This window comes from Flavobacterium sp. UBA6195, assembly GCF_002422095.1.
GTDB lineage: Bacteria > Bacteroidota > Bacteroidia > Flavobacteriales > Flavobacteriaceae > Flavobacterium.
In genome coordinates, this window is the sequence record NZ_DITB01000059.1 from 1 (window position 1) to 52,842 (window position 52,842).

Consider the following 52,842-nt stretch of genomic DNA (forward strand, 5'->3'; position numbering starts at 1 on the left):
ATTACACGATGTCAATTGTTTGGTAAACAGTTAGAAGATAAATTGTATGCTCACCATGCTATTCAAGATAGTATTGTTGTTACTGACGCTGAAGTAAATAGTTTTATGAATGAACAATTAGATGCGATGGTGCAGCAAATTGGTTCGATTGAAAAAGTAGTTAAGTTTTATAAGAAAAAAAATATAGAAGAATTTAAGTCTTATTTTTTTGAAATTATAAAGATGAATAAGTTAACATCTCAAATGCAAAAGAAGATTGTTGATGAAATTACCATAACTCCTGAGGAGGTTCGTAACTTTTTCAAAGAAATTCCAGCAGATGAAATTCCAACATTTGGTGCTGAAATGGAGGTTGCTCAGATTGTCGTAAAGCCTGTAATAACAGATGAAGAAAAGAAAAGAGTAGTAGAAAAATTAAAAGAAATAAGACAAGATGTATTAAATGGTGCTAGTTTTTTCAGTAAAGCGGTTCTGTTTTCTGAAGATCCAGGTTCAAGTTCTAACGGAGGGTATTATAAAATTAATCGTAAAACTGGATTTGTAAAGGAATTCAAAGAAGTAGCCTTTAGTTTAGCTGAAGGAGAAATTTCGGAACCTTTTGAAACAGACTATGGATATCATATCATTATGGTTGATAAAATTAAAGGTCAAGAGGTTGAATTGCGTCATATTTTAATTTCGCCAAAAGTTTCAAATCAAGCAATGAAAGACGCTAAGGCTAAAATCGAAGATATTCGAGCGAAAATTTTAAACAAAGAAATAACATTTGCTGATGCTGCTAAGTCTTCATCTGATGAAAAAGAAACCAAAAATAATGGTGGAGTTTTATTAAATCCTAGAACTATGGAGCCTAGATTTGAATTAACAAAAATGGATCCAGCCTTATATGGTCAAGTTTCATCATTAAAAGATGGTGAAATTTCATTACCAATTTTAGATGAAGACAGATCTGGTGGTGGTTTAAAATTTTATAAAATTATAACAGTTAATAATAGAACCGAAGAACATTTAGCTGATTTCGCGAAAGATTATTTAAAAATAAAAGAGCTAGCCTTGAAAGATAAGCAAATTAAAGAAATTGCTAAATGGAGTGAAGAAAAAATAAAAGAAACCTATATTAAAATATCGGACGAATACAAAGATTGTGATTTTACTAATAATTGGTTAAAAAAATAAATCATAAACCCTTTGAACATTCAAAGGGTTTATGATTTATTTTATATTTTAGTGTAATAATAATTAAGTTCAAATTTTTAAATCCTAAATTTATTATGTCAGATGTAGCAGCCATTCAGGAATTAGTTGAAAGACAAAAAGCATTAAAGCAGGAAATTGCAAAAATAATTGTAGGTCAGGATGAAGTCGTACATCAAATTGTGATGAGTATTTTTTCTGGTGGACATGCTTTATTAATTGGTGTTCCCGGATTAGCAAAAACTTTAATGGTTAATACTATTTCGCAAGCTTTAGGATTGAATTTCAAAAGAATTCAGTTTACACCTGATTTGATGCCGTCGGATATATTAGGAAGTGAAATTTTAGATGAAAATCGTCATTTTAAATTCATCAAAGGACCAATATTTTCCAATATTATTTTGGCAGATGAAATTAACAGAACGCCGCCAAAAACGCAAGCTGCTCTTTTAGAAGCTATGCAAGAACGTGCGGTGACTGTAGCCGGACATCATTATAAATTAGATTTGCCTTATTTCGTATTAGCAACTCAAAATCCAATTGAGCAAGAAGGAACTTATCCGTTACCAGAAGCGCAATTAGATCGTTTTATGTTTGCTGTAAAATTGGATTATCCAAGTTTTGAGGAAGAAGTAAATGTAGTAAAAGCAACCACTTCTGATTTTAAACCTGTGGTAAATTCTTTATTTACTGCTCAAGAAATTATTGATTTTCAAAATGTAATTCGTAAGTTACCCGTTGCTGATAATGTAATTGAATATGCAGTTTCGTTAGTAAGCAAAACGCGTCCCGATAATCCACTTTCAAACGAATTTGTGAAAACATATATCGATTGGGGTGCTGGTCCAAGGGCTTCGCAAAATTTAATTTTGGCAGCAAAAACCAACGCCGCTTTTAATGGTAAATTTTCTCCAGATATCGAAGATGTAAAAGCAGTAGCCATTGGAATTCTTCGTCACAGAATCGTAAAAAATTACAAAGCCGACGCCGAAGGAATTTCGGAAGAAGATATTATTAAAAAACTTTTGTAAAGAAGTTTATGTTCGGTTTAGCAATTGATTTAAATAAACGTATGCATGGTTTAGATATTGCTAGATCAATTGCAATTTCATTGGTTGTGTTTTCACATAGTCTTTGGATTAGTGATTTTTTTCCTCCTTTAATTAGTTGGTTAATGCAATTGAGCGGAACAATTGGTGTAGAATTTTTTTTCATAATTAGCGGATTTTTAATTGGTAAAATCGTCCTTCGAATGCTTGAGAATGAGGATTTTTCTTTTTCAAGTGTTATAGTTTTTTTAAAGAGAAGATGGTTTAGGACATTGCCTAATTATTATTTAATTCTTTTTGTTAATGTTTTGCTATGGTATTTGTTTTATAATGAAATACCTGAGAAACTATACCTTTATTTTGTCTATTTACAAAACTTATCCCATAATGCTCCCGATTTTTATAGAATTTCATGGAGTTTAGCAGTTGAACAGTTTTGTTATATCATCGGGCCTTGTACATTGTTGCTTCTAGTAAAAATATTTCCAAATGCAAATCGAAAACAGCTATTTTTAGGAATGAGTTTATTTATGATTGTGTTGTTTTTTGGTGTAAGACTATATTTCAATTTTACACATGAATTAACTTCATTAAATCAATGGAATGAATCATTACGAAAAGTAACTATTTACAGATTAGATGCTATTTATTTTGGATTTGTGCTTTTCTATTTGTATTCCAATAATTTTATTGCCTCAAAATGGAATTTATATCTTTTTTTAGTTGGGATTTTAGGAATTTTTACGCTTCACATATTAATTTTTGTCTTCGGAATTCAATATGAAAGGCATCAATTTTTTTTTAATGTTTTTTATTTGCCGCTGAATTCTATTTCAATTTGCTTGACGATTCCCTTTTTAGTTACAATTAAATTAAAGAATGTCTTTTTTTTAAAGTGCGTAGCCTTGTTGAGTGTTATCTTATATAGTGTCTATTTATTGCATTATACCGTTATTCTTCATGCAATGAAGGTATTGTTTCCATCTGAAAATCTTCGTGGATTTTATCTTTTTGTATACACTTTTAGTTATTGGTTTCTGGTTCTTATTTTGTCTTATATGCTTTATCGATTTTTTGAAAAACCAATGACCAATCTCAGAGAAAAGAAAATGATAAATTGATAGAATACTAGCTTTTTTTTAAAGGTTTTGTCAAATTAATAAAACTTTGATTTTAAATTACGAATTATTCAAAATATTTTCGTTTTATCGAATTTTATTGAAAAATAAATACTAAAATAAAATCTTTGCAAATAATAATTCTTCTATTTAGGCTTTTTATTAAAAATTTTTAAATTTGATTAAGATTTATTAAATTTGTGCCACTTTAACAACAAACACTAATTAACTTATTTATAGTATGGCATTAGCTGCTGAAATGAATCTTTATAACGAATACATTAAAGAAATCGAAGAAAGAAAAGGTCAAGGATTACATCCAAAACCAATTGATAGTGCTGATTTATTGAACGAAATCATTGCTCAAATCAAAGATACAAACAATGCAAATAGAGAAGATTGCTTGCAATTTTTCATCTATAACACTTTGCCGGGAACCACTCCTGCTGCTGGTGCAAAAGCAAAATTTTTAAAAGAAATTATTTTAGGTCAAGAAACAGTAGCTGAAATCACACCAACTTTCGCTTTTGAATTGTTATCACACATGAAAGGTGGACCTTCAATTGAGGTTTTGTTAGATTTAGCTTTAGGAAACGATGAGGCAATTGCGAAACAAGCGGCTGAAGTTTTAAAAACACAGGTTTACTTATACGATGCCGATATGGATCGTTTAAAAGTAGCATATGAAAATGGAAATGCAGTAGCAAAAGACATTTTAGAAAGCTATGCAAAAGCGGAATTCTTTACAAAACTTCCAGAAGTTGCTGAAGAAATTAAAGTAGTAACTTTCATCGCTGGAGAAGGTGATATTTCAACCGACTTATTATCTCCAGGGAATCAAGCGCACTCGCGCTCTGACCGTGAATTACACGGAAAATGTATGATTACGCCTCAAGCGCAAGAAGAAATTAAAGCGTTACAAGCACAACATCCAGATAAATCGGTAATGTTAATTGCTGAAAAAGGAACAATGGGAGTAGGTTCTTCTCGTATGTCAGGTGTAAATAACGTGGCGCTTTGGACAGGAAAACAAGCAAGTCCTTATGTACCATTCGTGAATTTCGCTCCAATCGTAGGAGGAACCAATGGAATTTCTCCAATTTTCTTAACTACAGTTGATGTAACGGGTGGTATCGGAATCGACTTAAAAAACTGGGTTAAAAAAACGGATGCCAACGGAGAAGTAGTTCGCGATGAAAACGGGGAACCAATTTTAGAGCAAGTATACTCAGTTGCAACTGGAACGGTTTTAACGATCAATACAAAAACTAAAAAATTATACAATGGTGATCAAGAATTGATTGATATTTCAAGATCATTCACGCCACAAAAAATGGAATTTATCAAAGCGGGTGGTTCGTATGCTATCGTTTTTGGTAAAAAACTACAAACTTTTGCTGCTAAAACTTTAGGAATTGAAGCGCCTCTTGTATACGCTCCTTCAAAAGAGATTCACATTGAAGGTCAAGGATTAACAGCAGTGGAGAAAATCTTCAACAAAAATGCTGTTGGAACTATTTCTAAACAAGTATTACACGCGGGTTCTGATGTTCGTGTTACTGTAAACATTGTAGGTTCGCAAGATACTACAGGTTTAATGACCGCTCAAGAATTAGAATCAATGGCAGCTACTGTAATTTCTCCAATTGTTGATGCAGCTTACCAATCAGGTTGTCACACAGCTTCGGTTTGGGACAAAAAAGCACAAGCAAACATCCCGAAATTAATGCAGTTCATGAATGATTTCGGATTGATTACAGCACGTGATCCAAAAGGTGTTTATCATCCAATGACTGACGTAATTCATAAAGTATTAAATGATATTACAGTTGATGAATGGGCTATTATTATTGGTGGTGACTCACACACTAGAATGTCAAAAGGGGTTGCTTTCGGTGCAGATTCAGGAACTGTGGCTCTAGCCTTAGCAACTGGAGAAGCTTCAATGCCAATTCCACAATCGGTAAAAGTGACTTTCAAAGGAAGTATGCCAGATTATATGGATTTCCGAGATGTAGTTCATGCTACTCAAGCACAAATGTTACACCAATTTGGTGGTGAAAACGTTTTCCAAGGAAGAATTATTGAAGTTCATATTGGAACTTTAACTGCTGACCAAGCGTTTACATTCACCGATTGGACTGCTGAAATGAAAGCTAAAGCTTCAATTTGTATTTCAGAAGATGAAACGTTAATCGAGTCATTAGAAATCGCAAAAGGAAGAATCCAAATCATGATTGATAAAGGCATGGACAACAAAAACCATGTACTTCAAGGATTAATCGATAAAGCAAACCAACGTATTGCAGAAATTCGTTCAGGTGAAAAACCAGCGTTACGTCCAGATGCAAATGCAAAATATTATGCTGAAGTGGTCGTAGATTTAGATCAAATTGCTGAGCCAATGATTGCTGACCCAGATGTTAACAATAAAGATGTTTCAAAACGTTATACGCACGATACAATTCGTCCGCTTTCTTTCTACGGAGGAGATAAAAAAGTAGATTTAGGATTCATCGGTTCTTGTATGGTTCACAAAGGAGATATGAAAATCTTAGCTCAGATGTTGAAAAATATCGAAAAACAACAAGGTAAAGTGGAATTCAAGGCACCTCTAGTAGTTGCTCCTCCAACATACAATATTGTTGACGAATTAAAAGCTGAAGGTGATTGGGAAGTATTACAAAAATATTCAGGATTTGAATTTGATGATAATGCGCCAAAAGCTGTTGCTCGTACCGAATATGAAAACATGTTGTACTTAGAGCGTCCAGGTTGTAACCTTTGTATGGGGAACCAAGAAAAAGCGTCTAAAGGAGATACGGTTATGGCAACATCAACTCGTTTGTTCCAAGGTCGTGTTGTAGAAGACTCTGCAGAGAAAAAAGGAGAATCATTATTATCATCTACTCCTGTTGTAGTATTGTCAACTATTTTAGGAAGAACCCCTTCAATTGAAGAATACAAAAAAGCGGTGGAAGGAATCAACTTAACTAAGTTTGCTCCATCTCACAAATTGTTAGTAGGATAATTAAATCTAAATATCAAAATGAAAAGCTCAAGTTTTTTTACTTGGGCTTTTTTGTTTTTATCTGTTCAATTTTTTGTAAATTAGTGGGATTAAATAACAAACAAAATAAATTACTATGGCATTTGATATTGAAATGATTGAAAAAGTATACGCCACCATGGCAGAACGAGTAGATAAAGCTCGTGATATAGTTGGGCGTCCATTGACTTTGTCTGAGAAAATTTTGTATTCGCATCTTTGGGAAGGAATGCCAACGCAAGCTTTCGCAAGAGGTAAAGATTATGTTGATTTTGCTCCCGATAGAGTAGCTTGTCAAGATGCAACAGCACAAATGGCATTATTGCAATTCATGCATGCAGGAAAGAGTAAAGTAGCGGTTCCAACAACGGTTCACTGTGACCACTTAATTTTAGCAAAAAATGGTGCCAAACAAGACTTAGAGTTGGCAAATAAACAATCAAAAGAAGTTTTCGATTTCTTATCATCAGTGTCAAACAAGTATGGAATTGGTTTTTGGAAACCCGGTTCAGGAATTATTCACCAAATCGTTTTAGAAAACTATGCTTTTCCCGGAGGATTAATGATTGGAACTGATTCTCATACCGTAAATGCAGGTGGTTTAGGAATGTTAGCCATTGGTGTTGGTGGTGCTGATGCGGTTGATGTGATGTCAGGTATGTCTTGGGAATTAAAATTTCCAAAATTAATCGGAGTAAAACTAACGGGTAAATTAAACGGTTGGACTTCACCTAAAGACGTAATTCTAAAAGTAGCTGATATCTTAACTGTAAAAGGAGGAACTGGTGCAATTGTAGAATATTTCGGAGAAGGTGCCGAATCGATGTCGTGTACTGGAAAAGGAACCATTTGTAACATGGGAGCTGAAATCGGAGCTACCACTTCAACCTTCGGTTATGATGATTCTATGAGAAGATATTTAGCAGCAACTGGTCGTCAAGACGTGGTAAATGCAGCGGATAAAGTTGCTTCATATTTGACAGCTGATGCCGAAGTTTATGCGAATCCAGAAAAATATTTTGACCAATTAATCGAAATCAATTTATCAGAATTAGAACCACACATTAACGGGCCTTTCACTCCAGATAGAGGGACACCAGTTTCCAAAATGAAAGCGGAAGCCGAAGCTAACGGATGGCCAATTAAAGTCGAATGGGGATTAATCGGTTCGTGTACCAATTCTTCTTACGAAGATATGTCGCGTGCTGCTTCCATTGTAAGACAAGCGGTGGCTCATGGCATTAAGCCTAAAGCAGAATTTGGGATTAACCCAGGTTCGGAACAAATTCGTTACACGATTGAACGAGATGGAATTATTGCCGATTTCGAGAAAATGGGAACCAAAGTGTTTACGAATGCTTGCGGGCCTTGTATTGGACAATGGGATAGAGAAGGAGCGGACAAACAAGAAAAAAATACCATCGTACATTCGTTCAACCGTAACTTTTCAAAAAGAGCCGATGGAAATCCAAATACGCATGCTTTTGTAACTTCGCCAGAAATGGTAGCCGCTTTAGCGATTTCAGGTCGTTTGGATTTTAATCCCATTACAGATACTTTGATAAATGATAAAGGAGAAGCTGTAAAATTGAATCCGCCTTTTGGAGATGAATTGCCAACCAAAGGTTTTGATGTAAGAGATCCAGGTTTTCAAGCGCCAGCAGCTGTTGGTTCTAGCGTAGAAGTTGTAGTTTCTCCGACTTCAGACCGATTACAGCTATTAGCGCCTTTTGATGCTTGGGACGGGAAAAATATTACAGGCGCAAAATTGTTAATCAAGGCGTTCGGAAAATGTACTACTGATCATATTTCTATGGCTGGACCTTGGTTGCGTTTCCGTGGCCATTTAGATAATATTTCGAATAACATGTTAATTGGTGCAGAAAATGCATTCAATGGTAAAGCAAATTCAGTTAAAAATCAATTAACTGGAGCTTATGACGAAGTGCCAAAAGTACAAAGAGCATACAAAGCAGCTGGAATTCCATCTATTGTTGTAGGTGATCATAATTATGGAGAAGGTTCTTCACGTGAGCACGCGGCTATGGAACCACGTTTCTTAGGTGTAAAAGCAGTTTTGGTGAAATCATTCGCTCGTATTCACGAAACCAATTTGAAAAAACAAGGAATGTTAGCTTTAACCTTCGCGAACGAATCCGATTATGATAAAATTCAAGAAGACGATACAATTAATTTCCTAGATTTAACAGAGTTTGCACCAGGAAAACCATTATCATTAGAATTTGTTCATACAGATGGAACTAAAGATATTGTAATGGCAAATCATACCTACAATGAAGGTCAAATCGGATGGTTTGTAGCAGGTTCTGCTTTAAATTTAATTGCGGCTGGAAAAGCGTAAAAGCGTAGTTAACTTTATAAAAAAGCACAAGGGATAGAATTTTTCTATCCCTTGTGCTTTTTACAATTATTTTTTAAACAAAGTAGTGTTATTAGTGAATTTCTTGATTTCAATTTTAGGTTCACCAAATAATTCGATTTCAGATTTTCCTGAGGCTTCTAATTCAAAATTATTAGAAACATTAATTTCGCATTTCGCATTATTTTCAGCGGTTAAAATTAAGTTTGCAATTGTGAATTTTTTAGATTTTAATTCTGCACTATTGTCAAGCCTAATCTTTGCGCTTTTGGTATTTCCTTCAATTATAGCTTTACTTTTTTGATACATATCCAATTTAAGTTCTGGAGAAGTGAGTAAGGCTTTCAATTCTGCATTTTTACTTAACTCCAAGGAAGTGTTTTCAGCTTTAATATTAATTTCAGCTTCTGACTTATCGTTTAAAACTAAAGCAAAATAATTTGCTTTCACGTTAAGGAAAGATTTGGAATAATCGTAGTTTTTAATTGTAATATTTTCCAATTCTAAATCAGCTAAAGCTTTAATTGAACTTTCGTTTTTAGCAGTGATTAATTTTAATTCGGAAGTATAATTGATTCGGATGGCAAATTTCTTGGCACCAATTGCTTCTCTTAAAGAAGAAACTCTTAATGTTCCACCAACCACTTCATAGTTGATGATTTCATGAAGGTTATCATCAGCCTCAATTTCTACAGAAGGTTTGTCAGATTTTACTAAGAAAACCTCAAAATTGTCGTTAATTTCAATATTTTCAAAAGCGGGAATTTCTTTTACAGAAACCGTTACAATTTTTGATCCTTTTATTTTTTCTTTTTTTTGAGCAACGCAAATCGTTGTAAAAAAAATAAACGCAAATAGTAATGATATTTTTTTTGTCATTTTATGATGATTTGATATCACAAACATACACAAAATTTGTTCCAAATTTCATTTTTTAAATATTAGAAGTTCAATCTTTATGAAATTTAGTTAATAAAAAAGCACCAGTTTTAACTGATGCTTTAGTATTATATAATGGATTCGATAAGACTTACTATCAAAGTAAATACAAATTCTACGACTTGAATTATTAGCTTAATCATGAGAGATGAATTTTAAGTTTGTATTTGTAAAATTATAAAACGCTTATAACAAAGCTGTTAATTATTTACTAATTGTTTGTTAATTAGTTAAAGCTCACACTTCCTCCAGAAGTTTCTTCTTTCACCACTTTTTTTGGCTCCTTAACATAATCAATAGAACTTCCGCTTGAAGCTTTAGCGATTAATAATACAATTGGATTTACAGTTGTACTACTTCCGCTTGTTGACTGTGCTGTAATCTCGTTTGAAGCAAGTTCTTTGGCATTAATTTCACTTCCGCTTGACGATTTGGTTTCTAAAGTTAATGTTTTTCCACTTACTTTAATTTCACTTCCACTTGTAGATTCGCAACTTACTTTTTCGTATTCTAAATCGGCTTGAATGGTACTTCCACTACTAGTTTTTAGTGTTAGGCTTGTCCCACTTAATTTATTTATTGTTTTTATGCTTGCACCACTCGAAGATTCTAAGCCTTCAATTGTTTTGGTTTTTACACGGATAATTGCATTTTCCATAGTATTAATGTTTCCGTCAATTTTTACAATTAAAGTTCCGTTTTCAACTTTAGTAACGATGTATTTTATTAAATTATCATCTACTTCTACTTCTATTTCAGATGGAGCCCCTTGTTCTAGAACTACTTCAACGCCTGTACTTGCATGAATTTTTGTAAAAGGAGATTCTATGTTTCTTTTTTCAGTGATTACATTTCCGCTTCCTTCAATCCCGTCAATTAAATTCAAATTGCCATTACATGAGGTTAATGATAATGTGAGTAAGAGAATAATTAATTTGAATGTTGTCTTCATATTTATTTCTTTTTAGAGTTATTCATTTCGTTTATAACCTCTTTTTTAATACTATCTAATTTCACTTTTTTTGTGGCAGTTATTCTTTCTTCGGTACTTTTTACTACACCATTTTCCTCTTTGTTAACTACTTTCTTTACTAAAACTCCATTTTCGTCATAGTAAATAGAAGCAGAAGTGTCATCTGTTTCAATTTCGATACTCAAATCATTGTTACTTTCAGATTCTAAACAATTCAAACATCTAATTTTATCAGAATCTACTTGGTAAACTGGATTTTTAGTATCGTATTCTTTTTCATCAAAAAAGTCGTAATCGCTTCTATCGTAGTTGCTATAACTTTCATCGGTTTGGAAGATAGTTCCTTTTGGTAAATACAAGTAAATTTCTACTTCTTGACCTCTGAATTTATTCTCAACCGCAGTTAACAAATAATTATCTAAAATGATGGTGTTTCCTTCAATTTTGTAATTGTATTTGATTTTTTCTGCTCTTTTTTTAGCTTGAGAAGTTGATTTACCATTAGCTAATTTTTCAATTAATATATATGGATTAGCTTCATCTGTATACTTAATTTCGATAGAAACATTATTTGAATAAATGATTTCATTATCTCCTTCATCTTGAGTTATTTTAAAATCATGATCTCTGTATATACTTTTCGAATAAAAATCATTATTCTTAAATTTTATTTTTAAAGTATCGGTAGGAGCAATTGCAATCACTTCTTTTTGAACCGATTTTCCTTCAAATGCTAATTGTGTTGCTTCGTTGATTCCTAAAGAAATTGTAATACCTAAAGCAATCACCCAAGTAGCAAGTAAGGTGTATTTTGCTATGTTTCCAATTGATTTTAAGTTGTTTATTAATAATTTTAATCCTAAAATTAGAATGAAAAAGATTGGGATTCCAACTACTAAGATAAACAATATTCCTTGAGACCAAAGCGGAGTTTCTAATCCAAAAGGCGTTTGTTGAATATGATTTAATATATAGTTTTCTGGCATACTTGATGAGAAAATCATTACGATGCCAATGATACAAATTCCTAAAAGAGAAAATGATGAAATTAAGACTAAAAATGCACCAATAATTTTACCAAATATATTAAAAAAACTAGATAATATTTCACGCAGTATAGAACCAATTTGCTCAGCTCCATTTTTGGCATTATTTGCAATTTTTTGATGATCTATGCTCCCTATTTTTTCTGAAATTTCATCAATACCTTCTTTTACTTTTTTTTCAATATTAGAAATATTGATGGGTTCCCCCTTCATTTCTAATTTTTGTGTAGTTGTCTTAGCCTCTGGAATTAAAATCCAAAGTATTATATAAATAACCAGTGAAGTTCCAAATGTAATCCATGGTGAAATAATAAATAGAATTCTTATCCAAAGTGCATCAATATTTAAGTAATGTCCAATTCCTGATGCAATACCACCAAGCATTCCATTTTCTTTATCACGATACAATCTCTTTGAAGGATAATAGAAATTAGTTGAAGAAGAGCTAGATTGATAAGTTGATTTCTCGTCATCAATTTTGTAATCTTCTGGTTGTCCCATGATAGAGATTACTTCTTCAATTTCAGATAATCCTACAACTTGTTTGTCGTTTTTTAATCGCTCTTGAAAAAGTTCGGCTATACGACTTTCTATATCTTTCATGATTTCGTCTCTTCCATCAGGCGAAAGTGAACGTTTCACCGCATCAAAATAACGCGATAATTTTTGATAGGCATCTTCGTCTATGTGAAAGAAAAAACCTCCTAAATTTATACTTATTGTTTTGTTCATGACCTTTAGTTTTGACTTGTTATTATGTTTACTGCATCTGATAATTCTTTCCAGGTGCCATTTAATTCTTGTAAAAATTCTTTTCCTTCATCGGTTAATCCGTAATATTTTCTTGGTGGTCCCGATGTTGATTCTTCCCAACGATAATTTAACAATCCATCGTTTTTTAGCCTTGTTAGTAGTGGGTAGACCGTGCCTTCCACCACTAGTAATTTAGCATTTTTTAGCGTATCTAGTATTTCGGAAGTGTAGGCATCTTTTTCTTTTAAGACAGATAAGATACAGAATTCCAAAACACCTTTTCGCATTTGTGCTTTAGTGTTTTCAATGTTCATAATTCCTCTTGTTTTTTTTAATTAGACTGTTCATTTTTTGATTCTTTTTGCTTGCGCAGTGATTGATTTGATGATTGAAAATTAGATTACCTATTATTTTCTTATACAAAGATAAGTCTAAAGACAGGTATTATGTTACGCATAGTACTAATATTTAACAAATATTTAACAAATAAAAAAATACTAGGAATGCATAGTATTTTTTGTATTTTTACAACAAAATCAATAGAATATGCAGTTTACACCTTCAAAGTTAAATACTTTTATGTTCTTTAAGTTACCTTCTGCTTTTTGGAGTGGGGTAAGAGTAAAATCAATTTCGCCAGAAGTTTGTGCGGTTACTGTAAAGCATCGCTGGTTCAATCAAAATCCGTTTAACTCCATGTATTTTGCTGTACAAGCTATGGCTGCCGAGTTTACTACAGGAGCTTTGGTTATGTTACAAATCAAGCAAAGTGGAAAAAGTATATCAATGTTAGTAGCTCAAAATAAAAGCGTCTTTACAAAAAAAGCAACAGGGAGAATTAAATTTACATGTAATCAAGGTAATTTAATAAAAGAAACGATTCAAAAGGCAATTGATACTAACGAAGGACAAACCATTTGGTTGACTTCTACAGGTAAAAATGAAAAGGGCGAACAAGTTTCCGAAATGCAATTCGAATGGACTATTAAAGTTAGAGGCTAGAATTTTGAGTTTTGAATTTTGAGTTTGGAGTAAATAGTTTTAAGTCTAGTGTTTAGATTATAAGTTTTAACTTTACTTCTCCGAACTTCCAACATAAAACTATTCCTAAACATAAGTTAATTAACTGACAGTATTCATTTTTTTAAAGTAAATTTGGTAAAAAGGAATAGAAAATGACGGTTTTGATTACAGGAGCTACGGGGTTAGTTGGGCAAGAATTGGTAAATTTATTACTTCAAAATGGATTTACAGTTCATTATTTGTCGACTTCGAAAACAAAGTTAGTTTCTCAAAATAATTACAAGGGGTTTTATTGGAATCCTAAAAACTCAGAGTTCAATATAAACGCTTTAACAGATGTTGAAGTTATAGTTCATTTGGCTGGAGCAAGTATTGCAAAAAAATGGACTCCATCTTACAAACAGGAAATTATTGAAAGTAGAGTGCTTTCTACACGATTACTTTATAATGCACTTCAAAAAAATCCGAACCAGGTAAAACAGATTGTTTCTGCTTCCGCTATTGGAATTTATTCAAATGATTTAACTTATATTTATCATGAAACCGATACTAAAGTTGATGATTCTTTTTTAGGGAATGTAGTGCAACAATGGGAAGAGGAAGTAAATCAATTTGAAAAGTTGAATATCAAAGTCACTAAAATTAGAATAGGTATTGTTTTAGCAAAAAACGGAGGTGCGCTTCAAGAAATGGTGAAGCCAATCAAAATGGGAGTTGGAGCTGCTTTTGGTTCAGGATTGCAATATCAATCATGGATTCATATTCAAGATTTAGCAGGGATATTTCATTTTGTAATTCAAAATCAGCTTTCAGGAATTTTTAATGGTGTTGCGCCTTATCCTGTTACAAATTCAGAATTAACCAAAGCTATTGCTAAAACTCTAAGTAAACCATTGTTTCTACCTAATATTCCCCAATTTGTAATGAAAATAATGTTAGGCGAAATGCATCAAATTCTGTTTTCAAGTCAACATGTAAGTTGTAGAAAATTACTCGATTTGAAATATCAGTTCAAATTTGCGTCACTTGATAAAGCACTTAATGATTTATTTAAATAAAAATAAACCAAACATCTTATAAAAGTAGCATTAGCTACTTTTTTTTATTTCAATAAATTTGCTGACAATTTGACATTTTTCAACTTTTGGCAATACATTTGCAATCACACTTACTAAAGTAAAAATGTTTAAAAAAATATTTAAAAATATGAGTCAAGATACTACTGAAAACATCGAGAAGGAAAACGTTCAGGGAGAACATGTTTCAGAAAATCAAGGGATAACACCACCAGAACAAACTTTAGAAGAGCAATTACAAGAACAATTATCCGATGAAAAAGACAGATTTTTGCGTTTGTTTGCCGAATTCGAAAACTATAAAAAGCGTACTGCAAAAGAGCGTATCGATTTATTCAAAACTGCTAATCAAGAGGTATTACAAGCAATGTTGCCTGTTTTAGATGATTTTGATAGAGCTTGGGCTCAAATTTCTAAATCAGAAGAGGAAGCTTTAGTTACTGGAGTTCAATTGATTCATGATAAATTAAAATCAACACTTGTTTCTAAAGGCTTAGAGGAAGTGGAAATAAAAGCAGGAGATGCTTTTAATGCTGATTTTGCAGAAGCAATTACCCAAATTCCAGCACCATCTGATGATTTGAAAGGTAAAATTGTAGATGTAATTGAAAAAGGTTACAAATTAGGTGATAAAATCATCCGCTACCCAAAAGTAGTCATCGGACAATAATTTTTACTGTAGAGACAAGTTACGACTTGTCTTTTTCTACATATTTTAATAAAAGATATAATGAAAAAAGATTTTTACGAAATATTAGGCATCACTAAAAGTGCTACTCCTGAGGAAATTAAGAAAGCGTATCGCAAGAAAGCAATCGAATTCCATCCTGATAAAAATCCAGGAAATAAAGAAGCAGAAGAAAACTTTAAAGTTGCTGCTGAAGCATATGAAGTATTAAGCGACCCTGACAAAAAGGCTCGTTATGACCAATATGGACACCAAGCATTTGAAAATGGAGGTTTTGGTGGTGGTCAGCACATGAATATGGATGATATTTTCAGTCAGTTTGGTGATATTTTTGGAGGTGCTTTTGGAGGTGGAGGTTTCTCTGGCTTTGGAGGTGGTTTTGGTGGCGGTGGTCAACGCAGAGTAAAAGGAAGTAATCTTCGTATTAAAGTGAAATTGACTTTAGAAGAGATTGCCAATGGAGTTGAAAAGAAAGTAAAAGTTAAACGTAAAGTTCAAGCTAAAGGTGTTACTTACAGAACTTGTCCAACTTGTAATGGTTCGGGACAAATTATGAAAGTAGCCAATACGATTTTGGGTAGAATGCAAACGGCAACTACGTGTCACGTTTGTAGCGGTTCTGGTCAAATTTTAGATCAAAAACCTGCTGGAGCTGATGCACAAGGAATGTTGTTAGAAGATGATACAGTTTCAATCAAAATTCCAGCTGGAGTAGTAGATGGAATGCAATTAAAAGTAGCTGGTAAAGGTAATGAAGCGCCAGGAACAAACAGTATCCCAGGTGATTTAATTGTAGCTATCGAAGAAATCGAACACGAATCTTTAAAGCGTGAAGGTGAAAATCTACATTATGATTTATATATCAGTTTTGCAGAAGCAGCATTAGGTGTTTCAAAAGAAATTGATACGGTTTCTGGAAAAGTTCGAATTAAATTGGAAGAAGGAATTCAGTCTGGAAAAATACTCCGATTAAAAGGAAAAGGTATTCCAAGTTTGAACTCTTATGGGAATGGAGATTTATTAGTACATGTGAATGTTTGGACACCTAAGATATTAAATAAAGAACAAAAACAGTTTTTTGAGAAAATGCTTACAGATGAAAATTTCATTCCAAAACCTGAAAAGTCAGACAAATCTTTTTTTGAAAAAGTTAAAGATATGTTTTCATAATTAAATAAATATTAATACATTTGAAACTCACTTTCTTAGGAAAGTGAGTTTTTCTTTTTCATAGCAATTTTTCCCATCCTTTAGCAATAAAGGGTGGGTTTTTTTTGTAACAAAATCCGAATATTTACTACTTATAACAATACAAATTCATACTTTTTATATATGAGCAATATTCTCGAAGTACAAAATGTAGTGAAACAATATGGCGACTATACCGCTTTAAATAATGTTTCGCTTCAAGTTCCAAAAGGTAGTATTTATGGTCTTTTAGGTCCTAATGGTGCTGGAAAAACCTCTTTAATTCGCATTATCAATCAAATTACAATGCCTGATAGTGGTATTGTGTTTTTAGATGGTGAAAAGTTAAATCCAGAGCATGTAAAATACATTGGATACATGCCCGAAGAACGCGGTTTGTATAAGACCATGAAAGTAGGCGAGCAATGTTTGTATTTGGCACAGCTAAAAGGAATGCCCGAAGCAGAAGCTAAAAAACAATTAAAATATTGGTTCGAAAAGTTCGAAATTCAAGGTTGGTGGGACAAGAAAATTCAGGAACTTTCTAAAGGTATGGCGCAAAAAATTCAGTTTATTGTAACAGTTTTGCACCAACCTAAATTACTGATTTTAGATGAGCCATTTTCAGGTTTTGACCCCGTTAATGCCAATTTAATTAAAGATGAAATCATCGAATTAAATAAAAAAGGAACTTCCGTAATTTTTTCTACACACCGAATGGAATCGGTAGAAGAAATGTGTGATTATATTGCGTTAATTCACAAATCTAATAAGCTTATCGAAGGAAAATTAGATGATGTAAAACGTCAACATCGTACTAATATTTATCAAGTAGGAATCGTTACTGAGAATATTGAAGGTTTAATGTTACAGTTAACACATAAATTCACATTAAATCAAACCAATTTTAAATCATTAAACGATGATTTAAAATTAGAAGTACATCTAGGTCAATATAATTCAAACGATTTGCTTTCCATTTTAACTCAATTCGGACAAGTGACGCATTTTGTAGAAAAAATCCCAACAGTTAACGACATATTTATTCAAACCGTAAGTCAATAATCATGAGCGTATTATCATTAATTATTAAGAGAGAATTTATTGCCAAAGTGCGCAATAAATCATTTATCGTAATGACTTTTTTAGGTCCGTTATTGATTGTAGGAATGACGTTTTTAATAGCTTATTTATCAAGTGTAAATAAAGGTGATGTTAAGACTATTGGAGTTCACGATAGAGCTAATGTCTTTGTAAAAGATTTTAAAAATACAGAAGATATTAAATATGTAAATCTTTCTAATTTGTCATTTGATAAGGCAAAAGATTCTTCGAGCAACGCTTTTGAAGGTTTGATTTATGTGCCAGAGGTTCAAAATGTAGAAGAATTGGCCACTAAAACAACGTATATTTCAGATGATAGTCCGAAAATGGATTTCTTAATGAATTTGCAGAAAGTTATTGATACTAAATTAAATAAAGAGAATTTAGAAAAGTTAGGATTTAATGCCGATACCATTGAAAAAGCAAAAATTAAGTCAGAAGTTCAATTTGCGAAATTTTCAGGAGAAGATGGTTTAAAATATTTAAATGAAATCAAAATCGGAATTGGATTTGCTTTCGGATATTTAATTATGATGTTCATCATTATTTACGGAAATATGGTAATGCGAAGCGTTATTGAAGAAAAAACGAATCGAATTATTGAAATCATTATTTCTTCGGTAAAACCATTCCAATTAATGATGGGAAAAATCATCGGAACTTCGTTAGCAGGAATATTACAATTCTTAATTTGGATTGTTTTGGGAGTTATTTTAATGTTCTCTTTATCTGCTGTTTTAGGAGGACAACAAGAAGCTGTTGCTACCGCTCAAGTTTCGGCAGAACAAGCTGAAGTAGCTATGAGTTTTATGGATAAATTACAACTTTATATAGCAGAAATTCCAGTAACATCCATATTAATTGGTTTTGTGATTTTCTTTATTGGAGGTTACTTTTTATACAGTTCGTTTTACGCTGCCATTGGAGCGGCAGTAGATTCTGAAACCGATTCCCAACAGTTTTTAATGCCAATCATCATGCCTTTGATGTTAGCCGTTTATGTTGGTTTTTTAACGGTTATGAATGATCCACACGGAACGGTTGCTGTAGTCTTTTCATTAATCCCATTAACATCTCCAATTGTGATGTTAATGCGTATACCTTTTGGAGTGCCATTATGGCAATTAGCACTTTCTGTAGTTTTATTGTACGGAACGTTTATCTTTGTAGTCTGGTTTGCGTCAAAAATCTACCGAGTAGGTATTTTAATGTACGGTAAAAAACCAAGTTGGAAAGAATTATATAAATGGTTGAAATATTAAAGTAAGTTTAAAAGTTTATTGTTTAGGAGTTTAAAAGTTTTCAAAACCCTCTTAAACTTATAACCTCATAAACTTCTAACCTAAAAAAGAATGAGTAAAATCCTTATTATAGAAGACGAAGCAGCTATTCGAAGAGTATTGACAAAAATACTTTCCGAAGAAAATGATTCGTATAAAGTTGAAGAAGCTGAAGACGGTTTGCTAGGAATAGAAAAAGTCAAAAATGAAGATTATGACTTAATTCTTTGCGATATCAAAATGCCAAAAATGGACGGTGTTGAAGTATTAGAAGCTGTTAAAAAAATCAAACCCGAAATTCCAATGGTGATGATTTCTGGTCATGGCGATTTGGAAACTGCTATTAATACGATGCGTCTTGGAGCTTTTGATTACATTTCAAAACCACCCGATTTGAATCGTTTATTAAACACGGTTCGAAACGCATTAGACAAAAAACAATTAGTAGTAGAGAACAAAATCTTAAAAAAGAAAGTCTCTAAAAACTACGAAATGATAGGAAATAGCGAAGCTATCAATCACATCAAAACCATGATAGAAAAAGTCGCTCCAACTGATGCACGAGTTCTAATCACAGGTCCAAACGGAACTGGAAAAGAATTAGTTGCGCATCAATTACATGAAAAAAGCGAACGTTCATCAGCACCAATTATTGAAGTGAATTGTGCAGCTATTCCATCTGAATTAATTGAAAGCGAATTGTTTGGTCATGTTAAAGGTGCTTTTACTTCGGCTGTAAAAGACAGAGCAGGTAAGTTTGAAGCGGCTGATGGCGGAACGATTTTCTTAGATGAAATTGGTGATATGAGTTTATCGGCTCAAGCAAAAGTTTTACGTGCTTTGCAAGAGAATTTAATTCAACGTGTTGGGGCTGACAAAGACATTAAAGTAAATGTTCGTGTTGTGGCGGCAACCAATAAAGATTTAAAAAAAGAAATCGAAGAAGGCAGATTTAGAGAAGATTTATATCACAGATTAGCGGTAATTTTAATCAAAGTTCCCGCTTTGAATGATAGAAGAGAGGATATTCCAGAATTAATTGAGCATTTTGCTTCAAAAATTGCTTCCGAACAAGGAACTTCTCCAAAATCTTTTTCAAAATCAGCCATCAAATTATTACAAGAATACGATTGGACAGGAAATATCCGTGAGTTACGAAATGTAGTAGAACGCTTAATTATTTTAGGTGGAAACGAAATTTCGGAACAAGATGTAAAACTGTTTGCGAGTAAATAATATCAAGTGAATAGTAATTAGTAATTAGTGATAAGTTTGCTATTTACTTATCACTATTCACTAATTACTAAATAAAAAATGCAATTAAAAAAAATAAATCCCAACCTTCAAAAAGCACTTATTGAAAACGATTTAATCGAAGCGAATGAGTTGCAACAAGAAACATTCTCAACTATTAAAAGTGGTGTAGATGCTGTTATTCAAGCGCCTAATGGTTCTGGAAAAACGACTACTATTTTGATGAATGTAATTCAAAAAATGGAAAAGCCGGTTGGAGAGAGTACACGCGCTTTAATTCTAGTTCAAGATAAAGAGAAAGTCCTTGAAGCTGTTGAAACTTTTAAGAAATTAAACCGTTATAACAACTTAAGAGTTTTTGGTGCTCACGAAAAAGGGGATATCGATTATGATAAAAACCAAATTTCTTTGGGTATGGACGTTTTAATTGGAACACCTATTCGTATTAACGACATGTTTTCATCTGCCGGATTTAATATGACGACCATTAAAATGTTTGTGGTAGACGATGTAGAAGAAATGTTACGTAAAAGAGAAGATTCTATTATTCAAAGACTTTCTATGAGTGCTGAGAAAACCCAACGATTATTTTTCTGTTCACAAATTACCGAAAGAGTAGAAGTGTTAGCAGACAGAATTATGATTGAACCCTTATTTTTTGAGATGGAAGACTAATAAACAAAAACGCCTGATTTACTTCAGGCGTTTTTGTTATTATTTTACTTGGTCTAAACCTCTTTTTCTTAGTAGAGGTTCTATGGTTGGTTCTGCACCTCTAAAGCTTTTGTAAAGTTCCATTGGTTCTTCAGTTCCTCCTTTTTCTAAAATGTTTTTTCGGAAAGAGTTAGCACTATCTTGGTTAAACAATCCATTTGTTTTGAATACTTCAAAAGCATCAGTATCTAAAACTCCAGACCAAATATAGCTGTAGTATCCAGCTGAATATCCACCAGAAAAAATATGATTGAAATAAGTGCTTCTATATCTTGGAATTATTGTAGTTGGTAAATTAATTCTGCTCATAGCTTCTTTTTCGAAAGTTTCTGCATCAATTTTAATAGTTTCTGATTGAGTGTGATATTGCATATCTAAAAGTGAAGCTGCTAAATATTCAATAGTTGCAAATCCTTGGTCAAAAGTACCTGCTTTTTGCATTTTCTCAATTAAAGTGTCAGGAATTACTTCTCCAGTTTTATAGTGTTTTGCATACATTTTCATCACTTCTGGTTCGGCAGCCCAATTTTCCATAATTTGCGATGGTAATTCTACGAAATCTCTTGGAACACTTGTGCCTGCCAAACTTTCATAAGTTACATTCGATAATAATCCGTGTAAAGCGTGACCAAATTCATGGAAAAAGGTACTTACTTCATCAAAAGTTAATAAAGCTGGAGCGTTTTCAGTTGGTTTAGTAAAGTTACAAACAATTGAAACTATTGGAGCAATTCGTTTTCCATCTTCCATTTTTTGAGTTCTGTACGAAGTCATCCAAGCACCACCTCTTTTAGAAGTTCTTGGGTGAAAATCCATGTATAAAATTCCGACGTGATTTCCGTTTGCTTCAGTAACTTCCCAAACCGTTACGTCTTCGTGGTATTTTGGAACATTATTTAATTGTTTAAATTGTAAGCCATATAAATTTTTACAAACGGTAAAAACACCTTCTCTTGTTTTTTCTAAACTAAAGTATGGTTTCATTTCTTGTTCATCCAAATCAAAACGTTCTTTTCTGATTTTTTCTGCATAATATCTCCAATCATATGGTTGAACATCGTTTTTAATCCCATCTTTTAACATCATTTCTTTGATGTCAGCCGCTTCTTTGTTTGCCATGTCTAGAGCTGGAGCCCATAAATTTATTAATAGTTTAGTGGCAGTTTCAGGATTTTTAGCCATCGATTTTTCTAATACATAATCGGCATGCGTTTTATAACCTAGAAGTCTTGCTTTTTCACTTCTTAAATTAGCAATTTTAATCGCTAATTCTTTGTTGTCTTTATCGTTATTGTTGTTCGCTCGCATTTGGTATGCGTTCCAAATTTCCTGACGTAATTTTCTGTTTGAACTATATTGTAAAAATGGCATTACACTTGAATTTGATAAAGTAAAAACCCATTTTCCAGCTTTTCCTTTTGCTTTAGCATCAGAAGCAGCAGTTTCGATAAGTTCGTTTGGTAATCCAGCTAAATCGTTTTTGTTTGAAATTACTAATTCATACGAATTGGTTTCAGCTAAGATATTTTGACCATATTTTAAAGTAGCAACTGCGATTTCAGAGTTGATTTGTCTCAATTGTTTTTTGTTTTCATCAGATAAGTTTGCACCGCTTCTAACGAAACTTTTATAAAGATTCTCAAGGATTTTTCTTTGTTCTTCATTTAATTTGAAGTCATTTTGGTTGTCCCATACCATTTTTACTTTTTGAAATAAAGCATCATTTAAAAAAATATTATCATTATGTGCAGATAATTTTGAGGCCAATTCTTTTGCAATAGCCTGAATTTCTTCATTGGTATTTGCGCTATTTAAATTATAGAAAACCGTATTTACCTTTGAAAGTAACTTTCCTGAGTTTTCCATTGCTAAAACCGTATTATCAAAAGTTGGTTTTTCTTTATTGGAAACTATCGCATTAATTTCTGCTTCTTGTTTTTTTATTCCTTCTAAAATAGCAGGTTTAAAGTGTTCATTTTTTATTAAATGAAAAGGTGGAACTTGGTAAGGTGTAGTATACGTTTCAAAAAACGGATTCATAGTGGTTTTGTTTTTGTCTTGTGCATTAATCGTTACAGCAGTAGTGAGTGCTGAAAATAAAAGTATTGTTTTGATTTTCATTTTTGTGAAATTTAAAACGTAAAAATAAGTGATTTCTAATTGGAAGTCTAAAACTTAACGATATTTTATGAATTTGACATAAAAAAACTCCTGGAGATTCAGGAGTTTTATATTTTATTGTTTTATAATCTTTTTATTTAAAGTTTGCGTATTTGTTTCAATAAAAATAGTGTAAATACCCGAATTTAGATTCGATAAATCTAGAGTTCTTTTATTGTCATTTATTTCGTTTGAAAATATTATTTGTCCTAATTGATTGTAAATTCTGATATTTCTAATTTGATTATCACTTTCAATATTTAAATTATCTATAACAGGATTTGGACTTAATTTAAAATTATCAATTATAAAAGTTTCCGAATTTAGAGTAGATTGGATATTTACCCTAGCACTAAAAGTATTCCCAATAGCAGTATTGTTTATAGGCGTAATTGTATAATCTACATAACCATTTGCGTTAACATCTATTAAAGAAAGTTGTTGTGCAATAGTAGTTCCTGAACCATTTGAAGCTCCGCTAATATTGTTTGCTGTAAAGGTCCAAGTAAAATTTGAATTTGATACATTACTACTTGATAATACAATATTAGAAAAATCATTATTATTAATAGTTTGATTAGTTGTATTTGCAATTCCAATAGGAACTATGTCAATATTTACTGTAGCTGTAGAAAAGCTATAGCAGCCTGTATTGTCATCTATTAATTCATATTTAAATGAACTATTTGTAGCGCCAGTTTCTGGAGTAAATGTTCCTCCCATAGCATCAAAATTTCCTCCGGTCCCATCTATTCTTGTCCATGTTCCACCTGATTCTTCTCCCGAAATTATTGAAAATAAATCAATGGGTGTAGTTGAAGTTTCACTTGTCGAAATATCACCATCTAGTCCTGTATTGGGCGAAGGATTTACATATACAGTTAAAGTAATTGGGCTTCCTTGACAAACACCTCTAACAGGGGTTACATAATATATAGCAGTACCAATCATTGTGTTGTCAATTACTGCTAAAAAGTCATTAATCGACAATCCTGTCCCAGATGAAGCACCAGTTAAATTAGTAGAAGTTGAAGTCCAAGTGAAATAAGTTCCAGATAGTGTTGAAGCAAGATAAAGATCTGCGAATTCATTACTACAAATAGATAGATTTGGAGATTGTATTGCTACAGGTATAGGATTTACTGTAATCATAATATTTATTGGATTTCCATCTTCTCCATTTGCTCTCGGTGTTATTGATAATATTATATTACCATTCAATTGTGAGTTTGCTATATTTACTGTTTGATTGATATTTGTTTCATTTCCAAAAGGTAAAAAGGAATTACTTATATTATTGGTGGTGGCAGTCCATGTATAAGTAGTGTTAGGGGTATCACTATTTAAAACTATATCAGTTACTGACCCATCACAAATTGATGATGTAAAAGTTGCTGTTACTGTTGGTGGAACTAATGAATTACTTTTTGAAAAAATAAAATTGCTTAATAAAATTAAAGAAAGTAGAATGTAGCTTTTTTTCATTTGTTTGTTTTTTGTTTATCAAAAATATATAAAATATTTCATTAACAAATTAGTTCTAAAGTTTTAATTTAAAATGATTCAATTAAATTATCTTTGCACCTTCAAAAATTTAAGGAATCCCTTTTAACCTTTTAAACCTTAAACTTTTAAACTTACATTATGATTACAGTTAACGACGTTGCCGTAGAATTTGGCGGAACTACCCTTTTTAGTGATATTACTTTTGCTATTAATGAAAATGATAAAATTGCTTTAATGGGTAAAAATGGAGCAGGAAAATCAACTTTGTTAAAAATTGTAGCCGGAGCCAATAAACCTACTAGAGGTGGAATTTCGGCACCAAGTGATGCTGTAATTGCCTATTTACCCCAACATTTGTTAACTTCTGATAATTGTACCGTAATGGAAGAAACTTCAAAGGCATTTTCTGAAGTTTTAAACATGAAAAAAGAAATCGATGATATCAACGAACAATTAACAGTTCGAACGGATTATGAAAGTGATGAATACATGAAGTTAATTGAACGTGTTTCCGAATTATCTGAAAAATTTTATTCGATTGAAGAAGTGAATTATGAAGCGGAAGTTGAGAAAGTTTTAAAAGGTTTAGGTTTTGAAAGAGAAGATTTTACTCGATTAACATCAGAATTTTCTGGAGGCTGGAGAATGCGTATCGAATTAGCCAAAATCTTATTGAAAAAACCTGATTTGATTCTTTTAGATGAGCCTACAAATCACTTGGATATGGAAAGTATTCAATGGTTAGAAGAGTTTTTAATCAATCAGGCTAAGGCAGTAATGGTAATTTCACACGATAGAGCGTTTGTAGATAATATTACCAATCGTACCATTGAAGTTACAATGGGAAGAATTTATGATTATAAAGCAAAATATTCAGACTATTTGGTTTTACGTCAGGATAGAAGAATTCACCAACAAAAAGCGTATGATGAGCAACAGAAATTCATTGCTGAAAATCAAGCTTTTATTGAACGATTTAGAGGAACATTTTCAAAAACAGAACAAGTACAATCGCGTGTTCGTATGTTAGAAAAATTAGTTCTTGTAGAAGTTGACGAAGTAGATACATCGGCTTTAAAATTAAAATTTCCACCATCGCCTCGTTCTGGACAATATCCTGTTGTTGTGAGTGAGCTTACTAAAAAATATGGTGATCATGTAGTCTTCAATAATGCTAATATGGTTATTGAAAGAGGTCAAAAAGTAGCTTTTGTAGGTAAAAATGGAGAAGGAAAATCAACCATGATTAAAGCCATTATGGGCGAAATTGAGTACGAAGGCGGAAAAGTTGAAATTGGTCATAATGCTCAAATCGGTTACTTTGCACAAAATCAAGCTTCTTTATTAGATGGAGAAGCAACTGTTTTTGATACGATTGATAGAATTGCAGTTGGAGATATTCGTACGAAAATTAAAGATATGTTAGGCGCTTTCATGTTTAAAGGTGATGATATCCAAAAGAAAGTAAAAGTGCTTTCAGGAGGAGAGAAAACACGTTTGGCCATGATTAAATTATTGTTAGAACCTGTAAACGTTTTAATTTTGGATGAGCCAACAAATCACTTAGATATGAAAACTAAAGACATCATTAAAGATGCATTACGAGATTTTGACGGAACATTAATTCTAGTTTCTCACGACCGTGATTTCCTTGATGGTTTAGCCGAAAAAGTATTCGAATTTGGACACAAACGCGTTAAAGAACATTTTGAAGATATCAAAGGCTTCTTAGCACACAAGAAAATGGAATCTTTGAAAGAGATTGAAAAATAAATTAAAAGCTCCAATTGGAGCTTTTAATTTTTAGTATTGATTGAGAAGTTAATTAGTGTTTTATAAAATCTAGGAAAACCAATATTGTTAATTTCTGTTGTTTTTAATTTTGGATTATTTGCTACATTCAAAGTGTCAGCTCTTTTGTCATTATATAAAGGCATTTGAATACTAACTAATTTATTGTTAGACAGGTTTAGATTTTTGACAATTCCATTTGTATAGTAAAAGGATTCCATTTTATTATTTGAAAAATTAACGGATTCAAGATTTCTTTCTTTTCGAAATACAACTTTTTTTGAAATCCTATTGCTACTAAAATTTAGTTTTTGAATTCCTTTTGGAAGTTTATTTTCATCAAAAGTAGCTATTTTATTTTTGGAAATATTAAGTTCAATAATCGTAAATTTTGATAAATCAGGTTGTGTTTTTAAATTTTTATTTGATAAATCAAGATGATAAATAGTGTCAGATTGACTTAATTCGTTTGTATTAAATTTCGTATAAGTTTTACAACTTGATAGTTGAATAAGTACTATTAATAATATAACTTTCTTCATAAACTTCTTTTAAAGTTAAAATTATAACTTCTTGAGTGTGTAATTATAAGGGTTATTAGATTCTAAATGCATAGTAAAATGCAAGTTGCCATCCTTAAAATAGAATGATGCTTCTTTTTTTATTTTAATATTTGCAAGATTTGTTACATCCAAAAACAGTAAGTTATTGATTATCTCATAAGTTCCTTTGAAAGTTGGAAATAACGCTTTTTCTGAAAAAAAATAATAAAACTCATTCTCATTTCTAAATTCGAAAATCACTTCTCTATTATCGCTTCTAATTGAAGCTTTATAATCTTGTTGTAAAATTTTATTGCGATAGAGTTTTTGCATTTTTTCAGATAAAACTATCGAATCGTTTTCAACTTTATAAAAATAATCATTATTGAAAATTTCAATAACTTTCCATTTGCCAATTAAAGCTTTGTTCTCTTGGGCAATTATTATATTCGATAAAAATACTATTAGTAACGTAGTTATTTGCTTCATAAAAAGATGTTTTCAAATTTCATTCCAAAATTCATTTCTTCTTCCATTTCTCAAATCCCATAACACTAGGCTTGATTTCTTTTTGCCATTGATTTCCATAAGTTTTGTTTAGATATTCAAAAACCAATTCATTTTTAGTTTCATATTCCTTAAAGTTAGTAGGAGGAATGCAACCAAAATCGTGAAAGTATATGTTGTATTTCTTCGCAAAAGCCAAATCTTCTTTGGTGATTACAGAGGCAATTCCACCTAAAAGATAAATGGTTTTGGTTTTTGAGTTAATTTCGATTTTGATGGTGTCGTTTTGTTTCTTCTCTTGTGCATGAAGTGCAACGCTGAATAAAACAATTATGATAATTTGTTTAAAGTTCATCTTTAAATTCTTTGTAGATTTTTATTAGATTTTCTTTTGAGATATTTTTAGTAGTAATAATGATTACACCAAATTTTCCTTTTTCACCATATAATGATTTAGCTTTTTCATCTTTCCAAACGGTTATAGATTCAATGTCATTAGGATTTAAATATTCTATAACTTCATATTTTAAAATGGAATCATTTACTACAATTAGAGGTTTATCTCTCTTAACTATGTTTGTGGACTTTTTTGGTTGATTCATTATGGTATCTTGACTGAAACTTAAATGAGAAGTCAAAAAAGATAGAAATAAGAATAGGATTAATTGTCTTTTCATAATTTGAATTTTAAATTGTTATTGCTATTTCTTAATCGAAATAATCACCACACCTTTTTCTCCTTTTTTACCATAAATTTTTACGGCATCTGAAGGTTTGATGACTTCAATTTTTTCAATTTTTTGTTTACTTAAAGGCGCATACGGACTCGTGGGTTTTTCTCCAAACAAGGATTCTTCTGAATATTCCACACCGTTGATAAAATAAATAGGTTCTTTTAGTTCGATAATCGATTCAATTTCTTCTGGATTGATATTGTCTAGTGATTTTTCACTCATTTTACCATCAATCAAAAGTAAATCGTCGTTGGTTGTTTTTTTATCTTTATTCTGATTAGTTTCGGCTAAATTCATTGTGAAATCATAACGCTTCCCTTTTGCTAAATTTCCCGAATCATTTGCAGAAGCCGAATTCAAAATGGTATTGTTATATGTTGGAACCAAACTCGTTTTTGCCATTTCTTGAACTTCTTCCTTAACAATAAATTTTGGAATCATCATTTCTTTTTTTGATGCGTAATTGAAGGTATCGTTAATTACAATATTGTTTTGAATTACAATTTGTTGTTGTAAAATTTGTTCGGCATTTTTTTTAATTTTTGGAGTCGTATTTACAAATCCATTAGCCGATTCCGGCGTTGGAATCATATTTTTTGATGAATCAATAATTGTAGTAATGGTATTTTCTGGAACAATTACAGTTTCTTTTTCTTGTAGTAAGAAAAAAGCTAGCGTTCCTAATAAAACTACTGATGCTGCTACCGCCAATTTTTTCCACAAATGTTTCTCCTTTTGAAGCGTTTGGGTTTCTAATTTGTCTTCCACGCGCGCCCAAATCTTCTCCATGCCTGGAAAGTCTTTTTGCTCGGCGTTTTCGGCAGCTTGTTGTATTTTTTTATATAATTTTTCTTCTGTTCCCATGACTATTTTGCTTTTTGATAATAAAAAGTTCTTACCAATTCTTTTAATTTACTTTTCGCTGCATTCAATTGCGATTTCGATGTCCCTTCACTAATACCAAGTTGTTCTGCAATTTCTTTGTGCGAATAGCCTTCAATCACAAACAAATTAAAAATCGTTTGGCATCCATCGGGAATGTAATTCAGTAAATTGAGCAAATCTTCTTCTTCTAAATCAGTGACTTCATCTGCTAAAGGTTGCGAATTGTAGCTCACATCTTCCAAGTATAAATTAAAGTTGATGTTCTTTTTTATTTGCAATAGACAATTGTTCACCGTTATTTTTCGCGCCCAAGCTTCGAAAGCCAAATCTTCTTTTAGTTGATCTATTTTTGTAAATAGGGTAAAAAAAGCATCGGCCAATACTTCTTCAATTTCTTCCTCCTTTTTTAAATACCGTTTACACAAACGATAGAGCTTCGGCGCCATAATTTCATACACCATGCGTTGTGCTTCACGGTGTTGTTTTCGGCAGCCTTGTATGTGTTTTACATCCATAAAATGTTTTTTTTCAAAAATCAAGTTCAAGGGCAAATGCAATATTCAATTTGTTTTTTTTGTACTTGTAATTGACTTTGTTTTTGTCCTTGTTCTTGCTTCCTTTTTTTATATAGAGCATAAAAGTTGGTAAAAGGTTGGGAAGAAGTTAAAAAAGTTTTCAGTGTTCAGAAATTAGTTTTCAGTTTTCAACGTTAACTTGTAAATTTCAGCTTCTAAAGTCTCCGTATCATTGTCTTCGCACAATAAAAACTCAATTTCATTTTCTGATTCTTTGTAAAGTGTAATACCTTCAAATTTCTGATGTTCCGATAATAATTGCATATCAATAATTTCAAATGTCGGTGCGTGCATGATGCCTAAAATGGTTCCTAAAACTTCACCATCTTCATAAGTAGATGTTGTATTTTCGGCGCAAGCCAAGAAATAAATTTTATCGTTCACTAAAATCGCATCGGTAAAAGTGGTTTCAATATCATCTAATGTTGGAAGTGAAATCGGTACAAATCGAATACCATCTTCTTGGTTATTCGGAATAATAAAAATGCCGTTTCGACTATTTTTTGAATTGCCTCTTTGAAAAAGTAACATGGTTTGATGTGCATAAATAGCACCTTCAATATTCAATTGGTCATCGGTAAACGAACCAACATTTTTTAAATTTTGGTATAAAACACTTAAATCTTGCGTTTGTAAAGCATCCGAACCCAAATCTAAAGTGAACATCGTATTACGTTTTTGAGTTGAACCTGAACCCAACATAATTAGTTGATTTCCATATTGGGTAATGCTCTCTAAATCAGGTTTATTTTCTTTTTCAATGTTTTCTCTCGCTTCTTTTACCAATGGAAATTTCAACAAAAGTTTTTTATCGATGTCGTATTGGTACAAAAAGTTACTCGAATCCGAAATAACAAATAAAACATTTTGGGAATACACCAATCCCGATGCAGCAGAAATACCTTTTATCGTGAAGAAATTAGTAAGTTTAAAATTTTCCATATTTTTACAAAAGAGTTAACAATTTTTAGCGCAAATTAGCCTCTAAAAGTACTATTTTTACAGAGATTTAAAACCAACAACGATGGAAAATATCAATATTGAAGATTTTAAAGTGAAAGGTAAAATTAAGTTAGATGATTTTCTAACCAAACTTCCTATTGATACTGAGAAAGAACAAGAAGAATTAGCCTTGGATAAAATCCAAAAGAAACTTTCTAAAAAGCAAGATGCCATGTACGCGCACAACCGTCATGCGTTTTTAATTTGCTTACAAGGAATGGATACCAGCGGAAAAGATAGTTTAATTCGTGAGGTTTTCAAAGAATTTAATCCGCGTGGCGTAGTTGTGCATAGTTTTAAAACACCCAATTCAACTGAATTGGAACACGATTATTTATGGCGTCATTATTTGGCATTACCCGAAAAAGGAAAATTCGCTGTTTTCAATCGAACACATTATGAAAATGTATTGGTAACGCGAGTGCATCCCGAATATATTTTGTTTGAAAACTTACCAGGAATTGAAAAGGTGGAAGATATTACACCTCAATTTTGGGAAAATCGAATGGAACAAATGGTGAATTTCGAAAAGCATATTTCGCAAAATGGAACTAAAATCTTAAAGTTCTATTTTCACATGAGTAAAGACGAACAAAGAGAACGTTTATTAAAGCGATTAGAAAATCCAGAAGACAATTGGAAATTCAGTGCTGGCGATTTAAAAGAGCGCGAACGTTGGGACGATTACATGAAATATTACGAAGAAGCGATTAATAAAACGTCAACCGATTTTGCGCCTTGGTACATTATTCCAGCAGATGATAAAGGTGTAGCGCGATATATTGTTGCCAAAACCATTTGGGAAGAAATGCAAAAATTAACAGATATAGCTGAACCCGAATTAGATCCAAAAGTGAAAGCGAATATTGAAGAATATAGAGCACAATTAAAAAAAACGTAGAGACAAGTCATGACTTGTCTTATCTAATTTTAAAATTATAAAGTATAATGAAAGTATACACAAAAACAGGCGACACGGGAACCACAGCATTATTTGGTGGAACACGTGTGCCAAAACATCATATCCGAATCGAAAGTTATGGAACAGTTGATGAATTAAATTCTCACATCGGATTAATTCGCGACCAAGACATAAGCGATTTATACAAAAATGTCCTAATCGAAGTTCAAGATAGATTATTCACAGTTGGAGCTATTTTAGCAACTCCGCCTGAAAAAGAAACCTTAAAAAACGGTCAACCACGTTTGCAAAACCTTGGAATTGTGGAATCGGATATTGAATTTTTGGAAAACGAAATCGATACTATGGAAGAAGCGTTACCGCCAATGACACATTTTGTTTTGCCAGGCGGACACACAACTGTGTCATATTGTCATATTGCACGCTGTGTATGCCGTAGAGCCGAGCGTTTAGCGGTACATTTGAATGACATAGAACCCACAGATGAACGGGTAATTAAGTACCTAAACCGACTTTCTGACTATCTTTTTGTGTTGGCACGAAAGTTGTCCCATGATTTGAACGCTGACGAAGTACAATGGATTCCTAGAAAATAGTGTTCGGTAATCAGTTTTAAGTGTTCAGTATATCTGAAAATAGTGATGAAAACTCATGTTTTGAGCACTTAAAAAAAAACGTTCTTAAATTTTAATAAAAAAAGTAAAAAAAAACTTGCCTTATTGGGTATTAAATTTATTTTTGCATAAACTTAAATCGATAAAAGATGTATTGGACATTAGAATTAGCATCATACTTAAGTGATGCACCTTGGCCAGCAACCAAAGATGAACTTATCGACTATGCTATCAGAACTGGAGCTCCATTAGAAGTAGTGGAAAACTTACAATCTATAGAAGACGAAGGAGAAATCTATGAATCAATGGAAGAGATTTGGCCTGATTATCCTACTGACGAAGATTATCTTTGGAATGAGGATGAATATTAAAAAATAAATAAACACAACAGAAACAAGTCTCTTTACTGAGACTTTTTTTGTGGTTATATTTGCAAACCTATTTAGAAAATAAAAAATTATGAGTATCATAAATTCCATATTGAAAGCTTTTGTGGGAGACAAATCGGAGAAAGATGTAAAAGCGATTCAACCACTTATTAACAAAGTAAAATCTTTTGAGAGTGCTTTACAAGCATTGTCTCATGATGAGTTACGAGCTAAAACAGCCGAATTCAAAGCTAAAATTCAACAAGCTCGCGCTGACAAAGACGCTAAAATTACTTCTTTAAAACAAGACGCTGAACAAACTCAAGACATCGATGCACGTGAAGATATTTATGCTGAAATCGATAAAATCGAGAAAGAAGCTTATGAGATTTCTGAGAAAGTATTAAATGAAATTCTTCCAGAAGCTTTTGCAGTGGTGAAAGAAACGGCTCGTCGTTTCAAAGATAATACATCAATTACGGTTATAGCAACTCCAAAAGACAGAGAGTTATCAGCCACTAAATCGTATATCGCAATTGAAGGTGATAATGCTACTTGGGCAAATTCTTGGAATGCTGCAGGAAAAGAAATCACTTGGGATATGATTCACTACGACGTTCAGTTGATTGGTGGAGTTGTGTTGCATCAAGGTAAAATTGCCGAAATGCAAACGGGAGAAGGAAAAACTTTAGTAGCAACACTTCCTTTATACTTGAATGCGTTAACAGGAAACGGAGTTCACTTAGTAACCGTGAATGACTACTTAGCGCGTCGTGATAGTACTTGGAAAGCTCCTTTGTTCGAATTCCACGGAATGACAGTTGATTGTATTGATAATCATCAACCAAACTCTCCAGAGAGAAGAAAAGCCTATAATGCTGATATTACATACGGAACAAACAACGAATTTGGTTTCGATTACCTTCGTGATAATATGGCGCATGCTCCGGAAGATTTGGTACAACGCAAACACAATTATGCGATTGTCGATGAGGTCGATTCAGTTTTAATTGACGATGCTAGAACACCATTGATTATTTCCGGACCAGTTCCGCAAGGAGATCGTCATGAATTCTTAGAATTAAAACCTAAAGTTGAAAACTTAGTTAGTTTACAACGTAAATTAGCTACGGATTGTTTGACAGAAGCTAAACGTTTGTTCAAAGAAGGAAATACTAAAGATGCTGGATTCAACTTATATCGTTCATATAGAGCGTTACCAAAAAGTAAAGCGTTAATCAAATTCTTATCGGAAGAAGGAGTAAAACAATTACTTCAAAAAACAGAGAATTACTACATGCAAGATAACAACAGAGAAATGCCAAAAATCGATGAGGCGTTGTACTTTGTTATCGAAGAAAAAAATAATCAGGTTGAATTAACAGATAACGGAATTCAGTTTTTATCAACCGATACAGATGCTCAATTCTTCGTTTTACCCGATATTGGAACAGGAATTGCCCAAATTGAAAAGGAAAATTTATCTCCAGAAGAGGCAGCTGAGAAAAAAGAAGAATTATTCCGTGATTTCTCTGTAAAATCAGAGCGTATTCACACGTTAACGCAGTTATTAAAAGCGTATACTTTATTCGAAAAAGATACGGAGTACGTTATCATGGACAATAAAGTGATGATTGTAGATGAGCAAACAGGACGTATCATGGATGGTCGTCGTTACTCGGATGGTTTACACCAGGCAATCGAAGCTAAAGAAAACGTAAAAATCGAAGCGGCAACTCAAACTTTCGCAACTATTACTTTACAGAATTATTTTCGTATGTATAACAAGTTGGGAGGTATGACGGGAACAGCTTCAACGGAAGCAGGAGAATTCTGGGAAATCTACAAATTAGATGTGGTGGAAATTCCAACGAATCGTCCAATTGCTCGTAAAGATAAAGACGATTTAATTTACAGAACGGTTCGTGAGAAATTCAATGCTGTTATTGAAGATGTAGTACAATTATCAAATGCAGGAAGACCAGTATTGATTGGAACAACTTCAGTAGAGATTTCGGAATTATTAAGCCGAATGTTGAAATTAAGAGGTATTCAACACAACGTATTGAATGCTAAAATGCACAAAAGTGAGGCGGAAATTGTAGCGGAAGCAGGTAAGCCTGGAGTAGTTACGATTGCAACGAATATGGCAGGTCGTGGTACCGATATTAAATTATCTGACGAAGTGAAAAAAGCAGGTGGTTTAGCAATTATCGGAACGGAACGTCACGATTCGCGTCGTGTTGACCGTCAGTTAAGAGGTCGTGCGGGTCGTCAAGGAGATGTGGGTAGTTCACAATTCTACGTGTCTTTGGAAGATAACTTAATGCGTTTATTCGGTTCAGAAAGAGTAGCGAAAGTTATGGATAGAATTGGTCTAAAAGAAGGTGAAGTAATTCAACATTCGATGATGACAAAATCTATCGAAAGAGCACAGAAAAAAGTAGAAGAAAACAACTTTGGAGTTCGTAAACGTTTGTTAGAATATGACGACGTAATGAATGCACAAAGAGAAGTAGTATACAAAAGAAGACGTCACGCTTTACACGGAGAACGTTTGAAAGTGGATATTGCAAACATGATGTACGACACTTGCGAATTAGTAGTGGAACAAAACAAACTAGCAGAAGATTTCAAAAATTTTGAATTTGAATTGATTCGTTATTTTTCAATCAGTGCACCAGTTACACCAGCGGAATTTGCAAAATTATCAGCAAGAGAAATTACTGGAAAAACGTACAAAGCAGTTTTAGCTCATTATGAGGAGAAAATTGCTAGAGATGCACGTGAAGCGTATCCAATTATCAAAAATGTTTACGAAAACAATAATGGTCAGTACCAAAGAATTATTGTTCCTTTCACAGATGGAATTAAATCTTTAAACGTAGTTACTGATTTAGAAAAAGCGTATACAACTGAAGGTCGTTCGTTAGTGGCAGATTTCGAGAAAAACATCACATTAGCAATTGTAGATGAAGCTTGGAAAAAACACTTACGTAAAATGGACGAATTGAAACAATCGGTTCAGTTAGCGGTTCACGAACAAAAAGATCCATTATTGATTTACAAATTTGAAGCGTTCAACTTGTTCAAGAAAATGATTGACGATGTGAATAAAGAAGTAATTTCGTTCTTATTTAAAGGCGATTTACCACATCGTAATGAAAATATTCAAGAAGCAAGACAAGAAACACGTCAAGAACAATATACAGAAACGAAAGAGGATTTAGACTCACCAGCTTCAGAAGCTAAAAGAGCAGGAGAAATGGCAAGTCAAAGACCTCAAGTTACAGAAACGATTACTCGAGAAATGCCAAAAATCAATCGTAATGACACTGTTACTATCAAACACGTAATGAGTGGGAAAAGCGAAACCATGAAATACAAAAAAGCAGAAAGCATGATTGCTTCTGGTGAATGGGTTTTGGTTAACGAATAATCGAAAATCATAGAAATAAACTAATCCTCAATTGCTAAAAGTAGTTGGGGATTTTTTATCTTTGATAAAATTAAAATCACACAAAATGAAAACCAAAATTCTATTCTTCACATTCTTTCTTTTTCAAACTATTGCTGTTTTAGCACAAGATATGGCTTCGTTAAAAACAGAAGCTTTAAAATCATACAAAGCGAGTGTGAATATGAATTTTGAGGCTTTTTTTGAAACTACATACCCAAAAGTATTCGATATTGTATCGCAAGACCAAATGAAAGCAATGTTTGGTCAAATGATGGAAAGCGAGCAATTTTCAATAAAGTTAGTGGAAGTAGAACCTAATTTTTCATTTGGCGAAATCAAGAAAATTGAAGGGAAGTCGTTTTGTATGGTAACGTACAATAACGTAATGACGATGAAATTCAAGCAGCCAATGGATGATGCAGAATCTATGATTGATATTTTTAAATCTTCAATGGAAGCTGATAAAGTAACCTATGATAAGTTAACGAATACATTCCGTATTGAAATGCGTTCTACACTAATCGCAGTTGCGGATGATTTGACAAAAAACCAATGGAAATTTTTAAATAAAGACAAAGAGAACAAAATGTTTTCGATGTTATTTGATGCAAAAATTGTAAAAGCTTTAGGATTATAATATGAACGAAAATAATATCACTTACACCGAATTTTTCAACCAAGTTAGAGCGAGTATTGCAAATGGAACTTTTGCTAAATTAACGCTAGCCAAAACCGTTGGAAAACCCGAATTACAAAACATTTACGTAAAAACTATCGTAGAAGACAACATCTTAAAATTGTCGATGACGTATAAAATTTACACGACCGAAAAGCAAGAATTAGTAAAGATCTGTAAATTAGATGATTTAGAAGCCGAGTTAATTCCGCACATCAACAACCCATTTTTATCAGCTCTGTTATTTACAACCGAAGCCGATATTACCATGAAATTAAACAAAAAGCGCGTAGCCAGTATTATCGAACAACCGCCAACGTTTAAAAATGCGGATGCGAATTTGGTGGAGTTTTTGAATAAGTAATTTTTTAATTATTCCCCATCCGGAAAAATCTTTCCAGGATTCAATACATTATTTGGGTCAAAAATGGCTTTGATGCGTTCCATTAATTCCAAATGTACTTTTGAAAACGCAATATCCATGTAGTTTTTTTGTACTAAACCAATACCGTGTTCGCCAGAAAGCGTTCCTTTTAGACTAACTGTCAATTCAAATATCTCACGAATTCCTTTAGGAACTTCGGTTTTCCAATTGTCATCAGACATGTTGCCTTTGATGATGTTTACATGTAAATTACCATCGCCCGCATGTCCATAACACACCGATTGAAAACCATATTTCGCTCCAATTTCTTTGATGCCTTTTAATAGTTTTGGTAATTCGTATCTTGGCACAACGGTATCTTCTTCTTTATAAATCGAATTCGCTTTCACCGCTTCCGCTACAGAGCGACGCATTTTCCAAAGGGCATTTTTTTGTTCTTCGGTGTCGGCAAATAATACTTCGTCAATTTCAAATTGCTCTACGACTGCCAAAATTTGTTCGGCTTCTTGCATCAAAATTTCTGGATAATTTCCATCTACTTCAATCAACAAATGCGCTTGAACGTTTTCTTTGACTTCCACATTTAAGCCATCTACAAATTTTAAAGTCCAATCAATAGAATCGCGTTCCATAAACTCTAAAGCGCTTGGCACAATTCCGGCTCTAAAAATTGCTGAAACCGCTTCACATGCTTGCTCTGCTTTATAAAACGGAACCAAAAGCAATAAGTTATGTTTGTTTTGAGGTAATAATTTCAATACAATTTTAGTTACGATTCCCAAAGTTCCTTCGCTACCAACCATCAATTGCGTTAGGTTATAACCTGTCGAATTTTTCAAGGTATTCGCACCTGTCCAAATGATATCGCCTGTTGGTAAAACTACTTCTAAATTTAGTACATAATCTTTCGTAACACCATATTTCAAAGCTCTCGCACCACCTGAATTTTCAGCTATGTTTCCACCAATAAAACAACTTCCCATACTACTTGGATCTACGGGATAAAACAAGCCTTTTTCAGCAACCGCTTCTCGTAAAACTTGTGTGATTACACCTGGTTCTGTGGTAACTTGTAAATTTTTTTCATCAATTTCAATGATTTTATTAAAGCGTTCCATTGAAATCGCAATACCACCATAAATCGATAAAGCGCCACCACTCAAACCTGTACGCGCACCAATTGGCGTAGTCGGAATTTTATAAGTGTTGGAAACTTTTAAAATTTGCGCAACTTCTTCAGCATTCGCAGGTTTCACCACAACATGAGGCGGAAAACTCAAATCTTCCGTTTCATCATGACCATACGTTTTTCGAGTAGCCTCATCAGTAAAAATATAAGCCGAACCTACAATGTTTTCAAGCGCAAATAATATTTCTGGATTCATAGTGTAAAATTGAAAAGTAAAGATATTAAAAACTACTTAAAACCCAATACCAAATAGCAATAGTAATCAACGACAACGGAATTCCAATCCCAATCATCATGCTGCTTAATTTCGGTTTTAATCCGTAGTTAGAGGCTAAAATCGCTCCCGTAATCATTGGTGCCATGGCAGATTCCATGATAGAAACATCAATTTCTAAACCTTTTCCGTTTAATGCGATTTTGTATAGTAAGAAGAAAAAAGTCGGCATCAATATCAATTTAAAAAGTAATCCTAACGTTAGAAAACGCCAATGTTTACTTCGGGTATCAATTTTTAATTGCAATCCAACAGCAACTAAAGCGACTGGAGTTACCGTATTTCCAATTCTTAAAAACGAGTTTTGCAATGCTTCAGGAAATTCTAATGAAAATAGTGTGCAACAAAGTGCAATCGTAAAAGCGATAAAAGGAGGAAATTTTACAATTTTCAACAAGATTTCAGAAGTACTTAAATTACCTCTTGAAAAACTCGCTGCGACTAAAATTCCTAAGGTAGTTACGACTACGAATGAACCGGGTTGGTCAACAATGATAGCGGTTTTCAATCCGTCTGCACCATACAAAGCTTCGATAATTGGAAATCCTACGAAAGAAGTATTGCTCAATCCACCAGTCAAAATCAAACAGCCAATTAATTTTTTAGACCATTTGAAATACGTTCCCAAAGTATAGAAAAATACAAACGATAATCCGAAACCTAACCACGCAATTCCTAATGGATAAAGTAAAGCTAATGAAATCGTAATTTTTGGAATATAATACAACGCCATAGCCGGAAGCGAGACGTAAATCACATATTGATTCAAACTTTGATAGGCGTTTTTAGGAAATTGCGGTACTTTTTGAAGTGCAATCCCTAAAATCAAACATAAAAATAAAAGAATGATGTTTTCCATATGTCGAAAATCGAGAATACAAAGGTAATTAAACCTTGAGATTTCGATGTTTTATATTCCTACATTTTTTGTATTTTTACACAAAGCAAAACTCTTTTGAAAACACCTAATAAAAAATCGGCACTTTCAGAAATTCACGGCGTGGAACAACCTGAAACATTGAGTAGTGTTGTGGCACATCAAATTCAACAATTTCGAAGAAAACAACCTTCGGCTGATGAACTGATATCTGGAATTTTAAAAGGTGATAAAACCGCTTTGAGTCGTGCCATTACTTTAGTTGAAAGCACAAATCCTGAACATTTAGCGAAAGCGAATGAAGTCATAAAAGGATGTTTGCCACATGCTAATAACTCCGTTCGAATTGGAATTACAGGTGTTCCAGGTGTTGGAAAAAGTACGTTTATTGAAGCTTTTGGAAAATATTTAACTTCTATCGGGAAAAAAGTAGCCGTGTTAGCGGTTGACCCAAGTTCGTCTATTAGTCACGGAAGTATTTTGGGCGATAAAACCCGAATGGAAGAATTGGTAAAAGATGAAAACGCTTATATTCGACCAAGTGCTTCAGGTGACACGTTAGGTGGCGTTGCTAGAAAAACGCGTGAAACTATTATTTTGTGTGAAGCTTGTGGTTTTGATACGATTATTATTGAAACCGTTGGAGTAGGGCAAAGCGAAACTGCTGTTCACAGTATGGTAGATTTCTTTTTATTGTTGAAAATTTCAGGTGCTGGCGATGAATTACAAGGTATTAAACGCGGTATCATGGAAATGGCGGATACAATCGTAATCAATAAAGCCGATGGCGATAATGTTGCGAAAGCCAAATTAGCGAAAACCGAATTTAATAGAGCCTTACATTTATTTCCAGCCAAATCTTCAGGTTGGATTCCGAAAGTGACGACTTGTAGTGCTTATGAGAAAACAGGAATTGATGCGATTTGGGACATTATTTCCGAATATTTTGAATTGGTAAAAGCAAATCATTATTTCGAAGAAAAACGTCAAAATCAAAACCAATTTTGGATGATGGAAACGATTAATGAACAATTGAAATCACATTTTTATAATCATCCGAATATCATTCAATTATTAGAAGAAAATAAAAAAGCCGTGCAAAACAATGAAATTTCACCTTTTGCAGCGGCTATGAATTTGTTGGAACGGTATTTTAATAATGACAGGTAGGGATCAAGTCGCGACTTGTTTCTACGGAATCATAATCAAAGATTATTCTTGCTCGTATCTTTCAATTTCTCTATCGTAGAATTCACCAGCAATGGTAATTAAATGTTCCATTTCTGATTCTAATTCTTTTTCATCTTCTTCTTCGATGTCTTCTAAAAATTCTACTTCGTCATCTTTTAAATTGATTACGAATCTTGGATATTCTAAATGGATTACGAAAATATCTTCTGGAAAATCGGTATTGTCTCCGATAACAAATTTTGGTAAGTTCATGTTTTTATGTTTTAAATTTCTTTTTATTATTGTAATTGAACTTGTTCTTGAGTTTGCCCTTGAACTAGTTTTTTCGTTAAGTAATTAAAGCGAATATACAAAAATATCGCGGCTGCTGTTAATCCAGCTAAAAGTCCAATCCAAACACCAATGGCTTTTAATTCGGTTTCTAATCCTAAATATATTGAGATTGGAAATCCAATTACCCAATAGGCTACAAACGTAATATACATCGGGATTTTCGCATCTTGCAAACCACGAAGCGCTCCTAAAACCACCACTTGTAAACCATCTGAAATTTGAAAAACAGCCGCTACTAAAAGTAAGTTAGCCGAAATTGCGATTACTTCTAAGTTTTCGGTTAGGTTTTTCACATCATTGATATCTACGAAAATATAGGGTAAACTTGTGTGTAATAACACAAATAATAAGGCGAAAACCACTTCGATAATTACCGTTAGTAAGAAGATGGAAATTGCTACTTTTCGTAAGGTAACATAATCATTTAATCCTTTTTGGTTTCCAATACGAATCATAGCTGTAACGCTCAATCCCATGGCAAACATGAAGGTTAACGAAGCCAAACTCAACGCAATTTGATTCGCTGCCTGACTTGTTGTTCCAATCATTCCACATAACCAAATGGCTCCAGTAAATAAAGCGACTTCAAAAAACATTTGCATGGCAGAAGGCATTCCAATTTTAATGATTTTTTGGTTGACTTCTTTCTTAATTTCTTTTAAGCTAAATCCTTTAAAATAGGGATGGAATTTCGGTTTTAAATTCATCATGTAGTGCATAAAACCTAACATCACAAATCGAGAAGCAATAGTTCCAATGGCTGCTCCAACGATACCTAATTGTGGAAAAATCCAAATTCCATAGATTAAAAAATAGTTTAATGTAACGTTGGTAATATTTCCAATAATGGTTGCCCACATTGAATATTTTGTTTCGCTCAATCCATCAGCAAATTGTTTGTACGCTTGGTACATAATTAGCGGAATTAACGAAAAACCAACGATATCAAGATAGGGTTTTGCCATTTCTACTACAGCTTCGGGTTGCCCCATGTATGCAATAAGAGGTTTCGAAAAGAAAATCAAGGTAAATAAAGCGACACCTAAAATCGTACACAAATACAACCCATGATGAAACGCAGAACGACCACCAGCTACATCATTTTTTCCATCAGATTCGGCAACTAAAGGTGTGATAGCAGTTGAAAATCCAATTCCCAAAGACATCGCAATGAACACAAAACTGTTTCCTAATGACACAGCTGCTAATTCGGTTGGGCCTAATTTTCCCACCATGATATTATCCACAATTCCAACAACGGTATGACCTAACATTCCTAAAATAATAGGGTAGGCGAGTTTTAAGTTTTGTGAAAATTCTTTAGAGTAGTCGGAAAAAGTCATTTTGGCAATTTTGTGGCAAAGGTAATAATTTGAAAAGGATTTCAAGAAAAAACCTGTCAGGATGTAAATCGAGACAGGTTTAAAAGTTATGTTTTTAACTTACTTTTTAATATTAGGATTCATCGTGTCACTTTCAATAAGTCCGTCACGTAAACGAATGATTCTGTGTGCGTAGGCTGCAATATCTTCTTCATGCGTTACCAAGATTACAGTGTTTCCATTGGCGTGAATTTCGTTGAATAAATTCATAATTTCCACCGAAGTTTTACTGTCTAAGTTTCCGGTAGGCTCATCGGCTAAAATGATAGAAGGTTTGTTTACCAAAGCTCTTGCCACCGCTACACGCTGACGTTGACCACCCGATAACTGATTTGGTTTGTGATCCATTCTATCGTTCAAACCAACTTGTGTCAGTACTTCAGTAGCGCGTTCCACACGTTCCGATTTAGAATGACCCGCGTATACCATTGGTAAAGCCACATTATCCAAAGCCGTTGTTCTAGGCATTAAGTTGAATGTTTGAAAAACGAATCCAATTTCTTTATTACGAATTCCTGCCAATTCATCGTCTTGCATTTCACTTACATGTTTTCCGTTCAAAACATAAGTTCCAGAAGTTGGCGTGTCTAAACAACCTAAAATATTCATCAAAGTGGATTTTCCAGAACCAGAAGGTCCCATTAAAGCTACATATTCGCCTTTATTGATTTCTAAATCGATGCCTTTTAAAACATACACGATTTCGTTTCCTAAAGGGAAATCTCTTTTGATATTGGTTATTTTAATTAACGGATTTGCCATAATGAAATTAGAATTTAGCCTCTCGACTTCGCTCGAGATGACAATATTATTGATATAACACTATTATAAGTAGAAAAAGAAAGGAATTTGTTACAACTAAAAACGAATTCTTTCAAACAAGTGAGAACTTATGGTTTTACTCGAATTGATGATGAAATGTTCTTTTTCTTGTTCAGCTCTAAAAAACACAATTCCCCATTGAAAAGTATCAATCGTAACGGAAACTTTTGGATGGTTTTTTATGATTTCCCAAGCTTCTTCCATATCAGATGACCAATGGATGTCATCGAATATCCAAACGGAATCATTTGAAATCGTTGGGAGTAAAGCCTCAAAATAATCTAAAGTCGCTTTTTTGGAATGGTTGCCATCGAAATAAATTAGGTGATGGGTGATGGGTGAAAGGTTAAGGGTTTTGAAATAGCTTGAAAATTCTGTATTGACAAATTCAACGTTTTGAAAATTTGAATTTTGCCCTTGTAATTGAATTTGTGCTTGCTTTTGCGTATTCGGACAACCTTCTAAAGTGATAATGTCCGAATTTTTATTTCCCAATGAAAGTGCAGAAGTCGCTAATCCTAAAGAAGTTCCAATTTCTAAAATGCTTTTTGGTTGAAAATAGCGAACGATTCTAAAAAGAAATTCTGCATTTTTTGGAGTAATTCCAGCAGTTTGTGCAATTTTTGAAATTTCTCTTGTATTCGATTTAAAAACTCTTGAACCTGCACCAAAATCGGTAACTTCAATTGTGTTTTTATTTTCTAAAAGCGATTTTCGATACGATTTTAATACTTCGTATTCTGGATATTTGGTAGTATCATAAAAACATTTCGTAACCAAATCAAACACAAATGGCGAATGCACTCCATGTTCGTTTTTGGAATTAAGAAGGAATTTTAGGTATGATTTTATTTGTTGTAACACGAAGTTTCACAAAGTTTGGCACAAAGCTACACAAAGGAATTATAAGAAAAAAAACTTAGTGACACTTTGTGTTAAACTTAGTGTTACATTGTGAAACTTTACTCCATTTTACTCGATAGTTCAAACCAGCGCTCTTCTTTTTCTTCTAAAGATTTGATGATTTTTTGTAATTCGTTTGCTTTGGCTTCAATTTTATCATCTGAAACTTTTCCGTCGGCGAATTCTTGTTCGATTTGTTTTTTATTGTATTCTAAATCTTTGATTTCTTTTTCAATTTTATTGAATTCCTTTTGTTCATTGAAACTCAAACCAGTTGAAGCCGTTTGCTTTTCTTTCCAATTTGTTTTTTCAGTACTTACCGAATTCAAAACTTTAGGTTCAGCCGAATCTTCATACGCTCTAAAATCCGAGTAATTTCCTGGGAAATCTTCAATTTCACCTTCACCTCTAAAAACAAATAAGTGATCTACGATTTTATCCATGAAATATCTATCGTGACTCACCACTAACAAACAGCCTGGATAATCTAAAAGAAAACTTTCTAATACATTTAAAGTTACAATATCCAAATCATTTGTTGGCTCATCCAAAATCAAGAAATTGGGATTTTGAATTAAAACCGTACATAAATACAAACGTTTCAATTCGCCACCACTTAATTTTTCAACGTAATCGTATTGTTTTTTGGCATCAAATAAAAAGCGTTCCAATAATTGTGAAGCCGAAATGATTTTCCCTTTCGTCAACGGAATATATTCGCCATATTCTTTGATGATATCGATAACTTTTTGACCTGGTTTTGGATTGATTCCACTTTGGGTGTAATAGCCAATTTTAATCGTGTCACCAATAATTACTTTACCCGAATCAGGTTGCATGGTTTGGGTTAAAATGTTCAAGAAAGTCGATTTTCCTGTTCCGTTTTTACCAATTATTCCAATGCGTTCACCACGTTGAAAAGAATAGGAAAATTCGTTTAAAATGGTTCTGTCAGGGAATTTTTTATGCACTTTTACCATTTCTATAATCTTGCTTCCCATGCGCTCCATGTTGATTTCGAGCTCTACAACATTTTCTTTTCTGCGACTTTCGGCAACTGCTTTGATTTTATAAAAATCATCTTGACGCGATTTCGATTTGGTAGTTCTTGCTTTTGGTTGACGACGCATCCAAGCCAATTCCTTTACGAATAAGTTTTGCGCTTTGTCTATAGTAGCATTTTCTGAAGCCAAACGTTCTTCTTTTTTGGCTAAATAATAGGAATAATTCCCTTTGTATTGGTATATTTTTCCGTTATCTAATTCGATGATTTCATTACAAACACGTTCTAAAAAGAAACGGTCGTGCGTAACCATAAACAAAGTGATGTTTTCTTTAGCAAAATAATCTTCTAACCATTCAATCATCTCTAAATCTAAGTGATTGGTTGGCTCGTCTAAAATTAATAAATCGGGTTTGCTAATCAAAATAATCGCTAATGACAAACGCTTTTTTTGTCCACCCGACATGTTTTTGACTTTCATTTTCAAGTCTTCCAACTTCAGTTTGTACAAAATTTGCTTGAATTGCGTTTCAAAATCCCAAGCGTTATGGCGGTCCATATCATCAAAAGCTCTTTGATAAGCTTCTTCGTCATTCGGGTTTTCTAAAGCTTTTTCGTAGCGTTCAATTACTTTCAGAATTTCATTATCCGAAGCAAAAATATTTTCTTCAATGGTTAATTCATCTTGCAAATTATTGTTTTGCGACAAAAATGCCATGTTAATCTCTTTTCGAATAATAACTTGACCAGTATCGGGCTCGTCCAAACCATTAATCATGTTCATAATGGTGGTCTTTCCCGAACCGTTTTTAGCGATAAAAGCTATTTTTTGATCTTTGTTAATTCCAAACGAAACGTTGTCAAACAAAACACGTTCGCCATAAGATTTTGAGATATTTTCGACTGATAGGTAATTCATTCTTATAATTTAGAATTCTGAAGTTAGAATTTAGAAGTGCAAAAATAGTTTATTGTAATTAAAGATTATAGATTATTTCTTAACTTTGTGAAAATGCATTTTATGACTTCCAAAAAGAAAAATAAAATAGAAGAACCAATAGAAGCTTACGAAGTAACCGCAAAGAGTGAGGCTACTTCCGAAGAATTACATCCTGTTTTGGTTCAATTACTTGAAAAATCCATCAAAGAAATTGAAGAAGGAAAGACATTCACACACGAAGAGGTTATGCGAATGACTAAAGAAAAATATCCATTTTTGAAATGAATTTTAAAGTAATATGGACTTCAACTGCTAAAAATTCATATCATGAGGAAATTGATTTTATTTATCTCAAATGGAATTCAAAAGAAGTTGTTAAGTTCGAAAAGCTTGTTGTTGAAGAAATAGAAAGAATAGTTTTAAATCCATTAATTGGTAAAATAAGTTATAATGATTTTTATTCTTTGTCAATATCTAAACAAACGACATTATTTTACAAAATAGATAAAGATTCAAATATAATTGAGTTGTTATTGTTTTGGAATAATTTGAAAAATCCCCAAGATTTAATTTCACTTTTATAATGCAACTATCCGTAATCATTCTCAACTATAATGTGCGCTATTTTTTAGAGCAATGTGTGCTCAGTGTTCAAAAAGCATTGGAAGACATTGATGGTGAGATTATTATCATTGATAATGCTTCGTCAGATGATAGTTGTGAGATGATGAAAACCAAATTTCCGCACATCAAACTCATTGAAAACGCAGCTAATTTAGGTTTCCCAAAAGGAAATAATATAGGGGTCGCTCAAGCGAAAGGCGATTATGTTTGTATTTTGAATCCAGATACTGTGGTTGCGGAGGATACGTTTTCTAAAATACTGAACACTAAAAACTGGCAACTGAACATTGGTATTATTGGTTGTAAATTAATCGATGGCGCTGGAAATTTTCTTCCCGAAAGTAAACGTGGTGTTCCAACTCCTTGGGTGGCTTTTACCAAGATTTTCGGATTGTATAAAATTTCGAATTATTTCGGAAAATATTACGCCCAACATTTATCAGAAAACGAATCAGGAAAAGTGGATATTTTAGTTGGAGCTTTTATGATGATGAAACGCGAATTGTATCTCAAAGTTGGTGGTTTTGATGAAAATTGCTTTATGTATTCGGATGATATCGATTTGAGTTATTTAGTTTTGAAAACAGGAAAATCGAATTATTATTTTCATGAAACTTCGGTGATTCATTATAAAGGAGAAAGTACCGTTCGCGATGGAACCTATATGAAACGTTTCAGAGAAGCGATGCAATTTTTCTATAAAAAACACTTCAATAAATCATGGTTTTTTGATGTGATGATGCAAGTGGGAAGTTTTGTTTTTAGTCTTTTGAAGAAGAATCAACAAAAGAATGAAGTTCGAATTATTGAGGAATACGTCATTTTTTCAAAAGGGAATTTAAGAATAAATCTTCCTCAAAAAACAACTTATTTGTCTGATTTTAATCAATTTGTAAATCAGCAACAAAAAAACATTGAAATAATATTTGATACGACTACTTTTAGTTTTGCTGAAATTATTACTTTTATGCAGTTAAATAAGAGTAAAAATCTAAGTTTTAAGAATTATATTTCGAGTTCGAATTACCTAATTGGAAGCAATAATTCGAATGATAGAGGACAAATAATTTTGTTGTAAAAAATTATTGAATTCTTGGAAAAACGAACGAAAAATTAGTATTTTTGCAAACCAAATACAAAAACACAACTTTAGTTTAAAGATATGGCAAAGTTTGAATTGAAATTACCTAAAATGGGTGAAAGTGTTGCAGAAGCAACAGTTACTAACTGGTTAAAAAAAGTTGGTGATAAAATTGAAATGGACGAAGCAGTACTTGAAATTGCTACTGATAAAGTAGACAGTGAAGTGCCTTCAGAAGTTGCAGGAACACTTGTTGAAATTTTATTTAATACCGATGATGTAGTTCAAGTGGGACAAACAATCGCTATTATCGAAACCGAAGGTAGTGCAGTTGCATCAACTCCAGAAGTTAAAGCAGAAGTGCCAGTTGCAGTTGCAGAAGTTGCGAAAGCAGTTGAAGTAGCAAAAGAAACTGTAGCACCAGCTGATTTTTCTGCATCAGATAAATTCTTTTCACCTTTAGTTAAAAACATTGCGAAAGAAGAAGGAATTTCATTAGCAGAATTAGAATCTATTGCTGGTTCTGGTAAAGATGGCCGCGTTAATAAAGAAGATTTATTAAATTATATCAAAAATAGAGGAAGTCAAACTAGTGTTCAGTCTTCAGTAGCAAGTGCTCAGCCTGTATTGGAAACAAAACCAACTTCAAACGTGAAACCTGAAACTTCAACAGTTCCAGTTTCTGTAAACGGTGGTGATGAGATTGTTGAAATGGACAGAATGCGTAAGTTGATTTCGAAATACATGGTAGAATCGGTTCAAACTTCGGCTCACGTTCAGTCATTTATTGAAGTTGACGTTACTAACATTGTAAAATGGAGAGATAAAGTTAAAAATGCTTTCGAAAAGAGAGAAGGTGAGAAGTTAACTTTTACGCCAATTTTTATGGAAGCGGTAGCAAAAGCATTGAAAGATTTCCCAGGAATGAATATTTCAGTTGATGGTGAATTTATCATCAAGCGTAAAAATATTAACTTAGGAATGGCGGCAGCGTTACTAAACGGAAACTTAATTGTTCCTGTAATTAAAAATGCAGACCAATTAAACTTAGTTGGGATGGCAAAAGCAGTTAACGACTTAGGAAACCGTGCAAAAGCTGGAAAATTAAAACCAGACGATACTCAAGGTGGTACTTATACAGTTACAAACGTAGGAACTTTTGGTTCTGTTTTTGGAACACCAATTATCAACCAACCACAAGTAGGTATTTTAGCTTTAGGTGCTATCAGAAAAGTGCCTGCAGTTATCGAAACTCCAGAAGGTGATTTCATTGGAATCCGTCAAAAAATGTTCTTATCGCATTCATATGACCATAGAGTTGTTGATGGGGCGTTAGGAGGAAGTTTTGTGAAACGTGTAGCTGAATATTTAGAAGCTTTTGATGTAAACAGAGATTTCTAATCTGAGAATAATTTATAAATGTAAACCCGATAGTTTTAAAAGCTATCGGGTTTTTCTATCTTTGTCACATATAAAATCGCTATGGAATTAAAATTAACACGCCCTATCTGCTTTTTCGACCTTGAAACTACTGGAATTGATGTAGCAAGAGACCGAATTGTAGAAATCTCAATATTTAAAGTATATCCAAACGGAAATAAAGAAAGTAAAACTTGGTTGGTAAATCCTACCATTCCCATTCCGCCACAAACTACAGCGGTTCACGGAATTACGGATGAAAAAGTAGCAAACGAGCCAACCTTTAAGGAATTAGCATCTCAAGTTCATAATATGATTAAAGATTCGGATTTGGCTGGATTTAATTCGGATCGATTCGATATTCCACTTTTAGCTGAAGAATTATTACGTGCAGAAGTTGATTTTGATATGAAAAACCGAGTTTCTGTTGATGTTCAAACGATTTTCCATAAAATGGAAGAACGTACTTTAAGTGCGGCTTACAAATTCTATTGCGGACAAAGTTTAGAAAATGCTCACAGTGCTGAAGCGGATACGATGGCAACTTACGAAATCTTAAAAGCGCAATTGGATCGTTACGAGAATTTAGAAAACGATATGAAATCGTTAGCTGAATTCACAACACGTAAAAAATCAGTTGATTTTGCAGGATTTATTGCTTTAAATAATGAAGGGAAAGAAATTTTTACCTTTGGAAAACATAAAGGAGCTTTAGTGGAAGAAGTTTTTGATAAGGAACCAGGTTATTTTGGTTGGATTCAAAATGCTGATTTTCCATTATATACTAAAAAGGTTTTGACAGGAATTAAATTGAGAAAGTTAAATACTAAATAAAGTGATTAGTGAAAAGTAATTAGTGAATAGTCGCTAATTACTTTTCACTACTTACTAATCACTAGAATTATGAAAATAATCTGTATTGGACGCAATTACGCTGACCATATTTCGGAGTTAAACAATGAAAGACCAACAGAACCGGTTATCTTCATGAAACCGGATTCTTCTATTTTACCTAATAAAAATCCGTTTGTAATTCCAGCTTTTAGTAATGACATTCATCATGAAGTGGAAATTTTGGTTAAGATTTGTAAAGTAGGAAAACATATTGATGCTAAGTTTGCTCATAAATATTATGAAGAAATTGGTTTAGGAATCGATTTTACAGCCCGAGATGTTCAGAGTAAGTTGAAGGAGAAAGGATTACCTTGGGAAAAAGCAAAAGCATTTGACCATTCAGCGGTAATAGGAAACTTTACATCGAAAAAAGATTATTCTTCATTGGAAAATATTAACTTTGAGTTAAAATCAAATGGAGTAATCGTTCAAGAAGGCAATACAAATTTAATGTTGTGGAAAATAGACGAGTTAATTTCGTATATTTCTCAATATTTTACATTAAAAATAGGAGATATAATTTTTACAGGAACTCCTAAAGGTGTTGCTAAGGTAACGGAAGGAGATGTTTTAGAAGGTTTTATTGAAGGTAAGTCGATGTTTAAAATTCAAATTAGGTAGTTATGGCATTACAATATAATTTAGCGAAAGTGTATGAAATCTCAGAAAATGATATTGAATTTGCTTTGCAGATTGTTACTTTGTTTTTAGAAGAGGTTCCGGCTGAAATTAAATCTATAAAATGTGCAATAGATGATAAGGATTATGCAAGAACCTATTCTTCATGTCATAAAATTAAACCTACTTTAGATCTGTTAGGTATGGATTTGGCTTATGAAGAAAACCTTCAGATAATGGCTTGGACTAGAGTTGAAGGAAAAAGAAAAGAAATTAAAGAAGTTTTCAAATCCTTAAAGGAGAGAATTGATTTGGCGGTTAAAGAAATTAAAAAAGATTTCAAACTGTAAGATTCTTATTTTAAAAAATTCCCCAATTTATAAATATTTAAAATGAAAGCTGCTATAGTTACAATTGGCGATGAAATTCTTATTGGCCAAATTATTGATACAAACTCTTCTTATATTGCAAAAGCCCTCGATAAAATAGGGATTGCAACGTATGAAATGGTATCCATTTCTGATGAAAAACAACATATTTTAGATACGTTTCATTCGCTTCAAAATAAAGTAGAAGTTGTTATTGTAACGGGTGGATTAGGACCAACAAAAGATGATATTACCAAAAAGACTTTTTGTGATTATTTTAAGGATACTTTGGTGGAAAATGAAGCGGTTTTAGTTCACGTAAAATCTATTATTGAAGGAATTTATAAGCGACCAATTACGCAAATTAATAGAGATCAAGCATTAGTGCCAACCAAAGCAAAAGTACTTTTTAATCAAGTAGGAACGGCACCTGGGATGTGGATGGAAAAAGAAAATACGGTTTTTATCTCTTTGCCGGGAGTTCCTTACGAAATGAAATATTTAATTGATAATGAGGTAATTCCAAATTTGGTTCAAAAGTTTGAACGTCCATATATTGTACATCAGACTATTATGACATATGGTCGTGGTGAAAGCATGATTGCAGAGCAAATTGAGGAATGGGAAAATAATTTACCTGATTTCATTAAGTTAGCTTATTTGCCAAGCCCAGGGAAGGTTCGTTTGCGTTTAACGGGAAGAGGAACAAATGAAGAAGTTTTAAAAACTGAAATAAAAAATCAGGTCGAAAAACTCGATTTATTAATTCATGATATAATTGTAGGTTATAATGAAGACGATTCAATAGAAGTAGTCTTAGGAAGATTAATGACCGAAAAAAGATTAACAATTTCAACAGTAGAAAGTTGTACCGGCGGAAAAATTGCAGCAACTTTATCAGCCGTGCCTGGAGCTTCAAAATATTTTAGAGGAAGTGTAGTGAGTTATGCTACTCAGGCTAAAATAGATGTTTTAGATATAGATGAAAATTTGATTATAAAACATGGAGTAGTAAGTTCTGAGGTAGCTTCTGAAATGGCTAAATCGATTCAAATAATGATGAATTCTGATTATGCAATCGCCACTACAGGAAATGCTGGACCCACAAAAGAATCAGGTGGAGCAGAATTAGGAACTGTTTTTATAGGAATTGCTACTCCTGATGAAGTTTTTGTAGAAGAATTTAACTTTGGGCAACCTCGTGAAAAAGTCATTGATAGAACGATAGGTAAAGGTCTTGAATTAATTTATAAAGAAATTTTAAAAAAATAGCAAAAGATAGTTGTGTATATGAAATGGATTTCGTTTCTTTGCACCCTGATTTTAGATAACGAAATAAAGATTAGAAATAATGTCAAGAGTTTGTGAACTTACAGGTAAAAGGGCGATGGTTGGAAACAATGTTTCTCACGCTATGAATAAAACAAAGAGAAAATTCTCTGTTAACTTAGTTAAAAAACGTTTTTATATTCCTGAAGAAGATAGATGGGTAACGTTGAAAATTTCAACTGCTGCTTTAAAAACGATTAATAAAAATGGAATTGCTGCTGTATTGAAAAATGCAAAAGCTAACGGATTTGTTAAATCTGTATAATCCTTAAAACATAGATCAAAATGGCAAAGAAAGGTAATAGAATCCAAGTTATTTTAGAATGTACAGAGCACAAAACTTCAGGAGTTCCTGGAACATCTCGTTACATTACTACAAAAAATAAAAAAAACACTCCAGATAGATTAGAGATTAAAAAATTTAATCCAATCTTAAAAAGAGTAACTGTTCACAAAGAAATTAAATAAGATAAGTCATGGCAAAGAAAACCGTAGCAACTTTACAAACAGCTTCTAAAAGATTAACTAAAGCTATCAAAATGGTTAAGTCTCCAAAAACTGGTGCTTATACTTTCGTTGAATCAGTTATGACTCCAGAGGAAGTTGATGAATTCTTGAAAAAGAAATAATTCATTTTACA

The 52,842-nt window shown here is 32.7% G+C and carries 52 protein-coding genes; 32 read left to right on the top strand and 20 right to left on the bottom strand.

Annotated elements, in window-relative coordinates; all coding sequences use genetic code 11:
• From B4I81_RS04775 to B4I81_RS04795, 5 genes are all read left to right on the top strand, one after another.
• A partial coding sequence (locus B4I81_RS04775; RefSeq protein WP_291108274.1) for a peptidylprolyl isomerase occupies positions 1-1,176 on the top strand: 1,176 nt, incomplete at its 5' end.
• A 95-nt stretch (positions 1,177-1,271) separates the two neighbouring features.
• Entirely contained in the window at positions 1,272-2,225 is a 954-nt protein-coding gene (locus B4I81_RS04780) for an AAA family ATPase (RefSeq protein WP_291108276.1), read from the top strand.
• An 8-nt stretch (positions 2,226-2,233) separates the two neighbouring features.
• Positions 2,234-3,364, top strand: a complete 1,131-nt coding sequence (locus tag B4I81_RS04785) for an acyltransferase family protein (RefSeq protein WP_291108278.1) — start codon at positions 2,234-2,236, stop codon at positions 3,362-3,364.
• 256 nt (positions 3,365-3,620) lie between these two features.
• Entirely contained in the window at positions 3,621-6,392 is a 2,772-nt protein-coding gene (locus B4I81_RS04790; RefSeq protein WP_291108370.1) for a bifunctional aconitate hydratase 2/2-methylisocitrate dehydratase, read from the top strand.
• 115 nt (positions 6,393-6,507) lie between these two features.
• Positions 6,508-8,772 carry an aconitate hydratase gene (locus B4I81_RS04795; protein WP_291108280.1) on the top strand — a complete coding sequence of 755 codons (2,265 nt, stop codon included), beginning with the start codon at positions 6,508-6,510 and terminating at the stop codon, positions 8,770-8,772.
• A 66-nt stretch (positions 8,773-8,838) separates the two neighbouring features.
• Here the strand turns inward: B4I81_RS04795 and B4I81_RS04800 are convergent, their stop codons facing one another.
• The 4 genes from B4I81_RS04800 to B4I81_RS04815 form a co-directional block, all read right to left on the bottom strand.
• Positions 8,839-9,669 carry a GIN domain-containing protein gene (locus B4I81_RS04800; protein ID WP_291108283.1) on the bottom strand — a complete coding sequence of 277 codons (831 nt, stop codon included), beginning with the start codon at positions 9,667-9,669 and terminating at the stop codon, positions 8,839-8,841.
• A gap of 286 nt (positions 9,670-9,955) precedes the next feature.
• A complete protein-coding gene (locus tag B4I81_RS04805; protein WP_291108285.1) occupies positions 9,956-10,681 on the bottom strand; it encodes a head GIN domain-containing protein in 726 nt (241 codons plus the stop codon).
• Between the two features lie 2 nt (positions 10,682-10,683).
• Complete coding sequence (locus tag B4I81_RS04810; RefSeq protein WP_291108287.1) at positions 10,684-12,480, bottom strand: PspC domain-containing protein; 1,797 nt, start codon at positions 12,478-12,480, stop codon at positions 10,684-10,686.
• A gap of 5 nt (positions 12,481-12,485) precedes the next feature.
• Positions 12,486-12,815, bottom strand: coding sequence for a PadR family transcriptional regulator (locus B4I81_RS04815; RefSeq protein WP_026724567.1), 330 nt, complete (start codon positions 12,813-12,815; stop codon positions 12,486-12,488).
• A gap of 232 nt (positions 12,816-13,047) precedes the next feature.
• Between B4I81_RS04815 and B4I81_RS04820 the strand changes: the two genes are divergently transcribed.
• The 8 genes from B4I81_RS04820 (at position 13,048) to B4I81_RS04855 (ending at position 20,789) form a co-directional block, all read left to right on the top strand.
• On the top strand, positions 13,048-13,503 hold the full coding sequence (locus tag B4I81_RS04820; RefSeq protein WP_291108290.1) for a DUF4442 domain-containing protein: 456 nt from the start codon (positions 13,048-13,050) through the stop codon (positions 13,501-13,503).
• 173 nt (positions 13,504-13,676) lie between these two features.
• Entirely contained in the window at positions 13,677-14,582 is a 906-nt protein-coding gene (locus B4I81_RS04825; RefSeq protein WP_291108292.1) for a TIGR01777 family oxidoreductase, read from the top strand.
• Between the two features lie 148 nt (positions 14,583-14,730).
• Positions 14,731-15,270: a nucleotide exchange factor GrpE gene (locus B4I81_RS04830; RefSeq protein ID WP_414655086.1), complete on the top strand. Its 540-nt coding sequence runs from the start codon at positions 14,731-14,733 to the stop codon at positions 15,268-15,270.
• Between the two features lie 60 nt (positions 15,271-15,330).
• Positions 15,331-16,458 carry a molecular chaperone DnaJ gene (gene dnaJ / locus B4I81_RS04835; RefSeq protein ID WP_291108296.1) on the top strand — a complete coding sequence of 376 codons (1,128 nt, stop codon included), beginning with the start codon at positions 15,331-15,333 and terminating at the stop codon, positions 16,456-16,458.
• A 162-nt stretch (positions 16,459-16,620) separates the two neighbouring features.
• Positions 16,621-17,541 carry an ABC transporter ATP-binding protein gene (locus B4I81_RS04840; protein WP_291108298.1) on the top strand — a complete coding sequence of 307 codons (921 nt, stop codon included), beginning with the start codon at positions 16,621-16,623 and terminating at the stop codon, positions 17,539-17,541.
• 2 nt (positions 17,542-17,543) lie between these two features.
• The gene (locus B4I81_RS04845; RefSeq protein ID WP_291108300.1) at positions 17,544-18,842 is read left to right on the top strand and encodes an ABC transporter permease; all 1,299 of its coding nucleotides are present in this window, start codon (positions 17,544-17,546) and stop codon (positions 18,840-18,842) included.
• A 90-nt stretch (positions 18,843-18,932) separates the two neighbouring features.
• On the top strand, positions 18,933-20,096 hold the full coding sequence (locus B4I81_RS04850; protein ID WP_291108302.1) for a sigma-54-dependent transcriptional regulator: 1,164 nt from the start codon (positions 18,933-18,935) through the stop codon (positions 20,094-20,096).
• A 78-nt stretch (positions 20,097-20,174) separates the two neighbouring features.
• On the top strand, positions 20,175-20,789 hold the full coding sequence (locus tag B4I81_RS04855; protein ID WP_291108304.1) for a DEAD/DEAH box helicase: 615 nt from the start codon (positions 20,175-20,177) through the stop codon (positions 20,787-20,789).
• A 39-nt stretch (positions 20,790-20,828) separates the two neighbouring features.
• Here B4I81_RS04855 and B4I81_RS04860 read toward each other — a convergent pair whose 3' ends face one another.
• Positions 20,829-22,949, bottom strand: coding sequence for a M3 family metallopeptidase (locus B4I81_RS04860; RefSeq protein WP_291108306.1), 2,121 nt, complete (start codon positions 22,947-22,949; stop codon positions 20,829-20,831).
• 114 nt (positions 22,950-23,063) lie between these two features.
• Complete coding sequence (locus B4I81_RS04865) at positions 23,064-24,473, bottom strand: T9SS type A sorting domain-containing protein (RefSeq protein WP_291108308.1); 1,410 nt, start codon at positions 24,471-24,473, stop codon at positions 23,064-23,066.
• Between the two features lie 159 nt (positions 24,474-24,632).
• Between B4I81_RS04865 and B4I81_RS04870 the strand changes: the two genes are divergently transcribed.
• Positions 24,633-26,267: an ABC-F family ATP-binding cassette domain-containing protein gene (locus B4I81_RS04870; RefSeq protein WP_291108310.1), complete on the top strand. Its 1,635-nt coding sequence runs from the start codon at positions 24,633-24,635 to the stop codon at positions 26,265-26,267.
• Positions 26,268-26,290: 23 nt separating this feature from the next.
• On the opposite strand, the gene B4I81_RS04875 is transcribed toward B4I81_RS04870, so the two are convergent.
• From B4I81_RS04875 to B4I81_RS04905, 7 genes are all read right to left on the bottom strand, one after another.
• Positions 26,291-26,827 carry a hypothetical protein gene (locus B4I81_RS04875; RefSeq protein ID WP_291108312.1) on the bottom strand — a complete coding sequence of 179 codons (537 nt, stop codon included), beginning with the start codon at positions 26,825-26,827 and terminating at the stop codon, positions 26,291-26,293.
• A gap of 21 nt (positions 26,828-26,848) precedes the next feature.
• Positions 26,849-27,316, bottom strand: a complete 468-nt coding sequence (locus B4I81_RS04880; RefSeq protein ID WP_291108314.1) for a hypothetical protein — start codon at positions 27,314-27,316, stop codon at positions 26,849-26,851.
• Between the two features lie 31 nt (positions 27,317-27,347).
• A complete protein-coding gene (locus tag B4I81_RS04885; protein WP_291108316.1) occupies positions 27,348-27,689 on the bottom strand; it encodes a hypothetical protein in 342 nt (113 codons plus the stop codon).
• A complete protein-coding gene (locus B4I81_RS04890) occupies positions 27,679-28,011 on the bottom strand; it encodes a hypothetical protein (protein ID WP_291108318.1) in 333 nt (110 codons plus the stop codon). The genes B4I81_RS04885 and B4I81_RS04890 overlap by 11 nt, the downstream gene beginning before the upstream one ends.
• Positions 28,012-28,035: 24 nt before the next feature.
• Positions 28,036-28,932, bottom strand: coding sequence for a hypothetical protein (locus B4I81_RS04895; protein ID WP_291108320.1), 897 nt, complete (start codon positions 28,930-28,932; stop codon positions 28,036-28,038).
• Positions 28,933-28,934: 2 nt separating this feature from the next.
• Positions 28,935-29,468, bottom strand: coding sequence for an RNA polymerase sigma factor (locus B4I81_RS04900; protein ID WP_291108322.1), 534 nt, complete (start codon positions 29,466-29,468; stop codon positions 28,935-28,937).
• Between the two features lie 174 nt (positions 29,469-29,642).
• The gene (locus B4I81_RS04905; protein ID WP_291108324.1) at positions 29,643-30,470 is read right to left on the bottom strand and encodes a DUF6929 family protein; all 828 of its coding nucleotides are present in this window, start codon (positions 30,468-30,470) and stop codon (positions 29,643-29,645) included.
• Positions 30,471-30,552: 82 nt separating this feature from the next.
• Here B4I81_RS04905 and B4I81_RS04910 point away from each other — a divergent pair, with 82 nt between their 5' ends.
• The 6 genes from B4I81_RS04910 (at position 30,553) to B4I81_RS04935 (ending at position 36,934) form a co-directional block, all read left to right on the top strand.
• Entirely contained in the window at positions 30,553-31,431 is an 879-nt protein-coding gene (locus tag B4I81_RS04910; protein ID WP_291108326.1) for a PPK2 family polyphosphate kinase, read from the top strand.
• Positions 31,432-31,478: 47 nt separating this feature from the next.
• Positions 31,479-32,048: a cob(I)yrinic acid a,c-diamide adenosyltransferase gene (locus B4I81_RS04915; RefSeq protein WP_291108328.1), complete on the top strand. Its 570-nt coding sequence runs from the start codon at positions 31,479-31,481 to the stop codon at positions 32,046-32,048.
• A gap of 167 nt (positions 32,049-32,215) precedes the next feature.
• Positions 32,216-32,437 (top strand): DUF2795 domain-containing protein, encoded by a 222-nt coding sequence (locus B4I81_RS04920; protein ID WP_002986941.1) that lies wholly within the window; start codon positions 32,216-32,218, stop codon positions 32,435-32,437.
• A gap of 88 nt (positions 32,438-32,525) precedes the next feature.
• Positions 32,526-35,873 carry a preprotein translocase subunit SecA gene (secA, locus tag B4I81_RS04925; protein ID WP_291108330.1) on the top strand — a complete coding sequence of 1,116 codons (3,348 nt, stop codon included), beginning with the start codon at positions 32,526-32,528 and terminating at the stop codon, positions 35,871-35,873.
• A gap of 85 nt (positions 35,874-35,958) precedes the next feature.
• Positions 35,959-36,531: a hypothetical protein gene (locus B4I81_RS04930; protein WP_291108332.1), complete on the top strand. Its 573-nt coding sequence runs from the start codon at positions 35,959-35,961 to the stop codon at positions 36,529-36,531.
• Position 36,532: 1 nt separating this feature from the next.
• Positions 36,533-36,934 carry a hypothetical protein gene (locus tag B4I81_RS04935; RefSeq protein WP_291108334.1) on the top strand — a complete coding sequence of 134 codons (402 nt, stop codon included), beginning with the start codon at positions 36,533-36,535 and terminating at the stop codon, positions 36,932-36,934.
• Between the two features lie 8 nt (positions 36,935-36,942).
• On the opposite strand, the gene B4I81_RS04940 is transcribed toward B4I81_RS04935, so the two are convergent.
• Both B4I81_RS04940 and B4I81_RS04945 read right to left on the bottom strand, forming a co-directional pair.
• A complete protein-coding gene (locus B4I81_RS04940; protein WP_291108336.1) occupies positions 36,943-38,340 on the bottom strand; it encodes an FAD-binding oxidoreductase in 1,398 nt (465 codons plus the stop codon).
• A 25-nt stretch (positions 38,341-38,365) separates the two neighbouring features.
• Positions 38,366-39,277 carry an AEC family transporter gene (locus tag B4I81_RS04945; protein WP_291108338.1) on the bottom strand — a complete coding sequence of 304 codons (912 nt, stop codon included), beginning with the start codon at positions 39,275-39,277 and terminating at the stop codon, positions 38,366-38,368.
• A 96-nt stretch (positions 39,278-39,373) separates the two neighbouring features.
• On the opposite strand from B4I81_RS04945, the gene meaB reads away from it, so the two are divergent.
• Positions 39,374-40,465, top strand: coding sequence for a methylmalonyl Co-A mutase-associated GTPase MeaB (meaB, locus tag B4I81_RS04950; protein ID WP_291108340.1), 1,092 nt, complete (start codon positions 39,374-39,376; stop codon positions 40,463-40,465).
• Between the two features lie 42 nt (positions 40,466-40,507).
• Here the strand turns inward: meaB and B4I81_RS04955 are convergent, their stop codons facing one another.
• From B4I81_RS04955 to B4I81_RS04975, 5 genes are all read right to left on the bottom strand, one after another.
• A complete protein-coding gene (locus B4I81_RS04955) occupies positions 40,508-40,738 on the bottom strand; it encodes a hypothetical protein (RefSeq protein WP_008253940.1) in 231 nt (76 codons plus the stop codon).
• A gap of 26 nt (positions 40,739-40,764) precedes the next feature.
• Positions 40,765-42,162: an MATE family efflux transporter gene (locus B4I81_RS04960; RefSeq protein WP_291108344.1), complete on the bottom strand. Its 1,398-nt coding sequence runs from the start codon at positions 42,160-42,162 to the stop codon at positions 40,765-40,767.
• 99 nt (positions 42,163-42,261) lie between these two features.
• Positions 42,262-42,963: an ABC transporter ATP-binding protein gene (locus B4I81_RS04965; protein WP_291108346.1), complete on the bottom strand. Its 702-nt coding sequence runs from the start codon at positions 42,961-42,963 to the stop codon at positions 42,262-42,264.
• A gap of 96 nt (positions 42,964-43,059) precedes the next feature.
• Positions 43,060-43,887, bottom strand: a complete 828-nt coding sequence (locus B4I81_RS04970; RefSeq protein WP_291108348.1) for an O-methyltransferase — start codon at positions 43,885-43,887, stop codon at positions 43,060-43,062.
• A gap of 98 nt (positions 43,888-43,985) precedes the next feature.
• Positions 43,986-45,848, bottom strand: coding sequence for an ABC-F family ATP-binding cassette domain-containing protein (locus B4I81_RS04975; RefSeq protein ID WP_291108350.1), 1,863 nt, complete (start codon positions 45,846-45,848; stop codon positions 43,986-43,988).
• A gap of 102 nt (positions 45,849-45,950) precedes the next feature.
• Between B4I81_RS04975 and B4I81_RS04980 the strand changes: the two genes are divergently transcribed.
• The 11 genes from B4I81_RS04980 to B4I81_RS05030 all read left to right on the top strand — a co-directional run bounded on the left by B4I81_RS04980 (position 45,951) and on the right by B4I81_RS05030 (position 52,831).
• The gene (locus B4I81_RS04980; protein WP_291108352.1) at positions 45,951-46,154 is read left to right on the top strand and encodes a hypothetical protein; all 204 of its coding nucleotides are present in this window, start codon (positions 45,951-45,953) and stop codon (positions 46,152-46,154) included.
• Positions 46,151-46,453: a type II toxin-antitoxin system RelE/ParE family toxin gene (locus tag B4I81_RS04985; RefSeq protein ID WP_291108354.1), complete on the top strand. Its 303-nt coding sequence runs from the start codon at positions 46,151-46,153 to the stop codon at positions 46,451-46,453. Before B4I81_RS04980 ends, B4I81_RS04985 begins: the two co-directional genes overlap by 4 nt.
• Complete coding sequence (locus tag B4I81_RS04990; RefSeq protein ID WP_291108356.1) at positions 46,453-47,571, top strand: glycosyltransferase family 2 protein; 1,119 nt, start codon at positions 46,453-46,455, stop codon at positions 47,569-47,571. The genes B4I81_RS04985 and B4I81_RS04990 overlap by 1 nt, the downstream gene beginning before the upstream one ends.
• Before the next feature lie 84 nt (positions 47,572-47,655).
• Positions 47,656-48,975 (top strand): dihydrolipoamide acetyltransferase family protein, encoded by a 1,320-nt coding sequence (locus B4I81_RS04995; protein WP_291108358.1) that lies wholly within the window; start codon positions 47,656-47,658, stop codon positions 48,973-48,975.
• Positions 48,976-49,056: 81 nt separating this feature from the next.
• Positions 49,057-49,827 carry a 3'-5' exonuclease gene (locus B4I81_RS05000; protein ID WP_291108360.1) on the top strand — a complete coding sequence of 257 codons (771 nt, stop codon included), beginning with the start codon at positions 49,057-49,059 and terminating at the stop codon, positions 49,825-49,827.
• A 69-nt stretch (positions 49,828-49,896) separates the two neighbouring features.
• Positions 49,897-50,508 (top strand): fumarylacetoacetate hydrolase family protein, encoded by a 612-nt coding sequence (locus tag B4I81_RS05005; protein ID WP_291108362.1) that lies wholly within the window; start codon positions 49,897-49,899, stop codon positions 50,506-50,508.
• A 2-nt stretch (positions 50,509-50,510) separates the two neighbouring features.
• Positions 50,511-50,855, top strand: a complete 345-nt coding sequence (locus tag B4I81_RS05010; RefSeq protein ID WP_291108364.1) for a histidine kinase — start codon at positions 50,511-50,513, stop codon at positions 50,853-50,855.
• Positions 50,856-50,897: 42 nt separating this feature from the next.
• Positions 50,898-52,145, top strand: coding sequence for a CinA family nicotinamide mononucleotide deamidase-related protein (locus tag B4I81_RS05015; protein ID WP_291108366.1), 1,248 nt, complete (start codon positions 50,898-50,900; stop codon positions 52,143-52,145).
• A gap of 79 nt (positions 52,146-52,224) precedes the next feature.
• On the top strand, positions 52,225-52,467 hold the full coding sequence (rpmB, locus tag B4I81_RS05020; RefSeq protein ID WP_008253904.1) for a 50S ribosomal protein L28: 243 nt from the start codon (positions 52,225-52,227) through the stop codon (positions 52,465-52,467).
• Positions 52,468-52,487: 20 nt separating this feature from the next.
• A complete protein-coding gene (gene rpmG / locus B4I81_RS05025) occupies positions 52,488-52,670 on the top strand; it encodes a 50S ribosomal protein L33 (protein ID WP_008253902.1) in 183 nt (60 codons plus the stop codon).
• Positions 52,671-52,678: 8 nt separating this feature from the next.
• Complete coding sequence (locus B4I81_RS05030) at positions 52,679-52,831, top strand: DUF4295 domain-containing protein (RefSeq protein WP_014389076.1); 153 nt, start codon at positions 52,679-52,681, stop codon at positions 52,829-52,831.
• The last annotated feature ends 11 nt before the right edge of the window (positions 52,832-52,842 follow it).

Bases quoted from the DNA above. Each gene is read 5' to 3' on its own strand.
- secA (WP_291108330.1), top strand. From the start codon at position 32,526: ATGAGTATCATAAATTCCATATTGAAAGCTTTTGTGGGAGACAAATCG.
- B4I81_RS05000 (WP_291108360.1), top strand. From the start codon at position 49,057: ATGGAATTAAAATTAACACGCCCTATCTGCTTTTTCGACCTTGAAACT.
- B4I81_RS04810 (WP_291108287.1), bottom strand. From the start codon at position 12,480: ATGAACAAAACAATAAGTATAAATTTAGGAGGTTTTTTCTTTCACATA.
- B4I81_RS05015 (WP_291108366.1), top strand. From the start codon at position 50,898: ATGAAAGCTGCTATAGTTACAATTGGCGATGAAATTCTTATTGGCCAA.
- B4I81_RS04825 (WP_291108292.1), top strand. From the start codon at position 13,677: ATGACGGTTTTGATTACAGGAGCTACGGGGTTAGTTGGGCAAGAATTG.
- B4I81_RS04800 (WP_291108283.1), bottom strand. From the start codon at position 9,669: ATGACAAAAAAAATATCATTACTATTTGCGTTTATTTTTTTTACAACG.
- dnaJ (WP_291108296.1), top strand. From the start codon at position 15,331: ATGAAAAAAGATTTTTACGAAATATTAGGCATCACTAAAAGTGCTACT.
- B4I81_RS04940 (WP_291108336.1), bottom strand. From the start codon at position 38,340: ATGAATCCAGAAATATTATTTGCGCTTGAAAACATTGTAGGTTCGGCT.
- B4I81_RS04860 (WP_291108306.1), bottom strand. From the start codon at position 22,949: ATGAAAATCAAAACAATACTTTTATTTTCAGCACTCACTACTGCTGTA.
- B4I81_RS05010 (WP_291108364.1), top strand. From the start codon at position 50,511: ATGGCATTACAATATAATTTAGCGAAAGTGTATGAAATCTCAGAAAAT.
- B4I81_RS04820 (WP_291108290.1), top strand. From the start codon at position 13,048: ATGCAGTTTACACCTTCAAAGTTAAATACTTTTATGTTCTTTAAGTTA.
- rpmB (WP_008253904.1), top strand. From the start codon at position 52,225: ATGTCAAGAGTTTGTGAACTTACAGGTAAAAGGGCGATGGTTGGAAAC.
- B4I81_RS04850 (WP_291108302.1), top strand. From the start codon at position 18,933: ATGAGTAAAATCCTTATTATAGAAGACGAAGCAGCTATTCGAAGAGTA.
- B4I81_RS04805 (WP_291108285.1), bottom strand. From the start codon at position 10,681: ATGAAGACAACATTCAAATTAATTATTCTCTTACTCACATTATCATTA.
- B4I81_RS04905 (WP_291108324.1), bottom strand. From the start codon at position 30,470: ATGGAAAATTTTAAACTTACTAATTTCTTCACGATAAAAGGTATTTCT.
- B4I81_RS04865 (WP_291108308.1), bottom strand. From the start codon at position 24,473: ATGAAAAAAAGCTACATTCTACTTTCTTTAATTTTATTAAGCAATTTT.
- B4I81_RS04980 (WP_291108352.1), top strand. From the start codon at position 45,951: ATGACTTCCAAAAAGAAAAATAAAATAGAAGAACCAATAGAAGCTTAC.
- B4I81_RS04990 (WP_291108356.1), top strand. From the start codon at position 46,453: ATGCAACTATCCGTAATCATTCTCAACTATAATGTGCGCTATTTTTTA.
- B4I81_RS05005 (WP_291108362.1), top strand. From the start codon at position 49,897: ATGAAAATAATCTGTATTGGACGCAATTACGCTGACCATATTTCGGAG.
- rpmG (WP_008253902.1), top strand. From the start codon at position 52,488: ATGGCAAAGAAAGGTAATAGAATCCAAGTTATTTTAGAATGTACAGAG.
- B4I81_RS04975 (WP_291108350.1), bottom strand. From the start codon at position 45,848: ATGAATTACCTATCAGTCGAAAATATCTCAAAATCTTATGGCGAACGT.
- B4I81_RS04945 (WP_291108338.1), bottom strand. From the start codon at position 39,277: ATGGAAAACATCATTCTTTTATTTTTATGTTTGATTTTAGGGATTGCA.
- B4I81_RS04885 (WP_291108316.1), bottom strand. From the start codon at position 27,689: ATGAACTTTAAACAAATTATCATAATTGTTTTATTCAGCGTTGCACTT.
- B4I81_RS04790 (WP_291108370.1), top strand. From the start codon at position 3,621: ATGAATCTTTATAACGAATACATTAAAGAAATCGAAGAAAGAAAAGGT.
- B4I81_RS04840 (WP_291108298.1), top strand. From the start codon at position 16,621: ATGAGCAATATTCTCGAAGTACAAAATGTAGTGAAACAATATGGCGAC.
- B4I81_RS04985 (WP_291108354.1), top strand. From the start codon at position 46,151: ATGAATTTTAAAGTAATATGGACTTCAACTGCTAAAAATTCATATCAT.
- B4I81_RS04965 (WP_291108346.1), bottom strand. From the start codon at position 42,963: ATGGCAAATCCGTTAATTAAAATAACCAATATCAAAAGAGATTTCCCT.
- B4I81_RS04960 (WP_291108344.1), bottom strand. From the start codon at position 42,162: ATGACTTTTTCCGACTACTCTAAAGAATTTTCACAAAACTTAAAACTC.
- B4I81_RS04900 (WP_291108322.1), bottom strand. From the start codon at position 29,468: ATGGATGTAAAACACATACAAGGCTGCCGAAAACAACACCGTGAAGCA.
- B4I81_RS04995 (WP_291108358.1), top strand. From the start codon at position 47,656: ATGGCAAAGTTTGAATTGAAATTACCTAAAATGGGTGAAAGTGTTGCA.
- B4I81_RS04890 (WP_291108318.1), bottom strand. From the start codon at position 28,011: ATGAAAAGACAATTAATCCTATTCTTATTTCTATCTTTTTTGACTTCT.
- B4I81_RS04785 (WP_291108278.1), top strand. From the start codon at position 2,234: ATGTTCGGTTTAGCAATTGATTTAAATAAACGTATGCATGGTTTAGAT.
- B4I81_RS04880 (WP_291108314.1), bottom strand. From the start codon at position 27,316: ATGAAGCAAATAACTACGTTACTAATAGTATTTTTATCGAATATAATA.
- B4I81_RS04870 (WP_291108310.1), top strand. From the start codon at position 24,633: ATGATTACAGTTAACGACGTTGCCGTAGAATTTGGCGGAACTACCCTT.
- B4I81_RS04830 (WP_414655086.1), top strand. From the start codon at position 14,731: ATGAGTCAAGATACTACTGAAAACATCGAGAAGGAAAACGTTCAGGGA.
- B4I81_RS04930 (WP_291108332.1), top strand. From the start codon at position 35,959: ATGAAAACCAAAATTCTATTCTTCACATTCTTTCTTTTTCAAACTATT.
- B4I81_RS04855 (WP_291108304.1), top strand. From the start codon at position 20,175: ATGCAATTAAAAAAAATAAATCCCAACCTTCAAAAAGCACTTATTGAA.
- B4I81_RS04935 (WP_291108334.1), top strand. From the start codon at position 36,533: ATGAACGAAAATAATATCACTTACACCGAATTTTTCAACCAAGTTAGA.
- B4I81_RS04875 (WP_291108312.1), bottom strand. From the start codon at position 26,827: ATGAAGAAAGTTATATTATTAATAGTACTTATTCAACTATCAAGTTGT.
- B4I81_RS04780 (WP_291108276.1), top strand. From the start codon at position 1,272: ATGTCAGATGTAGCAGCCATTCAGGAATTAGTTGAAAGACAAAAAGCA.
- B4I81_RS04920 (WP_002986941.1), top strand. From the start codon at position 32,216: ATGTATTGGACATTAGAATTAGCATCATACTTAAGTGATGCACCTTGG.
- B4I81_RS04815 (WP_026724567.1), bottom strand. From the start codon at position 12,815: ATGAACATTGAAAACACTAAAGCACAAATGCGAAAAGGTGTTTTGGAA.
- B4I81_RS04915 (WP_291108328.1), top strand. From the start codon at position 31,479: ATGAAAGTATACACAAAAACAGGCGACACGGGAACCACAGCATTATTT.
- B4I81_RS04795 (WP_291108280.1), top strand. From the start codon at position 6,508: ATGGCATTTGATATTGAAATGATTGAAAAAGTATACGCCACCATGGCA.
- B4I81_RS04845 (WP_291108300.1), top strand. From the start codon at position 17,544: ATGAGCGTATTATCATTAATTATTAAGAGAGAATTTATTGCCAAAGTG.
- B4I81_RS04910 (WP_291108326.1), top strand. From the start codon at position 30,553: ATGGAAAATATCAATATTGAAGATTTTAAAGTGAAAGGTAAAATTAAG.
- B4I81_RS05030 (WP_014389076.1), top strand. From the start codon at position 52,679: ATGGCAAAGAAAACCGTAGCAACTTTACAAACAGCTTCTAAAAGATTA.
- B4I81_RS04895 (WP_291108320.1), bottom strand. From the start codon at position 28,932: ATGGGAACAGAAGAAAAATTATATAAAAAAATACAACAAGCTGCCGAA.
- B4I81_RS04955 (WP_008253940.1), bottom strand. From the start codon at position 40,738: ATGAACTTACCAAAATTTGTTATCGGAGACAATACCGATTTTCCAGAA.